The sequence below is a fragment of the Pseudomonadota bacterium genome (genome assembly GCA_039028155.1).
GTDB lineage: Bacteria > Pseudomonadota > Alphaproteobacteria > SP197 > SP197 > JANQGO01.
Window position 1 is genome coordinate 1 of the sequence record JBCCIS010000009.1, and the last position, 57,671, is coordinate 57,671.

The 57,671-nt window shown below is 62.8% G+C and carries 35 protein-coding genes (1 of these 35 running past the window's edge); 23 read left to right on the forward strand and 12 right to left on the reverse strand.

The genetic code is table 11. The features are described from left to right. The 3 genes from AAF563_06705 to AAF563_06715 form a co-directional block, all read right to left on the reverse strand. Positions 1-733 (reverse strand): BCCT family transporter (locus tag AAF563_06705; GenBank protein MEM7120946.1); only part of this gene is annotated, 733 nt, incomplete at its 3' end. Positions 734-766: 33 nt separating this feature from the next. Further along, complete coding sequence (locus AAF563_06710; GenBank protein MEM7120947.1) at positions 767-1,963, reverse strand: extracellular solute-binding protein; 1,197 nt, start codon at positions 1,961-1,963, stop codon at positions 767-769. 464 nt (positions 1,964-2,427) lie between these two features. Beyond that, positions 2,428-4,029 carry a GMC family oxidoreductase gene (locus tag AAF563_06715; GenBank protein ID MEM7120948.1) on the reverse strand — a complete coding sequence of 534 codons (1,602 nt, stop codon included), beginning with the start codon at positions 4,027-4,029 and terminating at the stop codon, positions 2,428-2,430. A gap of 269 nt (positions 4,030-4,298) precedes the next feature. Here AAF563_06715 and AAF563_06720 point away from each other — a divergent pair, with 269 nt between their 5' ends. The 6 genes from AAF563_06720 to AAF563_06745 all read left to right on the forward strand — a co-directional run bounded on the left by AAF563_06720 (position 4,299) and on the right by AAF563_06745 (position 17,943). Beyond that, the gene (locus AAF563_06720) at positions 4,299-4,931 is read left to right on the forward strand and encodes a DUF6655 family protein (GenBank protein MEM7120949.1); all 633 of its coding nucleotides are present in this window, start codon (positions 4,299-4,301) and stop codon (positions 4,929-4,931) included. A 117-nt stretch (positions 4,932-5,048) separates the two neighbouring features. Next, positions 5,049-5,783 (forward strand): 4'-phosphopantetheinyl transferase superfamily protein, encoded by a 735-nt coding sequence (locus AAF563_06725; protein MEM7120950.1) that lies wholly within the window; start codon positions 5,049-5,051, stop codon positions 5,781-5,783. Positions 5,784-6,131: 348 nt separating this feature from the next. Further along, on the forward strand, positions 6,132-6,458 hold the full coding sequence (locus tag AAF563_06730) for an antibiotic biosynthesis monooxygenase (protein ID MEM7120951.1): 327 nt from the start codon (positions 6,132-6,134) through the stop codon (positions 6,456-6,458). Positions 6,459-6,878: 420 nt separating this feature from the next. Next, the gene (locus AAF563_06735; protein MEM7120952.1) at positions 6,879-10,106 is read left to right on the forward strand and encodes an amino acid adenylation domain-containing protein; all 3,228 of its coding nucleotides are present in this window, start codon (positions 6,879-6,881) and stop codon (positions 10,104-10,106) included. Between the two features lie 4 nt (positions 10,107-10,110). Then, positions 10,111-17,043 (forward strand): amino acid adenylation domain-containing protein, encoded by a 6,933-nt coding sequence (locus AAF563_06740; GenBank protein MEM7120953.1) that lies wholly within the window; start codon positions 10,111-10,113, stop codon positions 17,041-17,043. 48 nt (positions 17,044-17,091) lie between these two features. Then, positions 17,092-17,943 (forward strand): hypothetical protein, encoded by an 852-nt coding sequence (locus AAF563_06745; GenBank protein ID MEM7120954.1) that lies wholly within the window; start codon positions 17,092-17,094, stop codon positions 17,941-17,943. 42 nt (positions 17,944-17,985) lie between these two features. On the opposite strand, the gene AAF563_06750 is transcribed toward AAF563_06745, so the two are convergent. Continuing rightward, positions 17,986-18,852 (reverse strand): phytanoyl-CoA dioxygenase family protein, encoded by an 867-nt coding sequence (locus AAF563_06750; GenBank protein MEM7120955.1) that lies wholly within the window; start codon positions 18,850-18,852, stop codon positions 17,986-17,988. A gap of 283 nt (positions 18,853-19,135) precedes the next feature. On the opposite strand from AAF563_06750, the gene AAF563_06755 reads away from it, so the two are divergent. The 4 genes from AAF563_06755 to AAF563_06770 all read left to right on the forward strand — a co-directional run bounded on the left by AAF563_06755 (position 19,136) and on the right by AAF563_06770 (position 34,033). Then, positions 19,136-19,849 (forward strand): alpha/beta fold hydrolase, encoded by a 714-nt coding sequence (locus AAF563_06755; GenBank protein MEM7120956.1) that lies wholly within the window; start codon positions 19,136-19,138, stop codon positions 19,847-19,849. A 356-nt stretch (positions 19,850-20,205) separates the two neighbouring features. Next, positions 20,206-22,986: an ATP-binding cassette domain-containing protein gene (locus AAF563_06760; protein MEM7120957.1), complete on the forward strand. Its 2,781-nt coding sequence runs from the start codon at positions 20,206-20,208 to the stop codon at positions 22,984-22,986. Continuing rightward, the gene (locus tag AAF563_06765; GenBank protein ID MEM7120958.1) at positions 22,947-25,109 is read left to right on the forward strand and encodes an AMP-binding protein; all 2,163 of its coding nucleotides are present in this window, start codon (positions 22,947-22,949) and stop codon (positions 25,107-25,109) included. Before AAF563_06760 ends, AAF563_06765 begins: the two co-directional genes overlap by 40 nt. Then, entirely contained in the window at positions 25,106-34,033 is an 8,928-nt protein-coding gene (locus AAF563_06770) for an amino acid adenylation domain-containing protein (protein ID MEM7120959.1), read from the forward strand. The genes AAF563_06765 and AAF563_06770 overlap by 4 nt, the downstream gene beginning before the upstream one ends. Positions 34,034-34,045: 12 nt before the next feature. Here AAF563_06770 and AAF563_06775 read toward each other — a convergent pair whose 3' ends face one another. Next, positions 34,046-34,996: a LysR family transcriptional regulator gene (locus AAF563_06775; protein ID MEM7120960.1), complete on the reverse strand. Its 951-nt coding sequence runs from the start codon at positions 34,994-34,996 to the stop codon at positions 34,046-34,048. A gap of 131 nt (positions 34,997-35,127) precedes the next feature. Here AAF563_06775 and AAF563_06780 point away from each other — a divergent pair, with 131 nt between their 5' ends. The 6 genes from AAF563_06780 to AAF563_06805 are packed head-to-tail and all read left to right on the forward strand — an operon-like array spanning position 35,128 to position 41,517. Next, on the forward strand, positions 35,128-36,648 hold the full coding sequence (locus AAF563_06780; GenBank protein MEM7120961.1) for an ABC transporter substrate-binding protein: 1,521 nt from the start codon (positions 35,128-35,130) through the stop codon (positions 36,646-36,648). A gap of 57 nt (positions 36,649-36,705) precedes the next feature. Next, positions 36,706-37,701 carry a membrane dipeptidase gene (locus AAF563_06785; GenBank protein MEM7120962.1) on the forward strand — a complete coding sequence of 332 codons (996 nt, stop codon included), beginning with the start codon at positions 36,706-36,708 and terminating at the stop codon, positions 37,699-37,701. Between the two features lie 16 nt (positions 37,702-37,717). Further along, complete coding sequence (locus tag AAF563_06790; GenBank protein MEM7120963.1) at positions 37,718-38,635, forward strand: ABC transporter permease; 918 nt, start codon at positions 37,718-37,720, stop codon at positions 38,633-38,635. Between the two features lie 4 nt (positions 38,636-38,639). After that, on the forward strand, positions 38,640-39,536 hold the full coding sequence (locus AAF563_06795; GenBank protein ID MEM7120964.1) for an ABC transporter permease: 897 nt from the start codon (positions 38,640-38,642) through the stop codon (positions 39,534-39,536). Beyond that, positions 39,533-40,528 carry an ABC transporter ATP-binding protein gene (locus tag AAF563_06800; protein MEM7120965.1) on the forward strand — a complete coding sequence of 332 codons (996 nt, stop codon included), beginning with the start codon at positions 39,533-39,535 and terminating at the stop codon, positions 40,526-40,528. The genes AAF563_06795 and AAF563_06800 overlap by 4 nt, the downstream gene beginning before the upstream one ends. Continuing rightward, on the forward strand, positions 40,525-41,517 hold the full coding sequence (locus AAF563_06805) for an oligopeptide/dipeptide ABC transporter ATP-binding protein (GenBank protein ID MEM7120966.1): 993 nt from the start codon (positions 40,525-40,527) through the stop codon (positions 41,515-41,517). The genes AAF563_06800 and AAF563_06805 overlap by 4 nt, the downstream gene beginning before the upstream one ends. A 51-nt stretch (positions 41,518-41,568) precedes the next feature. Here AAF563_06805 and AAF563_06810 read toward each other — a convergent pair whose 3' ends face one another. The 5 genes from AAF563_06810 to AAF563_06830 all read right to left on the reverse strand — a co-directional run bounded on the left by AAF563_06810 (position 41,569) and on the right by AAF563_06830 (position 47,450). Next, positions 41,569-42,471: a 2OG-Fe(II) oxygenase family protein gene (locus tag AAF563_06810; protein ID MEM7120967.1), complete on the reverse strand. Its 903-nt coding sequence runs from the start codon at positions 42,469-42,471 to the stop codon at positions 41,569-41,571. Positions 42,472-42,583: 112 nt separating this feature from the next. After that, complete coding sequence (locus tag AAF563_06815) at positions 42,584-45,280, reverse strand: sensor histidine kinase (protein MEM7120968.1); 2,697 nt, start codon at positions 45,278-45,280, stop codon at positions 42,584-42,586. Then, positions 45,280-45,546: a hypothetical protein gene (locus AAF563_06820; GenBank protein MEM7120969.1), complete on the reverse strand. Its 267-nt coding sequence runs from the start codon at positions 45,544-45,546 to the stop codon at positions 45,280-45,282. Before AAF563_06820 ends, AAF563_06815 begins: the two co-directional genes overlap by 1 nt. A 19-nt stretch (positions 45,547-45,565) precedes the next feature. Then, complete coding sequence (locus AAF563_06825; protein MEM7120970.1) at positions 45,566-45,943, reverse strand: response regulator; 378 nt, start codon at positions 45,941-45,943, stop codon at positions 45,566-45,568. Between the two features lie 112 nt (positions 45,944-46,055). Further along, on the reverse strand, positions 46,056-47,450 hold the full coding sequence (locus tag AAF563_06830; GenBank protein ID MEM7120971.1) for a short-chain fatty acyl-CoA regulator family protein: 1,395 nt from the start codon (positions 47,448-47,450) through the stop codon (positions 46,056-46,058). A gap of 251 nt (positions 47,451-47,701) precedes the next feature. Here AAF563_06830 and AAF563_06835 point away from each other — a divergent pair, with 251 nt between their 5' ends. The 6 genes from AAF563_06835 to AAF563_06860 all read left to right on the forward strand — a co-directional run bounded on the left by AAF563_06835 (position 47,702) and on the right by AAF563_06860 (position 53,812). Next, positions 47,702-49,054, forward strand: a complete 1,353-nt coding sequence (locus tag AAF563_06835) for a substrate-binding protein (protein ID MEM7120972.1) — start codon at positions 47,702-47,704, stop codon at positions 49,052-49,054. A 269-nt stretch (positions 49,055-49,323) separates the two neighbouring features. Beyond that, on the forward strand, positions 49,324-50,355 hold the full coding sequence (locus tag AAF563_06840) for a branched-chain amino acid ABC transporter permease (GenBank protein ID MEM7120973.1): 1,032 nt from the start codon (positions 49,324-49,326) through the stop codon (positions 50,353-50,355). A gap of 3 nt (positions 50,356-50,358) precedes the next feature. Continuing rightward, positions 50,359-51,567, forward strand: a complete 1,209-nt coding sequence (locus AAF563_06845) for a branched-chain amino acid ABC transporter permease (protein ID MEM7120974.1) — start codon at positions 50,359-50,361, stop codon at positions 51,565-51,567. 9 nt (positions 51,568-51,576) lie between these two features. Next, entirely contained in the window at positions 51,577-52,332 is a 756-nt protein-coding gene (locus AAF563_06850) for an ABC transporter ATP-binding protein (GenBank protein MEM7120975.1), read from the forward strand. After that, positions 52,329-53,117 (forward strand): ABC transporter ATP-binding protein, encoded by a 789-nt coding sequence (locus AAF563_06855; protein ID MEM7120976.1) that lies wholly within the window; start codon positions 52,329-52,331, stop codon positions 53,115-53,117. The genes AAF563_06850 and AAF563_06855 overlap by 4 nt, the downstream gene beginning before the upstream one ends. A gap of 29 nt (positions 53,118-53,146) precedes the next feature. After that, the gene (locus tag AAF563_06860) at positions 53,147-53,812 is read left to right on the forward strand and encodes a hypothetical protein (protein ID MEM7120977.1); all 666 of its coding nucleotides are present in this window, start codon (positions 53,147-53,149) and stop codon (positions 53,810-53,812) included. Between the two features lie 91 nt (positions 53,813-53,903). On the opposite strand, the gene AAF563_06865 is transcribed toward AAF563_06860, so the two are convergent. Continuing rightward, positions 53,904-55,124, reverse strand: a complete 1,221-nt coding sequence (locus tag AAF563_06865; protein ID MEM7120978.1) for a Xaa-Pro peptidase family protein — start codon at positions 55,122-55,124, stop codon at positions 53,904-53,906. A 327-nt stretch (positions 55,125-55,451) separates the two neighbouring features. Between AAF563_06865 and AAF563_06870 the strand changes: the two genes are divergently transcribed. Further along, positions 55,452-56,570: a LuxR C-terminal-related transcriptional regulator gene (locus AAF563_06870; GenBank protein MEM7120979.1), complete on the forward strand. Its 1,119-nt coding sequence runs from the start codon at positions 55,452-55,454 to the stop codon at positions 56,568-56,570. Positions 56,571-56,658: 88 nt separating this feature from the next. On the opposite strand, the gene AAF563_06875 is transcribed toward AAF563_06870, so the two are convergent. Next, on the reverse strand, positions 56,659-57,671 hold the end of the coding sequence (locus AAF563_06875; GenBank protein MEM7120980.1) for an FAD-dependent oxidoreductase. It continues 1,441 nt past the right edge of the window; 1,013 of the gene's 2,454 nt are visible here — the last part of the coding sequence; its start codon lies beyond the right edge, outside the window — the gene reads right to left on this strand; its stop codon occupies positions 56,659-56,661.

The window sequence follows — 57,671 nt, forward strand, 5'->3', positions numbered from 1 at the left end:
CGGCAATCGGCGCGACACCCAGACCGAGCGATGTCGCCAGGCCGAAGATCGTGCCGAACACGCCGATCAGGTCGACGACATGGCCCCACGGACCATAGACCCGGTGCTTCAGAACCGGGTAAAGGGCCGCGCGCAGCGAAAGGGGCAAGCCCTTGCGATACGAGAAATAGGCCAGAGACAAGCCGACGAGGACATAGAGCGCCCAGCCGTGCAGACCCCAGTGGAAGTTGGTGATGCGAATGGCAACGCCGGCCGCCTCCACGGTGCCTGGCTCAATGCCTTCGCGGGTCAGAAACGGGTTGCCCTGAACGTGGTACATCGGCTCAGCGACGCCCCAGTAGATCAGGCCCGAACCCAGCCCCGCGCTGAACAGCATGCAGATCCACGAGAACGTGGAAAAGTCCGGTTCATCGTCATCTTTGCCCAGTTTCACCGAACCGAACCGGCTCATAAGCAAGTAGATAATGAACAGAAGGGTCAGCGTCACGACCAACACATAGAACCAGTCGAGCGTGCCGATAATGAAGTCCTTGGCTTCGGCAAAGATTGCGCCGGAATAGTCGACATCCCAGATCGTGAAGACCACAAACGCGATGATCATCACCATCGATGCGACCGCCATGACGGCGTTCGATCCGGCAAAGAAACCGGACTTCGCGACCAGGCCTTCCGGCGGCAGATGGACATCCTCGTCCATCGGCGCTTGCGGCGGTGCGCCAGTTCCATCACTCATTGATTTTACTCCCCCTAGAAATCCCCGTGTTGATCATCGCACCGTTCCCGAAGCGCCTTCCCTGACGGATCCCGCGATCCACGCGTCAAAGGCTTCTTCCAGGACCTGCTCGTGCTCGGCCCACCACTCGGCGTCCGACATGATCGAGACCTTTTCCTCATAGGCAGGCCCGTTGGGCAACTGCGCCAGCGTCTCCTCCGACAACAGGCCCAGCGAAGACTTACGCGTCGGTCCGTTGGGCAGATAGCTCACCATGTCAGCCAGCGACTGTGAGCTGCTGGCGAAGCGAATGAAATCGATGGCCTCTTCCTTGAAGCGACTACCCTTGGGGATGCCGAACAGATCGAGCTCGATCACACGACCGTCCCACTCGACGGTGAACTTGGCGCCTTCTTCACGCGAGGCGGTGGCACCCGTCGTTGCCCAGACCGATGACATGACGACCTCGCCAGCGTTCAACATACGCACCGGCTCCAAACCGTCCTCCCAAAGCATGAGACCGGGTTTGATTGCGTCCATCTTGGCGAGCGCGCGTTCGATGCCTTCCTGCGTCGCCAGGACGCTATAGACATCCGCTTCGGCAACGCCATCGGCTATCAGCGCCCACTCCATGACCACCGTCGGATCGTTGCGGATCGCACGGGGGCCGGGATAGGTGTCGACGTCAAAGAAATCCTGAACCGAGCTTGGTGGATTATCGGCGAAGGCTTCGTTGTTGAAGGCGTACACCGTCGCCCAGATGATGACGCCGATGCCGCAGCGGTTCAGCGCACCTTCGACGAAGTCATCGCGGAAGTTTGTGCCGTCGACGCCATCGGGAAGATCGACATCGGAGAGGTCCTCCAACAAACCTTCTTCGCATGCGCGCAGTGAATCCGCCTGGGTCAGGTCGACAACATCCCAGATGACATTGGCGGATTCGACCTGATCGCGAATCTCCTCGAGATCGCCGGCATAGTGCTCGACGTTTATCCGCCCACCGATCATCTCCTCATAGGGCCGGACGAAGCCCAGCATCTGGCTGCGCATGTAAGGGCCGGTCCACGTCGTGAACGTGATCTCGTTTCGTGGATTGGACGGCGACACAGCCGCTTGCTGGAGTTCCGTGGAGAACTCGGCATCAGGATTCTCGTCGTCCTGTGCGAGCGCACCGGTGTAGATCAGTACCGAGCCCAGGAAAACGGCTGCGGCAATCCTGCCACACGCGTTTCTTAGTCGGTTTGTTTGCATCTTGTGCTCCCCTGTCACTTCCCATGCGGCGAAGCCTAGCCAACACCCGCCAAACGGATGCAGAAACACCGAGCCTACGCTCTCTCGACAACGCGAATCCGCCGAATCAGCGGAATTGAAAGCGTTCTATGGCGATGTTTCGGTGCCCGCGCCCTTGGTGAGCGTTCGTTTGGCCGCCTTCCCCACACTCTGCACGTACAACAATGCACCCCCTCGAACTTCTTTGAAACACCCGGATTCCGTTCAAGAAAACGACATGCTGTCCGTGCCAAGTTGACCGAGATTCCCGCTGCGTTGCCGCGAAACGCCAGGGAAACTGCGCCTTAGCGGCGGCGGCCACTGTCTGGCAGGGCACCAGACACCGCACGATTTGTGATCGTCATTGGATGCGTTGATGGGCGGCGCCCAGCGCGGATCAGGGTTGGGCGGACGCGCGTGGCGATTCACACAAATCAGGACCTGATCTAGTCGAACAAGGTCGCCAATCGCTGCTTGACGGCATCGGCGATGTAGAGCGCCAAGGCCTGAATAGTGCGTGTCGGGTTAACGCCGGCGGAGGTCACGAAAATGCTGCCGTCGATGATGAAGAGGTTCTTCACGTCGTGACACCGGCCCCATGCGTTCACGACCGATGTCGCGGGGTCCGTGCCCATGCGCGCGGTTCCCATCAGATGCCAACCGGCATAAGCGATCGGTGATTCGCAGATGATGTCCTTGGCGCCGGCTGCGCGTAGCGCCTCGGTGGCGCGCGCAATGGCGTAGTTCAGCATCTTCGTGCTGTTGTCACTGAGCGTGTAAGAGATCTTGGGCGCTGGGATACCGTTCGAGTCCTTGAGCTCCGGATCAAGCGTGACGGTGTTGTGTTCTTCGGGCAGATCCTCGCAGATGGCGAAAATCGGCACCAGGCGTTTCCAGAGTTCCCTATACGCGCGGTGATGATCCCAGCCCCATGGGATCTGTCCGGCGTTCATGCCGGTGAGTGCGGTGCTGATCGGCGTAACGCCGCGGCAGCATTCGAACGTGAACCCGCGGACAAAGCCCCGATCCCTGTCGGTTTCATAGAACTCCTGACTCAGAAGACAATTGTGCGGACCTTTGTAACCGTCGAACGGATCGTCGAAGACGCCCTGGATCAGGGCATAGGGATGAAACATGAAGTTCTTGCCGACCAGACCGCTGCTGTTGGCAAGGCCATTGGGGAACTGCGCCGACGTGGAGTTCAACAGGATACGCGGCGTGCCGACACCGTTGCAGGCCATCACCACGACTTCGGCCTTTTGTTCGTGCTCGACGCCGTCGGCGTCGTAGTAGATGACGCCAGTCGCCATGCCCTCGTCGTTTACCGTCACCTCGCGCACACGAGCGCGGGTTCTGACCTCGACCTTGCCGCGTATGGCTTCTGGCCAGTAGGTGATGTCGGTGCTTGCCTTGGCGCCCTGGGCGCAGCCACTGCCGCAGGCACCTAGGTTCACGCACTTGTCGCGTCCGTTGTAGGGCTGGCTGGCAACGGCGCTATCGGATGGCCACCAATGCCAGTCCATGGCGTTAAACCCCCGCGCCAGCGCCTCGCCTGATTTGCCCAGCGGCAAGGGCGGCATGACCGGATGCTTGTCGGGGTTGGCGGGGTCGCCGGCCAAGCCGGAGACGCCCGTCATACGCTCATCGACCTGATAGAACGGCTCAAGCGTCGCGTAGTCGATCGGCCAGTCGTCGGCCACGCCATCAAGCGAATTGACCCGGAAGTCAGAGGGGTGAAAGCGCGGGAAATGGCCGGAATAGAGGATCGTTCCGCCGCCGACACCGTTGAAGTTGGCGACGGCGATGGGCGACTCCTCAACATTAATCGGATAGTCCGTCTCGCGCTTTCGTACATTGGGATCGATGCTGAAATCGCCGTTGGCGCGGGCTTCCCAGTCACGGCCGGTGCTGGGATAGGTGCTGGAGTTCATCCAGTCGCCCTGCTCCAGGCAGACAATGTGCATGCGCGTTTCGACGAGGCTCCAGGCGAATGCCGCGGCCGACGCGCCGGCGCCAACGATCAACACATCAACCGTCTCGTCTGTCATCGGTTCTCCTGCCTCGCCCCTTGGGTCCGTCTCGCCCATTCGACAGGACCCGCGCACAGTCTAACCAACCGCCATCTAATCGCCATCCTGCAACACTAGCCTCCAGACAAGCTGCATCTCAGGGAACCAGGTTCCATCACGTCGGTTTGTAATGCCGGCGGTTGGTCCGCCGTTCTGCGTGGGGTGATGGCGTGTGTGTCCGAAGCGAGTGGCTCAAGGCTGGCGATCAGGTTTGTGGTCTCAGGAAACCACGCCCAACGCTATCGGTCTTGGCCCGGGCCCTTCTTGCCGTCCTCGTTGTTTCCTGTTCGGAACTGCGCGAGAGCGAGCCGGGCCGCACGGCGACCGAGCAGCTTATGTTCTCCACCGCCATCGAGCGCGTGTTCGATAATCTGGCGATCCAGATCCCGCCGGACACCAAGGTCTTTGTCGATGCCCGCTATGTGCAAGGCACCGACAGCCTCTACCTGGTGGCAACCTTGCGCGACCGGATCCTGCGGCAGGGCGGTTACCTCGTCACGACCCGTAGCGAGGCGGACCTGGTGTTCGAGCCGCGCGTCGGCGCGCTCTCCATCGATCGGCGGACAACGCTGGTCGGCATTCCCAGCTTCCCGATCCCGATCCCGCTGACCGGTGAGTTTCAGTTTCCCGAACTCGCGCTGTTCAAAGAAGACCGGCAGCAGGGCGTCGTGAAACTGGCGCTGACCAGCTATGACGCGAAAACTGGCGAACTCGACAGTTCGCTTGCGCCCGCTTACGGGTTTTCACAGAGCACCGACTGGGTCCTGTTGTTGCTGGTCGACTGGCATGACAACGATCTGATGCCGTCGCCTCAGAACGACGAGTGGGTCGGAGAGAGCTCCTTCGAAGAAACAATCACCGACTTCGATGTCGATCCTTAGGCCACGCGCCGGCGATGCCCGGATTATCGGCATCGATGGGTACTGCCGCTTGATCCCAACGCGCATGGACCGCAAGGTCTTCCCAGGTAGCAGCCGGAATGGAATCCAGGGCGCGGCATGGCACAACCCGATACCCTAACTGCGGGCGACGTCCACGTGTGGCTGGCTGAGCCGGAGGCCTTTCTGGTCTCGCTGGAGAGCGTCGACCAGGCGCTTGCTCTGCTGGATGCCGATGAGCAGCGGCGCTACCACGCCTTCCGGTTCGACCGCGACCGCCGCGTCTTTCTGGCCGCTCATCTGCTGTTGCGGACCAGACTGTCGCTCTACGCGCCGGTTGCGCCGGGGGCATGGACATTTGAGAAGAACGCCTTTGGACGGCCCGAGGTCGCGGGCGGCCTGCTGGAAGCCGACGGGCTGCGCTTCAATCTTTCCCATACAAATGGTCTGGTCGCCTGCGCCATCACGCGGTCGGCGGATGTCGGTATCGATGTCGAGTCCTTATCACGCCCGACGCCCGGTCTCGACATCGCCGAACGTTTCTTCTCACCCGACGAGTTCGCCATGCTCCAGAAAGCGCCGGCAGACGAGCAGCACCAGCTGTTCTTTGCCATTTGGACCCTCAAGGAGGCCTATATTAAGGCCCGCGGCATGGGCCTCTCCCTGCCCCTGGACCAATTCGCCTTCGATATCGATGGTCTCGCGGTTCGCGGCGTCCGCTTCCGCGACGAAATCAAGGACAATCCGAAAAACTGGCGGTTTGGCGTTCAAAGCGCCGGTCATCAGCACCTTCTGGCATTCGCGGTGCGGCGTGAAGACGGCGGCAACATTCAGCCGGTGATCCACCAAGCCTGATCGCGGGTGGACGCCAAGGTGGATTTGAGGACGACGCCTACGTCCCGCCGGCACACCAATTTGCATTGCCGGAATCAACTTTGAGTAGAAGGAACGCATCGTTGGATCGGCGCGTGCGAGACGCCAGAAGTCTTGCGCATGGCGCTGATTACAGTGACCGCTGCCACAGCTGCTCTATGGCATAGAAGACCCTACAAGGCGTGCAGCCATTTTCATCGGTAATGGCTAAGTAGTGATCGTAGTCACACCCGCGTTAACCAAAGCCGGTTGACGCTGCATCCATTGGTGGACTACTACGTTCGGGTTATAAGTTCCCAGTTAACGCAGCAATAGAGGGGATATTTCTCCATGGCCGGTATGTTTATGACGATCTCGCGTTGCCATGTTAAGGCGGGTAGCGAGGCAGAAGCCCGGGCTCTTCTTGAAAAAGAAATGCTTCCCGGTGACGGCAAGAGTCCTGGCGACGTTGTCGACGGTTTGGTTGGATTTGGCCTGATGAAGGCCAAGGCTGACGAATCTATGTATGGCGTCGTCACCGTCTGGCGCAGCGAAGCCGATTTCGACAAGATGTCCAGCAACCCGGCCGCCTCGGATGCCGGCGGATTGGTCGCGAAGCTCCAGAAGCTGTGCGACGGCGACGTCAAGGGCGAAGGCTTCTACATTGAAAGCCTCTGATCTCTGACAAGAGATCTTCAACGTCATTCGGTTGTCCGCCGCATCGCCACGCGGCGGGCTTAGAATGTGGGGGTCGGGGCCGCCCTTAGGTGGCCCCGGTTTACCTGGCAATACCAAAGAGCGGGCGCGCTCTTGCCGTTTTCGCTACTCAGGACAGTATGCCTTCCAGGCTTGAACGGCGCCGTCGCTAACACGCCGTTGTAACCGGACATACGGTCTTTGCGTATGGTGACCGAAGTGTCATGAGTGCGCCTCTCGACATCGGTCCTTGTATGTCCGAGATCGCAATGCGCCACACGTCCAGACATAAGCCTTGCACTGGTGACATCGGCTCGCTTCTCGCCCGTTGGGGCGGTCGGGCGATGGTGCGTCATCGTCTCGCGACACGCGCATTAGCCATTCCAGAATCGGTCGTCTGTCATGCCTGATCAGCAGCCATCTGCGTCGGGCACGGCGGCAAAGGGACCCATCGAGGATGTCTACCCGCTGACCGACATGCAGCACGGCATCCTGGTCAGATGCGTCAGCTATCCCGACCAGCCCGTCTACATGGGCCAGTGGTGGGCCGAAATCCAAGGTGCGCTTGACGAACAGGCCTTTGCCGATGCCTGGAACGTTGTTGTCGAACGCCACACCGCGCTTCGATCGGCGTTTCACTGGGAGTTGAAGGATCAACCCTTCCAGGTCGTGCATCGCCAAGCACCCCTTTCCGTCGAGATGCTTGACTGGTCCGCAAGCGCGGACTGGCGTCACGATCTTCAGGTTTTCCTGAAGGCCGATAGGGAAAAGATCTTTGATCTGAAACGGCCGCCGCTCATGCGGGTCAGGCTTGTGCGGCTCGCCGACGACCGGCATGTGATCATCTGGACACGCCATCACCTGGTAGTCGATGGCTGGTCGTTGGGGGTGATCCTCGACGAGGTCTTCACGGCCTATCGCGCCCTGAAGGATTCGCAGTCGCCGGTGCTTGGCGGCGCTCTGCCCTTTCGGTCTTATGTCGACTGGGACAAGGGCCGCGACAGTGCGTCGGCTTTGGCGCACTGGAGAGACGTTCTCGCCGGTTTCGACCAGTCCGCCTTGGCGGCAGGTGAGCTCGCCACGGCGGCGGATCTCGCCGAGTTGGTCGAAACGGTCGATGAGCAGACAACAACGCGGCTCCTGGAACGCGCGCGTGACGCGCGCCTGACGCCGAACACGCTGGTCCAAGGCGCCTGGGCGCTCGTCCTGTCGCGCTTGGTCGGCCGCGATGACGTGCTGTTCGGCTCGGTGGAGACTCAACGGCCCGCCCATCTGCTCGATGATGGTGCCGCGACGCTGGTCGGACCGCAGATCGCCGTCTTGCCGGTCCGCGCCAAACTCGACAACACGCCGCTTGGCGACTGGCTCGCCGAGCTACAGGCGGCCATGGTCGCCGGGCGCGATGCTGGCGGAGTCGGCCTCGACGCTATTCGCGAGATCATTGACCAGCCCCGCGACGCCCTGCCGTTCGAGAGTCTGGTCGGTTTCCAGAACTACCCGCTGGATGAGTCTAAGCCGCTTAAGGAAGCCGGTCTTTCGGTCATCGACAGCGCCGACATCTCATTGCCGGACATGCCGCTCAACCTGATGGTCGAGACCGGCGATAGCATGACACTGCGCCTGATCGTCGATCGCCGCCGCCACACGGAAGACCAGGCAGGCAACACCTTGGCGATGCTGGCAACGGCCTTGCACGCCGTCGCCGACGGAACCGCTGGCCCCGTCAACGAGATCGACGTTCTGCCGGAAGACATGACGCGGCGTCTCCTGGACGTTTATGCCGGCAACGTCGACCTGGATGTTCCCGAACCCGTCGTGCCGGATTTGATCCTGCGGCACGCCCAGTCAACGCCGTCGGCGGTCGCGCTGCGTTATGGCCAGCAGGCGATCACCTATCAGCAGCTTGCCGGCACGGCATGCGGCATCGCCGAGCAGATTGGTCGGGCCGAAGAGGCGGCCAACAGGCGCATCGGTGTCATGATGGACCGCTCGCCCACCGGCATCGCGGCGCTCGTCGGCGTTATGCTGGCTGGCGCGGCCTACGTGCCCCTGGACCCCGAAGGCTCGAGCGGCCGGCGCGACCGCATCCTGAGCGCCGCCGGCATCGACACGGTGGTGACGTCGTCGGACTACGCCGACCAGTTCCCGCATTGCCGTGTCGTCCTCGTCGATGGCATGGCGAATGACGTAAAAAACGACATCGCACCCACGCTGCCGTCGTCGGACGATGAGGCCTATGTCATCTTCACGTCCGGTTCGACCGGAGAGCCCAAGGGCGTCATCGTCGGGCAAGACAATCTTCGCTATCACGTGGCGGCGCGCGCGGCGGCCTATCCCGACCAGCCGGTTGACACCTTTCTTCTGACCTTTCCCATCCATTTCGACGGGTCGGTGACGGTCATCTTTTCGACCTTGGCGACGGGCGGAACACTGGTCCTGCCCGAGCCGGTCGAGGCGACGGACCCCGAGCGCCTGGCGGCCCTCATCAAGTCTGCCGGCGTCACCCACACCGATATGATCCCGTCCATGTGGAGCCTGGTTCTGGAAGCGGCCGAACCAGTTGATCTGGCATCCATTCGCCTGGCCCTGGTTGCGGCCGAACCCTGTCCAAGAGACCTGGTCGCCGCCCACGACGCCAAACTGCCCGGCGTGCCGCTCTATAACGAGTACGGTCCAACCGAGACGACCGTGTGGGCGACGCTGCACCGTTGCGAACCCTCCGAACACGAGACGACAGTCCCGATCGGGCGGCCGATCCCCGGAACGCGCGTCTATCTGCTGGATTCGCTCGGCAGGCTATCTCCGCCCAGCAGCATCGGAGAACTGACGGTGGCGGGCCCAGCGGTCGCGCGCGGCTATATTGGCGCTGACGAAGCGACGGCCGCCAAGTTCACGCCCAACTCCTTTGCAAGCGACCCCGTCTACGCGTCGGCGTACCGCACCGGCGATCTCGCCGCCTTTGACCCCGACGGCCAACTGGCGTTTCACGGCCGCGCCGATCATCAGGTCAAGGTCAACGGACACCGCATCGAACTAGGCGAGATCGAGGCCTGCCTGGCCAGCCATCCCGACATCAAGGAAGCCGTCGTCGTCGTCCGCCAAGACGGTGATCGCCCGGCCCATCTGGTCGCCCATATCGCCGGCGCCGATCTGCCGGAAGCCGACGATCTCCGCCAGTACACCGGGGGCCATCTGCCTGCCTACATGGTGCCCAACGTCATGGTGCGCCACGATCGGTTGCCGCGCACGGTCGCCGGCAAGGTCGACAGGACGCAGCTTCCCGCCCCCATTGATGAGACCCCGGCGGCACCGCCCGAGGGTGAGCGCGAGCGCGCGCTGGCAACAATCTGGCAGGACGCGCTTGGCCGCCCAGAGATCAGCCGCCATGATGACTTCTTCGCATTGGGCGGCACGTCACTAATCGCCATGCAGGTGGTTTCACGCATCAGACGCGACCTGAAAGTAAACGCCGATTTGCTCGACCTGTTTGAAGAACCTGAAATTGCGTTGCTGGCTGCACGGCTCGAGGCGCGCGAACCGGCGGATGCCGGTTCCGGCGCCAAGCTGACCCAGCGGCGTCGAACACACGTAGACCTGTCGACCGTGGCGGGTCCGGGAGCGAGCGCCTAGCACAATGAACAGCGGCTATTTGGCCAGTGTGTCGTTTGGACAGCGCCAGATCAGGTTCCTTGAGCTGCTGCGTCCAGGCCAATCGACCTTCGCCATGCCGCTCATCGTCGACATCACGGGCCCGGCCGACCCGGCTGCGCTGTGTGATGCCTTGCAGGCGGTGGTCGATCGTCACGACATTCTGCGCGCGTCCTTCCCGCTCATCGACGGTTCGCCGGTGCAGGCTGTACGCGACGCCATGCCGCTTGAGATTGAGTCAACGGATGTCGATGAAGCGGGTTCGGAGGCTTGGCGCGCCGGTCTGTTGAAGGCGGCCGACGAGCTGGCGGCGCTCCCCTTCGACCTGACGGCCGGACCGCTGATCCGAGCGCGGCTGTTGCGGGGGGCTAACAAGCACCATGGCGTCGTTGTTGTCCTGCACCACATCCTTGCCGATGGCGCCTCACTCGACATTCTGGCGCGCGACTTCGTTGCTGCCTACGACGCGGCGACTTCGGGTAGGGCGCCGGACCGCGCTGAACTGCCACTGCAGTTCACGGACTTTGCCGATTGGGAACAGGAGAGCTTCGGTGAGGCCAACACCCCTGAACTCGACGCCGCCGTGGACTATTGGCGGACACAACTTCGCAACGCGCCCTCGGTGCTTGACCTGCCATTTGATCGCAAGCGCCGCACCGATGGGGAAACCGCCAGCGCGCATCACAGCCTGACCGTCAGAGGTCCCATCGCCGAGCGGCTCAACGCTATCGCGCGGCAATCAGGCGCGACACCACTGATGGTCTATCTTGCCGTCTGGATCGCCGTGTTGCGCCGCTGGAGCGGCCTTGACGACCTGGTTGTCACCATCCCGATCTCGAAGCGGACACGGCCAGAACTGGCCGACCTGATCGGTCTCCTCGTCGATACCCTGCCGATCCGCACGACTGTCGACGGCGAGACGACATTCCGCGATCTCCTGGGCCAGGTGCGCCAGGCCATGCTTGAAGCCATGGAACATCGCGAGTTGCCGTTCGAGCGCATTGTTCAGGCGATCGGCATCGAACGGCGCAGCGACATCATTCCGCTGATGCAGGTCCTGTTCGGCGCCCATCAGGATCAGGACGCGCTGCCCGAAACCGCCGATGGCTGCCACTTCGACCTCTTGAGCGACAGCGTTGAACAGGCGGCGAAGACTGACCTTTCGATGGTCTACCGACCCGGTCCCGACTCGCTTGATCTGTGGTGTCGGTATGACGCGATGCTATTTGACGCATCGACGGTTGAGGCCCTGCTGACTTGGTACGGCAAGGTCGCGAAGGCCGTCGCCGATCAGCCGGACACTCTGATCGATGCCATTCCTCTGTTGGATGAGGCAGAGGGCAGAGACCTCGCCGAGCGGTTCAATGCGACGCAGCGCACCTATGCGCGCGACACGTCCGCGATCGATGTGTTCTACGAGATCGCGAAGGCATCGCCTTCTGCTACCGCTATCGAAGAGGACGGCACACCGCTTCGCTACGGTGAGCTTGAACCTCGTGTGCGCAGGCTCGCTTCCGTGCTGGCTGCTGAAGGTGTTGGCAAGGGCGACGCCGTCATTCTCGCCATGACGCTCTCGGCGACGTGTATTGAGATGATGCTCGCGGTCTTGACCCTCGGTGCCGTATTCGCGCCGATCGATCCGAACTACCCGAAGGCGCGCCGCGACGAGCTCGCAGGCAGTATCGATGCGCACTTCGCCATCGCACACGATCATGACCTTGAGCTTGCGGTGGAAACCGTGTTGCTGGCCGGCGACCTGCAGTCACGCGCTGCGACGATGGAGCCGCATCCCGGCACATCGGTCGATGCCGCCGATGCCGCCTATGTCATGTTCACTTCCGGCTCGACCGGCGTGCCGAAGGGTGTCGCTGTGCCGCACAGGGCTGTCGTCAGGCTGGTCGACAACACCGATTTCTGCAAATTCGGGCCCCATACCCGGTGCGTGGCCTATTCCAATCCCGCCTTCGACGCATCAACGCTGGAGGTTTGGGCGCCGCTGTTGAACGGCGGCACCGTCGTGCCCGTCGACCGCACGGTCATGATGGACGCCCGATCGTTGCGCGCGTTCCTGTCGGCCAACGACATCAATCTGGTCTGGATGACCGCCGGCCTGTTTCAGCAGATCGTCTCGGTTGATGCCACGGTGTTTGCCGGCGACCGCACGCTGATCGCCGGTGGCGATGTGGTCAACCCGGCCTCGGCGCGTGCCGTTCTCGCCGCCGGCGAGGGCACCGGGTTCCGGCTGCTGAACGGGTACGGCCCGACCGAAAACACGGTGTTCAGCACGGTCTACGACATCGGTGACCTCGACGAGGCGGCGACGACGATTCCGATCGGCAGACCGATTGCCAACAGCACGGCCTATGTGCTCGATCCGAACGGCCAGCCGGCGCCGGTCGGTGTCGTCGGTGAAATCTTCGTCGGCGGTGACGGTGTTGCGCTCGGTTATATCGGCGATCCCGACCGCACGGCCTCGAGTTTCCCGATCGATCCCTTCTCCGCGCAACCGGGCGCGCGCATGTACCGCACCGGTGATCTCGGCCGCTGGCGCGATGACGGCGTCATCCAGTTCGTCGGCCGTGCCGACAACCAGGTCAAGGTACGCGGCTTCCGTATCGAACTAAACGAGATCTCGGCCGCTCTATCGCGCCACCCGGACGTTGCCGCGGTCACCGTTACCGCGCCACGGCAGGGATCCGGAACGCGGCAACTGGTTGCTTACGTGGTGGCCAAAGAAGGCGCGACGCTGGATCACGGCGCCCTGCGCACCTATCTGCAGTCGCAGTTGCCGCCGCACATGCTGCCGCATGCCTATGTCGCAATGGACGAACTGCCGCTTACCATCAACGGCAAGGTCGACACCAAGGCGCTTCCGCCGGTCGAGGAGCAGCACTATGACCGGGCCGACAGCGTCGTCGCGCCACGCAACAGCGACGAACGCCAGCTTTGTGATATCTGGAAGGAGCTGCTGAGTCAGACCGAGATCGGCATTCACGACAACTTCTTCCGCGTTGGCGGCGACTCGATCCTGGCCATACGCATGGTCGCCCGCGCCTTCGATGCGGGCCTGTCGATCAATCTGAAGGATGTCTTCGAGCATCAGACGATCGAAGGCCTGGCGACGGTCGCGGTCTCGCAACGACAGCAACACGCCTTGGGATCCGGCGACCAGTTTTTTGCGATGGAACTGTTGCCACAGGCAGGCGACGAAACCGTGCCCTTCGCTCTTGCCAGCGTGGTCATGGATCACGCGATCGGCTCTGTCGAACTGGGCTTTGCCATCCAACGCCTGGCGGAGCGTCATGACGCGCTGCGCCTCAGGGTTATCGCCGACGGCGTCACCCGGCGGCTGACGGTCGATGAGTTCCTGCCCGTGGTGCCGGTCCGCACGGTCGACGTGCCTGGACTGGACGACGATCAGATCGAAGCCTGGATCGACACGAAGCGCGATCGGCTCGGCCGCGGTCTGGATCTCACGACCGGTGTCACGATTGCCGCCACATTGGTGGACCGGCCCCCCCACCTAGGGCCGGTCCTCGTCATCGCCCTGCACCGCGCCGTCGCCGATGAACGCTCGCTCGCGCTACTGATCACAGAGCTGGAACTGGAAGTCGGCGCCGGCCTCGATACCAGCCAGGCGCTTGTGTCCGGCCCGACATTCAAGGAGTGGCTCAACTGGCTTCGCGATTACGCGTCCAGCAAAACGGTACGCGACTGCGCCTCGGCCATGGAATCGCAGCCGAACCATGCGGGCCCGCCGGTCTTTGTGGACGACCGCGGCCTGGCTGACGTGCGGGCCGAAGTGTGGCTGGAGCCGGCGTTGACGCGTGCGCTGACCGTTGAGATGCCGCCACGGCTGGGCGTCGCACCCATCGATCCCATCCTGGCCGCCATGCGTGGTGTCGTCGCGCCCGTGCAGGCCGGCGATGATCTGGTGATTGAGACGCTGGACGGTCTTCGGGCACTGCCGGATAGCGCCCCCGCCACCGACGGTGTCATCGGCAACATGGACTCGGTTTTGCCGGTTCGATTGGGACCTCCAACACACAACCAGGCAGAGCGCCTGAGAGCGGCGAAGGCGGCGCGCCAGGCTGTCGAGGCGATCGGTCCGGTCTGTCGGGTCGTGCAGACAACCTTCGATCTTCCCGCCGCGCAGGTCGGCGTTGTCTTGCGCTCACCAACGCACCCGGATGGACCATTGCGACCGCATCAAGTGCCCGGGTTCTCGAACGCCGTACGCTCTGCGCTGATCGCCGACCTGGTCGACGGGCGGATGCGCTTGCAGTGGATCGGCGCCCAAGCAACGGCCGATGCGGCGATGGTCCTGCGGCACATGGCCAACGACCTCGCGACCTTCGCGGCTTGGGCCAAAGAGCAGCGCGCCCCGCTGCGGACACCCCTGGACTTCCCCTTGGCCGGCCTGACCGACGAAACGCTGGGGCGTGTTTCCGGCGGCGATCCCAATGTCGAGGATATCTATCCGTTGTCGCCGATGCAGGAAGCGATGCTGGTGCATTCGCTGTCGGCGACCGGATCTGAGGTCAACTTCGAACAAAGCTGCACGCGTTTCACCGGCCCCCTCGACGTCGCGGCCTTCCAGCGCGCCTGGACCTATGTCTTCGACCGCCACCCTGTCTTGCGTACGACGTTCCGGTGGCGCGGCCTGGAACGTCCGCTGCAAATCGTTCACCAGCATATGCCAGCCCCATTGGTTATCGAAACGTGGTCCGCGTTCGACGAGGCAAGACTGGACGACGCCTTGACCGACGATCGTGCCTCGGGTTTCGACCTGGAAACCGGCCCTCTCGTGCGCATGACCTTGATCAAGACATCATCCGATGAGGCCTATCTGATCGCGAGCTTCCATCACCTGCTGGTCGATGGCTGGTGCCTTTCCCGACTGGACTGGGAAGTGCGCGCCGCCTACGAAGCCTTTCATCGTGGCACGCGGCCGATGCTGGAACCCGTCGCGCCCTATCGCGACTACATCGCCTGGCTGGCCGACGTCGATCGCGCTGCGATGCGACGTTACTTCTCGGCGAGCCTGACCAATCCGCCGGACCAGCTGCCGATACGCCCTGTCGAACCGCGCCGAGGTTTCGCGACCTCGCGTCTTGTGCTTGACCGGCCAACAAGCGGCGCGCTCAACGGCCTGGCACGCCGGCGCGGCGCCACGATTGGCGCGTTGGCGCATCTGGCCTGGGGTCTGTGGTCAGCGGCCAGTCGCGGCACGGACGACACGGTCTTTTGCACAACGGTCTCCGGGCGCCCGCCGAACATTCCGGGTGTCGAGCAGATGGTCGGGCTATTCATCAACAACCTGCCGCTCAGGCTTCAGTTTGATGACCGCACACCCGTCAGCGATCTGGCCGCCGGCGTGCAGACGCAACTCGGCGAATTGCAGAGCCATGCCTATATCTCGCCGCTTGATGTGCTGGACGCGGCCGACGCGACGGATCGGGCGGCCGGTCTGTTCGACACGCTGGTCGTGGTCGAGAACGTGCCGTCGGGCACCAGTGCGTGGGCCGGCTCGGCCGACCTGACCGTCGAGTCCGTTCACGGCACCCTCAAGACCGCCTATGGCCTGACCTTTGTTGTCATTCCAGGCGAAGAGATCGTGCTCTCCCTGGTATTGCCGGATGCCGACGGCGGCGCCGGCGCGGAGGGCGAGGCGATCCTTCAGGAGATCAGCGCAATTTTGACCGCCTTGCCGTCAGCGATCGACGGGATCGTCGCCGACCTCCCCTTGCCGACCGCGCGGGCTCTGGCGCGCCCGTCGGCGCCACGGCCGGGCGGGATGTCTGGCTCGCTGACGCAGAGACCGCGCAGCACATTAGAGGCGATCGTCGCCGATACGGTCGCTTCCATGGTCGATGGTGATATCGCGCTGGATGATGACTTCGCGAGCCTTGGCCTTACCTCGCTCAGCATCGCCAATCTGGCGGCGCGTCTTGCCGCGCAGCTGGGTCGCCCGGTGCCCGTGACACTGATGCTGGAACACCGCAGCGTAGCGGCCTTGGCGGCAGCGCTGGGTGAAGCTCAGGACTGGGACGCGGTCGTGGCGATGTCTGGCGGCGCCGGCGAACCGTTCGTCTGCGTCCATCCCATTGCCGGCGACGTCAGTGCGTTCCTGGATCTGGCGCGCGCGATGCCGGACGACCTTCCATTCTGGGCGCTTCAGGCGCCGGGACTGGAACCAGGACAGGCTCCCATCGACAGTGTCGAGGGGCTGGCGGCGGCCAATCTGACGGCGCTTTCAAAACGCGGTCTTACAGCGCCACGGTGGTTGGGCGGCTATTCGTTCGGCGGGATCGTGGCTTTCGAGATGGCGCGCCAGATGGCAGCGGACGACATGGCGACCGAACGGCTCGTCATCATCGATACACCGGCGCCGCTCGGGCACGTTTCGGTGCTCAGCAGCGACCCGGATACCGCGCATGCCGAATGGTTGCTGCGCATGGCCGATGTCCGCGCGCGTTATCACAAGGCCGCACCCCCCTTCGACCTCAACGACCTCCAGCAACGCGACCAGACCGAACGCATCGCGTTCGCGGCGCAGCGCTTGCACGACAGCGGCATGCTGCCATTAGACGCGGACGCCGCTTGGCTGGGCCGAGCCCACCACACCGGCATGACGCTCTACAACGCGTTCCTTAACTACGCACCCGATCCCGCCGCGGCACGCGACCTGCCGATGGGGCTGATTCGCGCGTCAAGCCAGGAGTCGGGCGACCTTGATGAAGTCGAACAACGCTGGCGTAACGACCCGACGATGGGATGGTCCCAATTCATCGATGGGACAATCGATATCGTGACGGTCGAGGGTGATCACGTCTCGATCCTCGCCGGCGCACAAGCGGCTTCGGTGGCCGAAGCGATCAGGTCGATCCTGCTTCGCGTTCCCGTCGCCGCACAGTGACAGCCAAGCAACCGCCCTTTATCACGCAATCATCACGTAGGACCCAGCATGAGCAAAGCCATCGTAACCTTCGCCGTCGGCAAAGCCACGACCGACATGTTCAACGATTACGTCCATGAATCATGGAAACGGTACGCGTTCCGCCACGGCTATGAGCTTATCGTCCTGGATCAGCCCGTGCGCCCGGACGCCCTGACCGAAGAACGGCCGATCGTCTTTCAACGGCTCGTGTTGTTCGAACATCCAGAGGTCGGGCGTTTCGACGACGTCGTCTATGTCGATGCCGACATCATCATCAATTACCGCGACGCCCCGTGCATCGTGTCGCAACATGGCGGAGGCGGCATCGGCATGACCGCCACAGACTTTGACCGGGGTTACGTCGATCCGGTCGAACACACGGCATTTGCCGGGCGGATGGCGCAAGCTGGACAAGCGGAACCGGGTGAGAACAGTGAAAAGGCCCTAAAACAACTTGTCCTTCAGAACTTGCAAACAATCGATCCAGCCTGGCAAAGAGCGGTCTTCATGAATGCCGGCGTTCTGGTCCTGAACCAACAGCGGCACGCCGACTTTCTTGTCGACGTCTTCGATCGCTACAACGACGATGTGATCTATCCCGGCGCTGAACAGACGATTCTGACCTATGAGCTCCTGCGGTCTGGCAACCACACGCAACTTCAGGACGCCTACAATCGGTACTGGGTTCAGGTTAGGGCCGGCCACTATCCGTTTCTCTTGACCGGCGATGCATCACCCGACCTGCGTCGCCAGTGCGTGACGGCCGCCTTGTGCAACAGCTACTTCCTGCATTTCGCCGGCCCGGCCGACGTCAAAGACGATATGCCGCTGGTCGACCTGCAAGCGCTTGAAACACCACGAGGTGTTTTTAACATTTGAGCTGGTTCGAACGTTCTGCTGGGACGTCCGGGTCGCGGCAGGCTACGGCCGCACCTCCGGGAACATCTCGCCGGTGATCGGTTTACCGACGTCGAGTTCGACGTCAAAGCCAGCTTCGATCAGTTGCTTGATGACGGGCTCGCCGTGGGGCGCCAAGACCGCGGTTTCATCGACCCAGCGGGTGACCATGCGCCTGGTGTCATAGTCAAGCGTGTTGCCGGGGGCGCCGTGCAGCGCGCGGGCGTGGAACACGATGCAGTCTCCCGGTTCCATGTCCCAGGCGAGAATATCATAGGCGTCGCGATCGGCCTCGATATCCGGCACCGGGGAAAAGACGTCACCGTCAGCCCGCAAGCCCATCTTGCCGTGATAGGCGACATAAAACTGTTCGGCCGCAGCGACGTTGTCGTCGGTTTGCTGCTCGAAGAAACTCTTGGGCATCAGAAGCTGATCCCACTTGTGTGAACCGCGCACGAACTCAAGGGTTGCCTCCCGCGGTATCGGGTCGAGCGCGACCCACACCGAACAAAACGGTCCCAACACGACGTTATCGTGATGCCACGGCGTGCGTTCAGACGTACCCGGGCTCTTGAAGAACCAGGTGTCCTGCAAAAGACGGACCCGATCGGTTTTCAGACATTGCGCGGCGATCGAAGCGGCGGGCGAGTGAAGCGCGAAATCCTCGAACTCCTCAACATAGCGTCGCGCCCACATGTCGGACAGAAAGTCTCCGCTATCGCCGCTGGACATGCGCTGAAACAAGGCGCTCGGTTGTTCAATGTTCTTGCGGATCCCCTCAGCCGCCACATCCACCCACTTTTCCGAGAACGCTTTGCGAAGGCAGATTGCGCCGTTGGCGTCGAGCTCGTCGATGATTGCACTGTCGAGCACGGTGGATTCACGATCCATGTCGAACCTCTGGGTTGAATGTTGGCGTCTCAGTCGCGAAACAGCTCGACACAGCCCCTGACTTGAGAACGACCCTACTCTATCATCGACCGAGGGCGCGGCTCTACCGAGGATCGCAAGCATTGAAGTCGATCACGCAGCGCAAGATTTTGGCTGCGATTGTGTCACAAGCCCCGACATCGACGCCGGCCAAGGGACGAACACTGTGACCGAGAACCACTCCCCACGCCGCGACACATGGTTGCGGGTTCTGCGATCGCCGACTTCGTCAGCGGCGACAATCGTGTGTTTCCCCCATGCTGGCGGTGGTGTTCTGTCCGCCGCAAAGCTCGCGCGATCACTGCCTGACCGTCTTGGTCTGCTGACTGTCACACTGCCCGGCAGGGAGCCTGGCGACACCGCCGCCGCGCCACGCCGTGCCACGGAGGCGGGCAGCCAACTGGCCGGCGACCTGGTTGAGTGCATCAAGTCCGGCGACGTCTCGGAGCATCTCGTGTTGCTTGGCAACAGCTATGGTTCGCTCCTCGCCTTTGAGACGACACGGTCGCTTCAATCCACGCCCGAACTGATTTTCGACTCAAAAGCGTTGCGGCTGATCGTCTCTGGATTTCGCTCGCCGTCGTTGCCGCCAAGTGAAGCCCCACTCTTTCGCCTGCCAACGCAGGACCTTTATACCGAGCTTGCCGAACGGTTCGGTGTTGCGGTGGCTGATCTTGAAGCGGCCGGCCTCTACGGACTTGAGGACGCGCTGCGCGCGGATCTTGAGGCATGTGACACCTACCGTATGGGCGATGGACCGAAACTCGAAAACCGAATTGACGTCTTGCGCATGACGCAAGACCCGTCGGTGTCGCTCGCGGAACTTCGCAGCTGGCAAGACGTGACGACCGGTTCGGTTGTCATGACCGAGATTGCGGCCGGTCACTTCCCGTGGGTGTCACAACCCGATGCTGTGGCCGCGGCCGTCATTGCGTTAACGGCCGATTTTGAAGCCTAAGAGTGGGCCCGCGCGACGCCCCATCGCGCGTTAATCGATTGTGGTTTCTAGTGCGCGACCTGACCTCTTCTGGCGGCTTTTGCGGCACCCCGACCGATTGCGTGTCATATCGGCATCACAGCAACACAAGTTTAAGAGGAAATGGTCAGATCTATTTGATTCTGCTTCATTTTCACTGTGAAAAGACCCATTTTTCTGTTGCACAAATAGGCAATGAACCATAGCCTTGCTTGGGTCGGCGCAATGATGTGAAAGCCCTTAGGCAACCTGTGTCTTGAAGGTGGTTTCACGGTTGCTTGCAGACCGGATCAAACGACGGCCTCAAGCAGCTCTTGTAGACGAAGACCGGTGGTGATTTGAGCCGATTTGCAATAGGTCATTCCAGAAGCCGCACCAAACAGAAGCTGGAGCAGATTTACGCGACAGCGTGTCGCTGGCTGGACGTTGCACCCGATGATTGTTTCGTTGACGCGGTGCTGGATGACGGACTGACCAGTCCAGATGGCGACCTCGGCAGCGCCCTCATTTCCAAGCTTCTGACGGAACAATTCTCGATGCCGCCGGCGGCCCGTGGCCTGATCGGCATTGGTCTGCTGCACGCCATCGTGGATCCCGATAAGCAGGCCGGTGAAGGCGATGCCAAGACGTACGCCAAGATAGACCTGACGGCCGACGAGATATCGGACCTCGACGGACTGGCATCACGCCTCTTGCTGACGGACGTCGACCCGGTCGACGTTCGACGCGCCGCTGCGTTTGTCGTCTTTCTTTTGTCGACACATGGGCCCAAGGCGCTCGTCGAATTCGGTCGCGCCATGGGGCCCGACGGTTCGGTCAATAAGGCAAGCGAAGCGGCGACCGGCAAGTCGAGCGCCGTCCTTGAACTCGAATGGAAAGGCACGGCCAGCAACCAGGACCTCAAGATGGGGCCTTGGCATGTTATGGTCTGGACCGCCAGGGCCGCGCGACATTTCCCTAAACTGCTGTTCTTCTTCCTCGTCGCGAATGCCATCCAGATCGCCTACACCGTGGTTGTACCCGTCTGGATACAGCGCTTGTTTGACGACGGCATACAGCAGAGCCACATCGGCGTTATCGAGCTTATGCTCACATTTCTTGTTGTCGGATTTCTTCTGACATCAGCGGCCGGCGTTGTTCTGGATTACTGCGTCGCTGCGCTGGGTCCGAAGATGCTCGAGCGTATGCGTTTTCGCATGTTTAACAAACTTCAGCGGATGTCCGCGCGATCACTGTCGCGGTACGGCAGCGACGAGGTCGTTGCCAACTTCTCGAACGATCTAACAGTGCTTGAGAAAGCGATTATCTGGTCGGTGCCCGGACTGTTTGCCAAGAGCCTGATACTGGTTGGCTCGGTGGGCGTCGCGTTTCACCTGGACTGGCAGTTGGCCGTGCCGATGTTGGTTGCCATGGGATTGGCGTTCTGGCTGCCCCGCTTGATTGGCAAGTGGGCGCTGAGGAAAACCCACGAGCGCGGAATCGAGGACACGAAACTTATCCGCGTGGTCAAGGAGAATGCCCTGTTGCAACGGGTCATTCATGCCTTTGGACTGACATCGACCCTCGTCGATCGATTCAGGGTTCAGCTTGACGGTCTCTACCGCTCGAGCCTGGGCCAATACTTCTCTTCCGGCCTGGTCGGCAGGGCCACCAACTTCGGCATTAGCAGCAGTCAACTGATCGTCATCGGGTTGGGGGCCGTCCTCTCGGTCGAAGGCGAAGTTTCAGCCGGCACGATCGTCGCGTTCATCACACTGCTGCTCAGCATTGGTGGGGCGGCCGGCTTCTTAGGATCCCAGTTGCCGGTCCTGATCCAAGCCGTCGGCAGCCTGCAACGCATCGAAGTCTTCCTGGCCCAACCCGACGAGATCAAGACGCCAGAAACCGTCGAGTCGATGACGCTGCCCTTGAAGGCCGTGACCTTCGATAACGTCTCGTTCAGCTATCAAGGCGACAAGGTCAACCTGGACGAGATCTCGATGCAGATCGATACGCCACAGCGCGTCGCGATCGTCGGCCCCTCAGGCTCGGGCAAGAGCACCTTGCTTAGCCTGATCGAACATCAGTTCGACCCGACCGAAGGGCGTATCTTTTTCAACGGTATCGATCTGAGCATGATTGGCGACGAGCAGCGCAACGCGCTGGTCAATGTCGTGCCGCAGGAACCACTGCTTTTCCAGGCCTCCGTGCGCGAAAACATCCGCATGGGCAAGCTCGACGCCACCGACGAGGAAATCGAGGAGGCGGCCAAGAAGGCGGAAATCCACGACTTCATAGCCAGCCTTCCCGATGGCTACGACACGGACTCGGGCGAAGCCGGGCGCAAGTTCTCTGGCGGTCAGCGTCAGCGTATCGCCATCGCTCGCGCCATTATTAACAACCCTGAGATACTGTTGCTTGATGAAGCAACGTCGGCCCTGGACGAAGCCAGCGCTGCCGCGATCAACGAGACGTTGGAGCGGGTGACCCGAGGGCGCACGGTGTTTGCGGTCACCCATCATCTGAATGATTGCGAGGCGATGGATCAGGTTCTCGTGCTGAAAGACGGCAAAATTGTCGAAAGCGGGACCCACAAAGAACTGGTGGCGCGCGAAGGCGCCTATGCTGACTTGTGGAGCGCACACACCATCGCCAACGCGACCGACGACCTGTCACCCGATGACATCATCAGAATGCTCGGCCGGTTCACGTTGTTTGAAGATGTTCCCGCCGAAACGATGGAGACTGTGTTTAAGACCATGCGGCTTCAGACGGTTCAGACCGGCACCCGTCTGCTGGAGGAGGGTCAATCCGCCGAGCGTTTTGTTCTGATCGTCAAAGGCACGGTCGAGAGAACCGTGCGTTTGCCAAGCGGTGAGATACACGAGCTGGAACTGCTCGACGCCGGCGATGCTCTCGGCGAGTACACGATCCTCGATGATGCGCGAAACCCGGCCACGGCGACGACAAAGACCGACTGCACGTTGCTCTCCATCAACAAGTCGGAGCTTCTGGAGTTGTTGGGCGACGATCAGAGAATGCTGACACATGTCAAGACGATGCTGAGGGCGCGCGAAGACGAAATCAGGGAGCACATCACGTGGCGGAAACTGTTCGAGCTGGCAGTTCCCGGGGCCTAGCCGCCGAGCGGCCAGACATCGCCGGTGCGACAACGCTGGCCGAGGTCCTTGCGCGACGCGCGTCAGGATCCGATTCAACTTGGTCGATCACGTTTCTCGACAGCACCGGGAACGAGGCTGCTCGTTGGGGCGTGGGTGAACTGGAGACACGGACCCGCACCATCGCCGCTCGTCTCGAGACAGTCTCCGCACCCGGTGACGCCGTCCTTCTGGTGTTTCAACCGGGACTGGAGTTCTTCGCCGCCTTCCTAGCATGCCAATGGTCTGGCAGGCTTGCGGTGCCGATCAACCCGCCTCGGCGCAACCGGCTGCTCGGGCGGCTGGAGTCCGTGGTGCGCGACTGTGGTGCGAAGGTCGGACTGAACGGCCCCGGTCTGATCGACTCGGTCAGCCAGTGGCAGTCGACCAGTCCCGTCCTCGCCGACATCGACTGGCATGACGTTGACCACATGGACGGGACGCTTGCCGGCGCGCCCCACGATGCCGCACCGGACGACATCGCGTTTATCCAATACACCTCCGGTTCAACGTCGCAACCCAAGGGCGTCAAGGTCTCCAACCGCAATCTGATGGACGACATGGCCCGCATGGCCGACGTCTGGTCGATCACGCACGACAGTGTCATGGTGACCTGGCTGCCGGCGTTCCATGATCTCGGCCTGATTTTCGGGCTGCTGCAGCCGCTCTATTCCGGTTGCCCAGTGGTGCAGCTCGCCCCCAACTCGTTCCTGCAGCGCCCTGGCCTGTGGCTCGAGGCGATCACCCGCTACCGCGGCACCCATTCCGCGGCGCCAAGCTTCGCCTATGATCTCTGCTGCCGCCGCATACCCGACGATCAAAAGGCCGAACTGGATCTCTCAAGCCTTGTCATGACCATGAACGCGGCGGAGCCCATCAACCCCGAGGTGTTCGAACGTTTCGCCGAGACCTTCGCGCCCGTCGGCTTCCAGCGCGATGCGTTCGCCCCGGCTTACGGCTTGGCCGAGTCGACGTTGGCCGTCACCGCCAACCCGACTGGCGAGCCTCCGATCATGGTTCGCCTCGATACCGCCGCGCTCGAGAACCACACGATCAAGGTGGCCTCTGACGATGATCCCTCAGGCCGGGTGCTGGCCGGCTGCGGCGCGCCGCTTCCGGACGTGCCCATCGCCATCGTCGACCCCGACACGAAACGCCGTCTGTCGCTGGACGAGGTCGGCGAGATCTGGGTCGGCGGACCGACGATCGCACAGGGCTACTGGCAGCGCGACGAAGAGACCGCCGCGACATTCGGCGTGACGATCGACGACGAAACCGACGCGACCGGATACCTGCGCACCGGCGACTTGGGCGCCATGATCGACGGCGAACTCGTCGTCACCGGGCGGATCAAGGACCTGATCATCATCAACGGCACGAACCACTATCCCCAGGACATCGAGCGCACGGCGCAGTCATCTCACGCCGCGCTTCGCATCGACAACGGCGCAGCGTTTTCTCTCGAGGACGATAACGGCGCCGAACACGTCGTCTTGGTGCAGGAGGTCGAGCGCACGCAGCGCAAAGCCGATCCCGCGCCGGTCTTCGAAGCGGTCGCCGAGGCGGTGTGGCGCGAGCTCGAGCTTCCCGTCGCGCGCATTGTCCTTGTCGACCCTGGCGCCGTCCTGCGCACCTCCAGCGGCAAGATCCAGCGGCTCGCCAACAAACAGGCTTACCTGGATGGCAAGCTGCCCGTCATCGCGGAGTGGCGCGCTACGTCCGAAGCGACCGATGGCGGATCGGCGCGCGCCAAAGATACCGCCGCGCAATCCGGTGATCATGCCGCTCTGACGTCATGGATCGTCACCTGGCTCGCCGAACGCCTTGATGTGCCGGTCGATCAGATCCCCACCGACCGTGGCTTTGCCGAATTGGGCCTGGCTTCCATCGACGCGACGGAGTTCGCGTTTGCGCTTAGCGATCATGCCGGACAGGACTTGCCCGAGACGCTCGCTTTTGACCACCCGACCATCGCCCGTGTCGTCGACCACTTGACCGGCGCTCAGTCGGACGCGAAAGACACCACACCGTCGCGACAACCGCCAAGCCAACAGGGCTCGGATTTGGAGGAACTGCTGTCCGCGATCGAACAGAAGAGCCCGTGACCAGCAAACCGGCAGCCAAGGACATACTGCGCGAACGCCTCGCGCGGCTCGAGGCCGACCAGATCGCCGACCTCGTCCTCGATTTGCAGTCGCGCATCGACGGGTTGCGGGCCGAGCTGTCAGCCGGCCACGAACCGATCGCGATCGTCGGTCAGGCTTGCCGCCTGCCCCATGCGGACGGTATCGACGATTTCAGACGGCTGCTGTTCGCAGGCGAAAATGCCGTGGGGCAGCCGCCCAGCGAACGTCCGGAGTCCGACAGCCTGGCGCCGGCGGGTTACATCGCCGACATCGACCGCTTCGATGCCGGCTTCTTCGGCTTCCGCGCCAACGAAGCCGCCGCCATGGATCCGCAGCAGCGTATGCTGATGGAGCTGACCTGGCATGGTTTGGAGGACGCCGGTTATGCCGACCGCAACCGACGGCCGGCCAATACCGGTATCTTCATCGGCATCAGCACCAGCGACTACGAAGAGCGCTTTCGCGGGGACGACCACCGGGGGTTCACACCGGCGGCCATTACCGGCAACGCGCGCAGCATCGCCGCGGGACGTCTCGCCCATTGGCTGAACACGACAGGCCCGGCCGTGGCTCTGGACACCGCCTGTTCGTCTTCCTTGGTCGCGGTGCACATCGCCTGCCTGTCACTACGTACGGGCGCCTGCGACATGGCCATCGCGGCCGGCGTCAACGCCTTGCTCGAGGGCGACCTTAGCGACGGGTTCGAGGCCGCCGGCATGCTGAGCGTCGATCACGCCTGCAAGACCTTCGATGCCGGCGCCAACGGTTATGTCCGCGGCGAGGGCGGCGGTGTTGTCGTTCTGAAACGCCTGTCCGATGCCGTACGCGACGGCGACCAAATCCGGGCGGTCATTCGGGGCGGCGCGATCAACCACGACGGGCGCGCCAGCGCGTTGACCGCGCCCAACGGCTCGGCCCAGGTCGCGGTCGTGCGCGCGGCCCTTGAGAACGCCGGTCTGGCGCCGGCCGACGTGCAGGTCGTGGAATGCCACGGCACCGCCACCGCGCTGGGCGACCCGATCGAGGTCCAGGCCCTGGGCGAGGCCTATGGCCCGACCAGGGAGAACGATCTGCTGATCGGCGCGGTGAAGACGAACATTGGGCACCTTGAAGCCGCGGCGGGAATCGCCGGTCTGATCAAGTTGGCGATCGCGCTGGAGGCCGGGCACCTGCCGGCGACGATCCATCAGACCAGCCCCAACCCGCGTATCGACTGGGATGCCCTTCCCGTTCGTGTCGTCGACGAGCCCATGGACTGGCCGACTTGCGACGTGCGACGGGCCGGCGTCAGCAGTTTCGGGTTCAGCGGCACCAACGCGCACATCGTTCTGGAGGCGGCACCCGACGTTGAAACGCCGCCGCTTGCCGGCCAGCCTCTGACGCTGTTGCCGTTGAGCGCCCCCGATCAAGGCGGCATTTCGCGCCTTGCCGCCAGCCTGGCGAACACGATGGAAGCAAACCCGGACGTGCGTCCGGGCGAGATCGCGGCTTACCTGGCGACCGGGCAAGAGATGTTCGCCGAGCGTGCAGGCGTGGGCGGCGCCGATCGCGATGCACTGATCGGCGGCCTGAGGGAGATCGCCGACGGTGGCGGATCGGTCGCCGGCGCGAGGGGCACCGCCGGAACAGGGTCGCCAACGATAGCCTTTCTGTTCACCGGCCAGGGCAGTCAATGGTCGGGCATGGGTCGCGATCTCTACGACAACGACGCCGAGTTCAAAGCCATCGTCGATGAGTGCGCTGGTGTGCTTGAACCGCACCTGCCCCACCCCCTCGTCGAGCTGATGTTCGACGAGACGCACGAAGACCTTCTGCTCGATACCGCTATCGCCCAGCCGACATTGTTTGTGCTGGAGTATGGGCTCGCCAAGCGGCTAGAAGCCTGGGGCATCACCCCCGACATCATGATCGGTCACAGTCTGGGCGAACTGGTTGCCGCGTGCCTGGCCGGCGTTATCGAACGCGACGATGCGCTAAGGTTGACCGCGGAGCGCGGCCGTCTGATGGGCTCGCTGCCCGCCAGCGGCGCCATGGCCGCCGTGTTCGCCCCGGTAGCAATCGTCGAACCGTTACTGGCCGAGCACCAAGGACAGGTCGATATCGCGGCCATCAACGGACCGGAAGACATCGTGATTTCGGGCGATGCCGACGCGGTCGACGCGATTTGTAATGCGCTCGAGGCCCGGGATGTCGGCTCTCAGCGGCTGCGTGTCAGCCACGCTTTCCACTCGGCCCTGATGGAGCCGGTGCTCGACTCGTTCCGGGAGACCGTCGCCGGCGTGTCGTTGTCAAAGCCACGCCTGCCCGTGGTGTCGAACGTTACCGCGACGACGGATGCACCCTTCACGGACCCCGCCTATTGGGCGCGGCACATCCGCGAGCCCGTCCGGTTCGCCGATGGCGTGACTGCGATGGTCGATCATGGCGCGACGGTCTTGGTCGAAATCGGTGCGACAAGCGCGCTGATTGGCATGGCCCAGCGTTCGCTGGCCGACAGCGACACCGCGATTTCGTTCGTCCCAACCCTTCGCCGCAACAAGCCTGCATCCCAAGGACTTGGTGGGGCACTCGCCCGCCTCTTCGTCGCCGGCGCGCCGGTCGACTGGCCGGCGCTTATCGGTGAAGCACGGCGCGCGACCTTGCCGGGTTATCCGTTCGCGGACGAGCGGCACTGGACGCCGCGCCCGGTCCGCCATGCTGTCGCAACGGAACAACCGGCCGCAGCCGCGTCATCCGGACGGGCGTCAGAAGCACCTTCGGCCGTCAGCCTACCTGCGTCTCCTGAAGAGCTTCAGGAAGACGTACGCGTGCTTCTTGCGCGCTCAATGCAGCTCGAGCCAGCAGCGCTTGACGCCGATATCGGGCTGTTTGAGCTCGGCGTCGATTCCCTTGCGCTGACCGAGGCCATCGCGGCGGTCGAACGGCGTTGGCGTATCACGCTCGCGCGGCAGGCGGTGTTCGCGGAGTACAACAACGCGCGCCGGCTGGTCGCCCACGTGGTCGACGCCATCGCGAATCGAGCCGATGCCGCAGCAGGCGATGTCACGTCTCAGCCCATTGCCGACCGACGTACCGCAACACCGGTGCTGCCTTCGCCGGCGGCCGTGCAGCAGCCAAGTCTGAGCGAGACCGCACGAACTTACCTGGACGGTTTTGCGCGCGACTATGTCGAGCGAAGCGCCGAATCACGCCGCCAACGCCAGGCCTATGAAGACGTTCTGGCCGACAGCCGCGCCGTAGCCGGCTTCCGCTCCGAAACGAAGGCGATGCTCTACCCGATTGTCGGCGCCAAGGGTTCCGGCAGCCACATCGTCGACGTCGACGGCAACGACTACGTCTCCTTGACCATGGGCTTCGGCGTCCAGCTCTTCGGCCATAACCCGGCCTTTGTTGTCGAGGCGATGCAACACCACCTCGCGGAACAAGGTCTGTTCATGGGCCCGCAGGCATCGCTCGCCGGCGAGGTCGCCGAACGGATAGCGCGGCTGACCGGCAACGAACGGGTCCTCTTCTGCAACACCGGCACCGAGGCCGTGATGACCGCGCTCAGAATTGCGCGGCACACGACCGGACGGTCACTGGTGGCCATGTTCGCCGGTTCCTATCACGGCCACTTCGACGGCACGCTCGCCCGCTCCGGACCCGATGGGCGTGGCGCAGCACTCGCCGGCGGCACGCCTGCCGGCATGGTCGAAGATATGCTGGTCCTGGACTACGCCGATCCCGAGGGTTCCCTCCAGGCGCTGAAGCAGGTCGCCGGCAATCTGGCGGCTGTGATCGTCGAGCCGGTCCAGAGCCGCCGGCCAAGCCTGCAGCCGCGTCATTTCTTGCAGCGGCTTCGCGCCTTCACCGACGATGCAGGCACCGCCTTGGTGTTCGACGACGTTCTGCTGGGGTTCCGCGTCGCGCAAGGTGGCTCACAGGCTTGGGCCGATGTGCGCGCCGACCTCGTCACCTACGGCAAAATTGTTGGCGGTGGCCTGCCTATCGGCATCGTCGCCGGCCGCCACACGTTCCTGGACGCGATCGACGGCGGCACCTGGTCCTTCGACGGCGACGACAATCCCAAGGACTCCCGCACTTTCTTTGCCGGCACGTTCAACAAGAACCCTATGACCATGGCGGCCTCCAATGCCGTGCTCACGCATCTCGAAGAGTCCGGGCCTGAGCTTCAGGAAAATCTGAACGCGCGCACGGCAGCCTTCTGTGAACGGCTGAATACTGTGTTCGCCGAGGAGCAGACGAACGTGCGCGTCGACCAGTTCGCCTCTGTCTTCCGCTTCAACGGCGCGAACGATCTCTTCTTCAATCATCTGATCGCCAACGGCGTCTACGTCTGGGAGGGTCGGACATGTTTCCTATCGACCGCGCATACGGATGCGGACCTGGAACGCGTCGAGGACGCCGTGCGCAAAAGCGTCCGCGCCATGCTGCCCGCCGGACTGATGGCGACACGGGCGCCGTCCGAAGAAACCCGGTCGGTTCCGACAACGCCCGGCCAACAGGCGCTGTGGGTATTGGCAGCGTTCAGCCCGGAAACGTCGTCTGCCTATAACCAGTCGCTGGTGATAGACCTGGACGGCGATGTCGACGAAGCGGCGCTGACGCGCGCGCTTCAGACCCTCTACGAACGTCACGATTCCCTGCGCTCCAGCTTCTCCGACGACGGCGCCTTCCTGACGGTCCACGACGCCGAGACGATCGACGTGGAATGGGTCGATCTTGCGGACGCCGGCGACACAACCGGCGATGCCTGGATCAAGACTGCGGCGGCGGAAACGTTCGATCTGGAAGCGGCGCCGCTGCTGCGCGCCGCTCTGCTGCGGCTGTCGTCCGATCGCCACAGGCTGGTTCTGATCCAGCCCCACATCGTGACCGATGGCTGGTCGATGCAGGTGCTGGCTGTTGAGCTGGGTGAACTCTATTCGTCCTATCAAGCAGGGCGCGAACCCGCGCTGCAACCGGCGCCGGCTTACGGCGTCTACGCACAGCACGCGTGCGCCATGGCCGACGCACCAGAGGCCGCCGCGCATTGGCTCGGTCTCTACAGGACCATCCCGCCGACCCTGGATCTGCCCACCGACCGGCCACGGCCGAAACTCCAGACCTTCGATGGTGGCAGTGTGCGCCACGAGATTGCCGCGACGCTCTCCGAACGGCTGGAGCGGCGTGCACGCGATCTCGGTTGCTCGCTCTTTACCTTGTGCCTGGCGGGCTATGGACGGTTGCTCAGCCAGCTGAGTGGTCAAGACGACCTTGCCGTAGCCATCTTCGCGGCGGGGCAGCCGCTCGTCGGCGAACGCGCGTTGACCGGCTACTGCGTCACCACCTTGCCGGTCCGCCTCCAGGGCGCCGGGACACCCTCCAGCCGCGACCTCGTGGCCGGCACCCACCAGGCCATGGCCGACGCTTTGGCCTATCCGGCTTACCCCTTCCCGGCTCTGATCAAGGCGCTTGGCATGAAGCGCGACCCGTCGCGGCCGCCGCTGACTGGCGTTTCCTTCAACCTCGACCGGCTGGACGCTGAACCCGTTTTTGAGGGTCTCAAGACGACGCTGGATGCCAATGCCCATGGCAGCGTGCGCTGGGATCTCAACTGGAACATGATGGCGAGCGCGGATGGCTTGCAGATCGACGCCAACTTCAACACCAGCCTGTTCGACCAGGAGCGTGTCGAAGGTTGGGTCGCCAGTTATGTCGACATCCTGGAGGCGCTCTGCGACGAGACCGGCGAAGCGCCGCTTTCCGCATCCCGCGATGGTGAACCGAGTTTCGAAACCCTCGCCCACCGCGTCGCCGCGTGGGTGACGGCAACGCCGGACGCCGTCGCGGTCCTCGATCACGCCGGCGCAACCGACTACGCGGCACTGGACCGCCTGGCGACCAGCCTTGCCGGGCGGCTGACGGCAGAGGGCATCGCCCGCGGCGACCGGGTCGCGTTCAAACTGGATAGAGGTCTTGGACCGGTCGTCGCGATGCTCGGCGCCGCGCGCATCGGTGCCGCCTTTGTGCCACTCGATCCCGACCACCCGGATGAACACCACGCCTACATCCTGCGCGACAGCGGCGCACGGTTGCTGATTGCCGAGACAGCCGGCGACGGCGGGGCGACCGATCTGCCGGTATTGGCCTGGCGCGGAGATGATCACGGCAAATCGTCCGACATCCCGGGGCCGTGCGGCGTCGCGCCCGAGGATCTCGCCTATGTCCTCTACACCTCCGGGTCCACCGGCAGACCCAAGGGCGTCATGGTGCCGTGGCGCGCGGTCGAGACCTACAGTGCGGCTCTACTCGCGCGGCTCGGCGTCAACACGCCGACCTCGTTTGCAATCGTGACATCGTTCGCCGCCGACCTCGGCTACACATCGGTGTTTGGCGCCTTGCGCTCCGGCGGTACGTTGCACGCCATCGACGCGGAAACCGCCCGTGATCCCAACCGGATGATCACGTGGTTCCAGGACCACCCCGCCGATATGATGAAGATCGTGCCGACCCATATGGCAGCGCTCATGACGGCGCCGGACGCGGCCATGCTAGTTCCGCGCAGCGCCCTCATCTTCGGCGGCGACGTCTTGACCTATGATCTCGTTGACCGCGTGCGGGCGCTGGGCGGTGATTGCCGCATCTTCAACCACTACGGCCCGACCGAAACGACGATCGGCGCCACCATGATCGAGGTCACCGACGACCTTCGCGGTCCCGACGATACGGCGGTCCCAATCGGCCGCCCGCTCGACGGCTACACCATCGAGGTTGTCGATGAGAATGGTGGCCTTGTGGCTGACAACGTCACCGGTGAACTGCGCATCGCGGGCGCTGCGGTGGCGGCGGGCTATGTCACGCCCCACGGCGAGGAGCGCGTCCGCTTCAACCGCGGCGCGGACGGAATCGCGCGTTACGCCACCGGTGACCTCGGGCGCCGACGCGACGACGGCATTATCGAGTTTGCCGGGCGCAAGGACGACGTCGTCAAGATCCGCGGCCACCAGGTCGACCCCGCAGGCATCACCACCCTGCTGCGGACGCATCCACAGGTCCGCGACGCCGCCGTGCTGGTCGACCGGCAGGAGAACCGCGCGCCGCGCTTGGTTGGCGCCGTTGTTGCCGACGAGACGCCGGAGGCGGTGACGGCCTGGCTGTCTGAGCGCGTGCCGGCCGCCATGTGTCCGTCGCGCCTGATCGCTCTCGACGCCATCCCCTTGAACGCCAACGGCAAAATCGACCGCAGCGGCCTGTTGGCGATGATGGACGAACCGACCCAGGAACAGCCGGTAACCAGCGGGCAGAGCGACGACCGGACCTTGACCATGTGCGAGATCTGGCGCGAGGTCTTGGAGATCGATCAGGTCGGTCCGAACGACGACTTCTTTGCCTTGGGCGGCGATTCAATCATCGCCATCCGCATCGCCGGTAAAGCCCGGGCAGCCGGTCTAACCATCAGCCCATCGCAAATCTTCGAGCACGCGACGCCAACCGCGCTGGCGGCGGCCGCCGAAGCGGTCGATGAAGCGGCATCGGACAACCGTGAACCCATCGACGGTACGCTGCCGCTGACGCCGATCCAACGCTGGTTCATGGCAATCGACATGGCGAAGCGGGACCAGTGGGCGTTGACGGCCGTGTTCAATGTCGCATCCGAAACGACGCCGGCCCAGATCGACGAGATACTATCGGTTCTGATCAAGCGCCACGATGCCCTGAGGACGGCGTTACGGCATACAGGCGGCAGCGACGTACAAGAGCTTGTGGACGAACCGGCCGATCCCGTCGTGATTGTCCACGAGATGCCAGGCGACGATGATGTGGCACTGCACACGGCCGAAGACGACCTGGCTGATCAGTTGATCGCCTGCCTGGACCTCGGGCGCGGCCGCGTGATCGCTGGCGGTCTGCTCACATCGCCGGACGGCGCCGGAAGGCGTCTCGTCGTTGCGGCCCATCACTTCGCCTTCGACATGGTGTCGTGGGGCATCGTTGCCGAAGATATCGGTGCCGCCCTCACGGAAGGAACCGAAGCGGTCGCGCCGGTGCCGACGCCGTGGACCTGGTGGTGCGGTGAGCTGGCGGCCTACGCCGAAGCGGCGCGCCCACAACTAGACTATTGGCAATCGGTGGAAGCGACCGGATCGACAGCGATTCCCATTGATCAGCCTGACGGCGCCAACACCGAGGGCGATGCCCAGGAGGTCGAACGGCCCATCGATGGCGCCGTCAGCCGGGCTCTGCTGACATCCGCGGCCGAGACCTATGCCATGCAGGCCCATGAGGTCGTTCTGGCTGCGCTGGGGCGTGTCTTCGTTCGCTGGTCCAGCGCACCGACCATAGTCGAACTGGAAGGTCATGGGCGCGAACCGCTTGATGCCACGATCGATCTATCGCGCACCGTCGGCTGGTTCACAACCCGCTACCCGCTTGCCCTGCCCCACGATCAGGCGAGTGACCCGCGCCAATGGCTGGTGGCGGTCAAGGAGGCGCTACGCGGGCTGCCGCAGCGCGGCATGGGTTACGGCCTGCTGCGTTATCTCGATGGCGCTGATCTGACGTGCCGGCCCACGGTATCCTACAACTTCGTCGGCGAGATCAGCCGCTATGGCGGCGAACTCGGCCTGGTCCGTCTGGGCGCCGGTCACGAACGCGATTCCCAAGCGGAACGCCCCCATGACCTCGTCTTTACGGCCTGGCTCGACAACGGTGCGATCTGTCTGCGCTGTCAGCACGCCGGCAAACACACGACGGCCACCGTGACCGCGCTGCTCGATGACATCGCCAGCGAGATCGCGCTCCTTGCCGAGCACTGCGCGAACGCGGCAGGGCGCGTCTACACGCCCGGCGACTTCACGGATTTGGATTTCAGTCAGGACGAGCTGGACCAGCTCACCGCCGAGGTCCTCGGTTCGGATTGACCTGATCTCGCCCTAGCGGGAATCCATCACACCGGCCGAAGCCGGCGTCTCCAGTTCGATGCCGTTGCGGTCAACGACGTCGGCGGCAACACGAAGGAAGTTGTCGATGGCGGGGACGCTTGCGCGACGATCGCGGCGCCACGTTGCGAAGCTGTCGATGGGCGGCGGCGTCGCCTCGCGCAGTGGTTTGACGGCGATGCCCTTCATGAAGTGAATCCATTCGCTGTCGACATAGAGTGTGACGCCCATTTCGGCCGCCACCAGGCCCATGATGCCGTCGCTATGTTCGGCCTCCTGAATGATCCGCGGCTGGAAGCCATGCCCGCGGCACAGATCCCTGACGATCCGGTGGTAAATGCGCCACGTCCGCCATCGACCCATGATGAAGGGTTCGCCGGCAAGATCGGCGACAGACACGGCAGACTGCGCGGCCAGACGATGCGACGCCGGCAAGACGCAAACCAGCCTCTCCTTGCGTACTACGATATTCTCGAGGTCGGCGTGGTCGGGCGGCCCGGTGTGAAACGCCACTTCCAACTCACCATCCAACACCATGTTCAGCATCTCTGGTGTCGGTGAGTCGACGAGCTTTACCTCCACCTCGGGATAGGCCGACCGGAATTGCCGTACCGTCTCTGGCAACAGTCCGGTGATGGCAAAGTCGTTAAAGCCGACGCGGACCTCACCGGCGATGCCGCTCTGGACACGCTGCGCCAACTCGACGGTATCACCCAAGCCTTCCAAGACCGTTTGGGCACGGGTCAGCATGACGCGGCCGGCCTCGGTCAGCCGGGTCACGCGCGTCGTGCGCTCAAACAGCGTGACGCCGATCTCCTCCTCCAGGTTCTTGATCGTGCGGCTTAAGGCAGGTTGGGCAACGCCGAGCCGTTCGGACGCACGCCTGAAGCTCAATTCCTCGGCGACCGCACAAAACGCTTTCAAATGGCGTAGTTCAACCTGCATTGATGCTCTAATCGCAATAATTAATGCCAAACTGATATTTGAGAGTACACATTACCGGCTCTACCGTGCCAGGCCTAATCGCCGTTCAACGGTGACAACAACAATGTCTGGAAATGGGGAGCAAGAAATCGATGTGGACCACAAGACTGGTTCTGGCGGCGGCTGTCATCGCGCTCGGCACGCATGTCGCCCAAGCCGATAAGGATGACGACACCCTGCGCATTGCCTGGGGCGTCGACGGCGTCATGGTCAATGCCGACAACTACTATGGGGCGACGCGTTCCGGGATCTGGTTCACGGCCATGGTCTGGGACACCCTGATCTATCGTGACCCCAGTACGGGCGCATACCTGCCCAGCCTCGCCACCGGCTGGACCTGGATTGACGACACAACCCTGGAACTGACCCTGCGGGATGATGTCACCTTCCACAACGGCGAGCCGTTCGACGCCGACGATGTCGTCTATACCTTCAACACGGTTTCGGCGCCGGACAGTGGCGTGAAGTTCCAGCGTATCGTGAGCTGGATCGACAACGTGGAGAAGATCGATCCCTATACAGTACGCATCCACACGACCGGACCGTTCCCGCAGGCGCTTGAATTCCTGTCCGGACCGATGCCGGTTTACCCCAACGAGTACTATGCCGAGGTCGGCCCGGAAGGCATGTCCAACGAACCGGTTGGTACAGGGCCCTACCGTGTCGTCGGCATGAAGCCCGGCGAGGAGTACACGCTGGTTCGCAACGACGACTACACCTGGGGCAGCCCGAAAGGCACGGCGCAGATCACCAACGTCGTCATTCGCGAGATTCCCGACGTTCAGACCCAGGTCGCGGAACTGATCTCCGGCGGCATCGATGTCACCGCCGATCTGACGCCCGACCTCGTCGCCAATCTCCAGGGTACACCCGGTGTCACCGCGGAGATGGCCGAGACCCTGCGTATCTTCTATCTCGGCATGGATGCATCGGGGCGTACGGAAACCGACCCGGTCAAGGACCCGAAGGTGCGCCAAGCAATCAGCCACGCCATCAACCGGCAGGCCATCGTCGACAACCTGATGGGCGGCGCGCCGCGCATCATCAACACACCGTGCCACCCACTTCAGTTCGGTTGCGATGAAACCGTCGCCACGGTCTACGACTACGATCCAGAAAAGGCCAAAGCCCTGCTCGCCGAAGCCGGTTATGCCGACGGCTTCACCATCGACCTCTATGCCGAGGCACCGGCGCACGAAGCCGAGGCGATCATGGGCGATCTGGCAGCGGTTGGCATCGAGAGCAACCTGCACCGGCTGCCCTGGGAGGCCTATCGCGACGCCCAGCTGGCCAACAAGGCACCGGCCTGGCTGACGAACTGGGGGTCTTATTCGCTTGCCGATTCCGCCGCCAGCGTCAGCATCTTCTTTAACGGTGGCGAGGACGATTTTGCCCAGGATGCCGATGTCATCGAATGGCTTAAGTCGGCCGACACCAGCACCGATCCCGACGAACGCAAGGACCTCTACGGCAAGGCAATCGCCCGCATCACCGAGCAGGCCTATATCCTGCCGACGTTCAGCGGCATCCGCAGCTACGGCTGGGACAGCAATCTCGACTTCACGCCTTATGCGGACGAGATCCCACGCTTCTACGAGTACGGCTGGAAGTAGCGCAGTAACAGCGAGGCGGCGGGCCGGTTCTGGTCCGCCGCTTCCAGGAGTTCCTTCATGACATCTGACAGCCCGCTCAGTCCCGGTGCGCTGCACCGCGACGCCCTGGTGTGCGACACGACCTTGCCGTGGACACAATACGGACGCTCGGACCTTCGCGCGCAGACGCTCCCGCGCATGGCCGATAACGGCGTTGACTTCATATCGCTCACGCTCGGGTCCGACGCTGAATCCATGATCGAGGTAATCCAGAGCCTCGCCCGCGAACGACGAAACTTCTCACGCCAACCCGACCGCTACGTCATCGTCGACGGCGCTGACGACATAGTGGCGGCAAAGGGAGACAAGCGGCTCGCCATCTCGTTCAACCTTCAAGGCACCAATGCGCTAGAGGGCGACCTCAACATGGTCGAGATCTTCTACGAGTTGGGTGTACGTCACATGCTGCTCGCCTATAACCAGCGCAACCGCGTGGGTGACGGCTGCCACGAGCCCGGCAACTGCGGCTTGAGCGTCTTCGGCCGCGAATTGGTGCAAGAGATGAACCGCGTCGGCATGATCGTCGATTGCAGCCATACCGGCCACCAGACGTCGCTGGATGCCATCGACGTGTCAGACGCGCCGGTGATCTTCTCGCACTCCAACCCACGCGCCCTATGGGATCACGACCGCAACATCACCGATGACCTGGCGCTCGCCTGCGCCGCCACCGGCGGCATTGTCGGCGTGGTCGGCGTCGGCATCTTCATGGGCGACAACGACGCGGCGACGTCAGTCGTGGTGCGTCAGATCGACTACTACGCCGAACTGATCGGGACCGGCCACATCGCCCTGGGCCTCGACTTTGTCTATGATGTCGAGGAGATGCAACGCTACATGGCGAACGTGAAATCCCCGGCCCGCGGCAACTACGAACAGATGACCGCCTTCTTCCAGCCGGAGCAACTGCCGGAACTGACCGAACAACTGCTCGCACGCGGCTACACCGAGAGCGACGTGCGCGGCATTCTGGGCGAGAATTTCCTGCGGGTCGCGCGTCAAGTCTGGCGCTGACCGACCGGCACCGGGCATGCCACTCTATGTTGCCAAGCGCCTGGCCAGTGCCTTTCTGACTCTCCTCTTCGTCTCGGCCCTCACCTTCTCCCTTGCCCACCTTGCCGGCGATCCCGCGGTTGCGGTGGCGGGCAAGGAGGCCTCGGCCGAGGACATCGCCCGTATCCGCACCTATTATGGTTTCGACCGTCCCGTGATCGAGCAGTACTTCGCGTGGTGCGCCAAGGCGGTCGTGGGCGATTTCGGCATGTCCTATCACTACCAGCAGCCGGTCTCGGCCATGCTGGCGACGCGCCTTCCCATTACGCTGTGGCTGGGCGTCGCATCGCTTGTCTTCGCTCTCGTGCTATCGCTGCCTCTGGGCGTCATCGCGGCCATCCGCCGCGGCTCTTTGGTCGACAGGTTGTGCCTGTTTCTGGCGGTTGTCGGCCAGGCCATGCCGACGTTTTGGCTGGCCTTGTTGATGATTGTGCTGTTTTCCCTGACTCTCCAATGGCTGCCGGTATCCGGCAACAGCAGCTGGCAGAACTTCGTCATGCCGACCATCGCGCTCGGCTACTTCGCGACGCCGGCCATTATGCGCCTGACCCGCGCAGGCATGATCGATGCGCTGGACTCCGACTACATCCGCACGGCGTGGGCCAAGGGCCTCAGGCCCTTCACCGTCCTCTTCAAACACGCCTTGCGCAACGTGATGATCCCGATCGTCTCGGTCTCAGCCGTGCAACTCGGCACCATGCTGGCGGGCTCGATCGTGGTCGAGCAGATCTTTGCGCTGCAAGGCATCGGCTGGCTGGGCTACGACGCGACCGTGCGTTCGGATCTGCCAGTGTTGCAAGCGATCACGCTGGTCATCGCCGCGTTCTATGTCCTGCTCACACTGGCCGCCGACCTCGTCAACGCGGCGCTTGATCCGCGCATCCGGCTGACGTGACGTCATGAGCGAGCAAACCAGCATGCTTGACGGGACCGGCGGCACAGTCGCCGCCCGACGCTTTGCCCGCCGCGCCGCACGCAATGGCAGTGCCCTTATCGGTGGTGCAGTGCTGCTGGCGGTTCTGGTGATCGGTCTCGCCGCACCGCTGCTCGCCCCGCACGATCCCTATGCGCAGGACCTTTCGAAGCGGCTGCTGCCGCCGGTGTTCTTTACTGGCTATGACCCATTCCATCTGCTCGGCACCGACGGTTTCGGCCGCGACTACCTGTCCCGGCTGATCTATGGCGCGCGCATCGCTCTTCTGATCGGCGTCTCGGTCATGCTGATTTCCGGCGTCATTGGCACCGCGTTGGGTTTGGTCGCAGGCTACTTCGGCGGCCGGGTTGATCAGGTCATCATGTTTGTCATCAATACACGCTTGGCCCTGCCCGTCTTTCTTGTCGCCATGGCCGTCGTCGTTGTCCTCGGCGCGTCGCTTTGGGGCACGATCATCACGCTCGGGCTATTTTTGTGGGACCGGTTCGCCGTCGTGGTCCGAAGCGCCGCCCAGCAGATTGCCGGCCAGGACTATGTCATCGCCGCCAAAAGCGTCGGCTGCTCCCACGCGCGCATCATGCTGGGCGAGATCCTGCCCAACCTGATCAATGCCGTGGTGGTCGTCGGCACAATCGAGATGGCGAACGCAATCCTTCTGGAGGCGGCGCTGTCGTTCCTGGGTTTCGGGGTTCAGGAACCGACACCGTCCTGGGGCCTCATGCTGGCCCAGGCGCGGCAGTATCTCTTCTTCGATCCCTGGCTGCTCTACATTCCCGGTGCCGCCCTCTTCATCGTCGTGCTGTGCATTAACCTGTTCGGCGACGGCTTGCGCGACCTGATGGGCATGGGGGACGAGACGTGAGCCGTCTTCTGGAGGTTCAGGACCTGCGCGTCGAGATCGCGATGTCGTCGGGGACATTGCACGCGGTGCGTGGTGTCGACTTCTCCATCGACAAGGGGGAGGTGCTTTGTATCGTCGGCGAATCCGGATGCGGCAAGTCCCTCACGTCCCTGGCTCTCATGGGATTGTTGCCGAACCGTGCCGAGCGGCACGCAAAGCGGCTCTGCTTTGACGGCCAAGATCTGACCGACGCCAACCGCGCCATCCTCGGCAGGTTGCGTGGCAACCGCATCGCGATGATCTTTCAAGACCCCATGACATCGCTGAACCCGGTCTACACGATCGGCAACCAGTTGATGGAGATCTACCGCCGCCACCGTCGCGGCTCGCGCGCGGTCGCCCGGGCGCGCGCGATCGACCTGATGACGACGGTCGGCATTCCAGCGCCAGAGAGGCGCCTGGAGCAGTTTCCCCACCAGCTATCGGGCGGTTTGCGCCAACGGGTGATGATTGCCATGGCGTTGATGTGCGAACCGGACCTTCTAATCGCCGACGAACCGACCACGGCACTGGATGTCACGATCCAGAACCAGGTACTCGCCCTGCTCAAAAGGCTGCAGCGCGAGTTGGGCTTGGCAGTCGTTCTGATTACCCATGACCTCGGTGTCGTCGCCCACATGGCCGATCGAGTCGCCGTCATGTATGCCGGCGAGATCGTTGAGCAGGCGACGACAGAAGAGCTGTTCTCGCGGCCCTGTCATCCCTACACACGCGGCCTGATGCACTGCCTGCCCGGTCAAGACGGCAAAGGCCGATTGGGCACGATACCCGGTATGGTTCCCGCCATGACCGGCGTGTTTGAGGGCTGCGCCTTTGCCGATCGCTGTCCCCACGCGCGCGCCCAATGCCGCGGCACCCCGATTGCCTTCGCGTCACTGTCGCCGACACACGCTTACCGGTGTGTGCTTCCGCCACACGCTTCAGATGGTCACGTTGCGGCGGCGCCGTCATGAGCGCCGTGATCGAAGCCCAGGGTCTTGCCCGACACTACCGGGTCAGCCGGGGCATTCGCGGCGCCGACATCGCCATACACGCCGTCTCGGATGTCTCCTTTTCCGTGGAACGCGGCCAGGTGTTGGGCCTGGTCGGCGAGTCCGGTTGCGGCAAGTCGACCCTGGCTCGGCTGTTGCTGGGCCTCGAGGCGCCCAGCGCCGGCACAGTCCTGATCGACGGCCGGGCAGTCACCGGGATGGGCCGCCTGGAACGGGCGCGAAAAACCCAGATCGTGTTTCAGGATCCCAACGCATCGCTTAACCCGCGCAAGAGCATTCTGTCGATCCTGACCATGCCGCTCCATGTCCACGGTATCGGTGATCGACGTGAACGGGAGCGCCGCGCGGCAGAGATGCTGGATCACGTCGGCCTGCCGAAACGCGTTTTGCATAACCGGCCAGGCAGCCTTTCAGGCGGTCAGCGCCAGCGCGTCGCCATCGCCCGTGCGTTGATCGTGCAGCCTGAGATCTTGATCTGTGACGAACCGACATCGGCCCTGGATGTCTCGGTACAGGCCCAGATCCTGAATCTGCTTCAGGATCTGCGCGACGAGCTCGGCCTGACCTATATCCTGATCTCCCACAATCTCGCCGTCATCGAACACATGGCGTCACGCGTTGCGGTGATGTATCTCGGACGGATCGTGGAGGAGAACTCGGCGCGCGAAATCTTCGCTCGACCGCGCCATCCCTACACGAAAGCTCTGTTGGACTCGGTACTGACCCTCGATCCGACGCAAGATCTCAAAGACGTCGAACTCGGGACGGACTTTCCAGATCCCGCTGCCTTGCCCACCGGTTGCCCGTTCCATCCACGCTGTCCCGAGATCGTCAATCCATGCCAAGACCAGGCGCCGCCACAGGTACGCTGCGGCACAGGCTTTGTTGCGTGCCATCTCTATGCGCCAACAAGCGGCGACAAAAAACTGGATGTTACGCAGAGCGCCTGAGACGACCGGTGGAATGTCACTGTTGGAAACCGAACTCGGGTGCTCTAGCCCCTACGCGGTCTGCCATCGCGGCACGCCGCTCTCGCCGCCGACATAGTCGATATCGCTCGACACCGACGGATAGGCCGGCGGGTTGGCGTCGTCGACGAACTTGTCCAGCGGACCGACGGTCATCGGCGCGACGTTCTGAAAGAAGGCAAGGCTGGTGCGCGATGCCTCCGTATCCATCACACGATGGCGGACCGCCGGGATCCTGCCGTTGGTAAAAAGTTCCATCCAGTCACCAGGGATTACCAACAGGCTCGCTCCGGGATCAGCCGGTACCGTGAACCAGCTTCCGTCGCGGCGCTTGATCTGCAGGGACTCCCTGCTTTGCGCCAGCATCGTGAAAACCACGGCATCGGAGTGCTCATCAAGTCCGGCATCGTGCGCGCCACCCTCGCTGGCCGGCTGGCCCGGGTAGTGCTTCAGCGCGACATAGCCGGGCTCGTAGCGCAAGAAGCCGGGCTCTCGGTCCAACACCGATTCGAGAGCACCCAGCAAGGAACGAGCAACACGATCGCAAAGGCCGGCCGCGGCCGCGACGTCAGCCGCGAAACCGGGCAAAACCTGCTCGTCAGGCCACAGCGTTCGTTCAGTTTCGACGCTGAAGCCGTACTCCTGTTTGGGTTCGCGGCTCTCCATCTCAGCATCACGCATGTGGCTTGTGTAAACCGCGTGCTCGCGCATGAGAGACCAGCCGCCGGCCGCTTCGCCGTCGCGAACCGAGTGGTGAAAGCTCTGACGCGTTTCAATCGGCAGGGCCGTGAATCCTTCCCAACGGGCCAGGGCATCGCGAATGCACCGCAACCGGCTTCCGCTCAGCATGAGATAACCGCTGTCCATCAGCGTTGCCTCGATACCATACGCGACCGATGCGCGGTCGTCGCCCGAAACAAGATCGTCAATATCCATCGTCTTTACCGCGCGTGAACATGGTGTCTTCGACCGTCACTTTGCCACATGAGGTGCAGCAGGTCCGCTTAATCCTCAGGGCTGTGGCGATGCGGCTCGTCGCCGCGACAGTCTAGTCGCCGGCGATCTGCCTGACCGACACCTGCTCGTCGGAGGGAACCAATCTGACCCGGAAGAAGCTTGTGCCGTCGTCGGCGAACTCCACGGTCACGTCGCCACCCATCGCCCGCATGATCGCCCGGCAGATCGGCAGGCCCAAGCCGGCGCCCCGGTCACGGGTGGCGCGGCTACCACGGGCGAACTTCTCGAACACCACGGCCGCGTCCTCACGCGAGACGCCTCCCCCGTTATCAATCACGTCTATCCAGACAGTCTTGTCCGCGACGCCCGTTCGAACGTGGATCCTGGGATTTTTCGCGTCGTTGTACTTCACGGCGTTCGACAGGATGTTCATCAGCACCTGGCGCAGACGATCCCCGTTAGCGCTGACAAGTGGTGTGTTGTCGTCCAGATCACTATCGACGACGACACCGGCCTTTCGGGTCATGCCCATGACGGCATCGAGCGCCGTCACGACCGCATCCGATACATCGACCGGCGCAAGCGGCAGATCCTCAGCGCCCGTTTCAAGGCGGCTCATGTCCAGCAGCTCATCGAGAAGACTCGTCAATCGCCGGCTCTCTTCGTGGATGATCGAAACGAACCGGGTCCGGTCCTCCGGTGAGATGTCGTCGGCGTCCATCAGGATTTCCGAAAACGAGCGTATCGATGTCATTGGTGTGCGCAGCTCATGGCTTACCTGGCTGACAAAGTCGTCCTTTTGCGCATCAAGCGAACGCAGCTTTTCATTAACGCTGCGAAGCTCCTCGGCCGTGCGCTCCAGTTCCTCTGACTTTTCGGCAAGCTGACGCGACGTTACGATCAACTGTTGCGTCTCGTCGGCAATGTCGATCAGTTCGGTCATGCCGACCGTCTGTCGGCCGGTTATGCGCTGTATCATGGCATGTGCCGATGCGGCACCGATGGAGCCGGAGAGCTCTCGTTCCAGGCGGGCGATGACGGCGTCGGTGGGACGCGGCAGATCGCCGGTCATCCCTTGCGATCGAGAGAGGTCATTGAACAGGCGCCGGGCAGGATCGGCGCCCAGAATCCTCTGCGCCAGAATGTACAGGTCCTCGGCGCCCGCCGACGTGGTGGCGACGCTCGACGGCGTGTCATCACCCGTCCGGTACACATCGACGAACTGACCGGCCTGCAGGCGCTCGACCGCACCAGCGTGGGTCAAGGTCGAGACAACCAAGAAGACCAGCGCGTTCAGTCCGACACTCCAGACGACCGCATGGACCAGGGGGTCAAGTCCGCGCAGCCCGAAGAGCGCATGCGGGCGAAGCGCCTCTATGCCCCACGGCCCGTCGACGAGTACCGACGTGTTGAGCAGGAACTGCCCCTCGAAGCTCGGCAGAAACAGCGTATAGGCCCACATGGCAAAGCCGACCAGAAGTCCCGAGATGGCGCCGACACGGGTCGCGCCACGCCAGAACAGACCGCCGATCAGGCTGGGCAAGAACTGCGCAACGCCGACAAAGGCGATCAGACCGATTGCGGCCAGGGCACCCGATCCGCCGCTGAGCCAGAAGTAGAGGTAACCCAGCGCCAACACGAGGACGATGCTGAAGCGCCTGGAGGTCAAGAGCAGATCGCGAACGTCGCCGCTGACGGCGCGATCGGACGCGATCACCCGAAGGAAAATCGGCATGACGATGTGGTTGGACACCATCGTCGACACGGCGATCATGGCGACGATCACCATGGATGTCGCCGCCGAAAATCCGCCAAGGAACGCAAGAAGCGTCAGCTCATAGTGCTGATTGGCCAATGGAATGGTCAGCACGTAAAGGTCGGGGTTGGCCCCATCGGGCATCGTCTTCATCCCGACCAACGCGATCGGCATGATGAAGATACAGATGCCAAGCAGGTAGAGCGGAAAGAGCCAGGACGCCGTCTTCAGGTGGCTTTCGTCGATGTTCTCGACCACGGTAACCTGGAATTGGCGCGGCAGGCAGATGATGGCCGTGGCCGATAAGAATATCAGCACGACCCAGCGCGGGCCGAAGATGTCATCGCCGCCCAGGGCCTCCACATCGACATTGGCGAAGACATCTGACAGGCCGTCGGCAACACCATAGGTGACGAACAACCCGACCGAGATCAACGCGACCAGCTTGATGACCGCCTCGAACGCGATCGCCGCCACGACGCCGTGATGGCGTTCGTTCGCGTCAAGGTTCCGGGTGCCGAACAGGATCGTGAAGAGCGCCATACCGGCGGCGATCCAGAACGCGGTGGTCAAGCCGTCAGCGTTGGTGTCAATGACCTGATAGCTGCGGGTCAGGGACTGAAGCTGCAACGCGATATAGGGCGTCGTGGCGGTTACCACGATGGCGGTGACAAGCACGGCGAGGCCTGAGCTCTTGCCGTAGCGCGACGAGATAAGATCCGCGATCGACGTGACCCGATTGGCCCGGCCGATCCGCACCAGCTTGCGCAACAGCCACCACCATCCGATGAAAACCAATGTCGGCCCTAGATAGATGGTGACGAATTCCAGGCCGTTCCGGGCGGCTGAACCGACCGCGCCGTAGAAGGTCCATGCGGTGCAATAGACCGAAATGGAAAGTGTGTAGATGACCGGCGACTGCAGCCAAGCGATCGGTTTGCGGCGCGTCCGCCGGTCAACCACAAAGGCGATGGCGAACAACAGCGCCACGTAACCCAGACACACCGCCAGCAGGACATCGACGGAGAGCATTAGGTATCGACGTCGGTCGTTTCTGCGGTGGCGGGGGTTTTGTCACCGCGGCTCAGTGGACCTGCAAGCATCAGCGCTACGACAATCAACGCAATCCAAACACCGAAAAGGTAAAGCAGCGGAACCGGAACACCGGCGAGTTTGGCGTCGATATGCGAGACACCGACGACCGGCGGCAGCAAGAGCACGATCCCGACCAGAAGATGCACAACCGAGCGGTCGCGAACCTTGCTGCGGCTGGGAAGGCTGTTTTTTGCTTCGCTCACCGGCCCGTTTCCCGTCGACTCAACCGGTGCCGCTGGCAGTAAGCTCCTTGACGGCCGAGACGATCTCTGAGTTAGAGAACGGCTTCGTCATGAAGAGATTGGCGCCGCATTCCAATGCCGTCTCGCGGTCCGAACGCTGCCCCTTGGCGGTCAGCATCAATACCGGCAGCGTTTCGGCGCGGCGGTCCGCACGAAGGTGGCGCAGGACTTCGTAACCACTGAGTTCAGGTAGCATGACGTCGAGAATGAGAAGGTCTGGCGCATCGTCGAGTGCGGCATCAAGCGCTTGCCGACCATCGGTTTTCACCGTCACCTCAAAGCCCGCCCGCTCCAAGAGAAACCTCAAGGACTCAACGATATTCGGCTCGTCCTCTGCCAGTAACACGCGTTTCGCCATGGATTCTCGAATGCTCCCCTTATCGACGCCCGTCTAACGCGAGCATTGCATTCAATTAGATGGGAAATTTGGCGCTATCGCAATTCCCAACTTCAAGGTCACCCAGGCAAGGTCACTCGGCCAGGGGGTCCTCGACCCGGTGGAGGCAGGATATCCGCGGGCACAGCCGGCATGTCGGGCCGACCTCCTCGACGATCGCCGACGGCTCGGGCTGGTAGACCGTATAGCCTGCCTCTTCCTCTTTCATCGCCACCATGTCCGTCACGTAGTGCCGTGGCTTGCCGAAACCGCTCGGACCTTTGTGACGGGCCCGGGCGACAAAGACGAAACGTTCACCTGAAGGAAACAGCACGCGCTGTCGGATGACGGCCTCGGGAGATTGCTGCGCGCCGTAGAGAACCCAGAGCGGGCAGGCGGCAGCATATCGGGGGACAGCGAGTCCGCGCAGCCCCAGGTTCTCGATAATCGTGCCGGCGGCGTTGGCGCGCAGATATCCGAAACGCGGCACCTTCTCAGCACCTGGCAGCGCCGTCAGGCGGCGACACACGGCCTCGAACCCGGATGAAAACTGCGCGGCCAGCACCTCGATGTCGTAACGCGCTGCGGCGGCCCGTTCGGCGAAGAGCTCCATTGGCATCGCGATCGCCCCGGCGCCATAGCTCAGCAACGCGCGCCGCGCGCGGCCGCGCGCGGCCGCCGTCTTGATTTCCGGCTGATCGTCGATCAAAGCGTCGGCGAGATCACCCAAATGCTCTGCCGACAACGCCTGGGCTTCCTCCTGGCGGGCGTCCGGGTGGGGTTCGCCCAACGAGAGTGTCAGGCGACGCGTCGCCTCTTCAATCTCGCGAAAGCAATTGTCTCTCGCCCTGAAGAGGGATTCCACCTCGTCCGCCGGAGTCAGAACCTCGCCCGCCTGGTCGGACCGCTCGAGATAGGCCGCCAACGCCTCGCCGACCTCCGACAGCATGCCGACTTCGTCATGCACGATCTGACTGAACCGAAGGCGCTGATCCTGGGAGAGATCGGGATACTCCGACAGAATCTCCGTCGTCGAACGCGCAGCGGCGATTCGCGTCAGCATGCGGTGCAGGATCTCACCCAAGTAAGGGTCGTTGGACAGGCGATCGGAAAGGATCTGAACACGGGCTTGCGCCTCGCGCTCGGCACGGGCCAAGGCCCCCAGCCCCCGGGCCCAGCCGGGGAATCGGCCGATCAATTCGTTTGTTCGCTCGCTCTCGACACCTTGCCCGCGCAGCAAGGGATGGTGGGCAAGTCCGACCAACGTCTCGCTTAGACGTCGCTCCGAGGCGTCCTCCAGCTCATCCAGCGGCAGTTCCAAGGCCTGCGCAGTACGGCGCAACAGCGTGCCGGCGATCCGCCGCTTGTTCCATTCGATCAGGTTCAGATAGCTGGGCGAGATTCCGATCCGCCGCGCCAAGTCGGCCTGGGTCACACCAAGCTCGCGCCGTCTTTGGCGTATCCGCGCACCAAGGATGGATTGTGGCACCGAGAAATCCTCTTTGGTTTCCGAAGCTTGTCGACCGATTGTCAATAATTTGCAAATCAACAAATTTCTCTGCAAATTAGTTTACAAAAAAACCTAGCAATAACAAATAGTTGTTGATGATTTGACAGAAGCTGTCAGCGTGGTCGGGCGAGGAGGAACCAACTCCCAGGGCCGGAACCGACATCGTTGATGTCAGCAGCAACCGTCTGCTCTCGGACCGGCTTTTCGGAAACGCTCAATGGAGGCTTCATATGGGCAAACCCTTCACCAGCCGCCGCGGCCTTTTGAAAGGCAGTGCAGCAGCAGGCGTGGCCTTGGCCGCACCGACCATCTTTACCCGACGCGCAAGCGCCGCGGATTTCACCAATGAACCGACCGGCAGCACGGTCACCTTCGGTTTCAACGTCCCGCAATCGGGCGTGTATGCCGACGAGGGCGCGGACCAGTTGCGCGCCTATGAGCTCGCTGTCGAGCACCTGAACGGCACCGGCGCCGACAACGGTATGCTGGAGACGTTCAGTTCCAAAGCCCTGACCAGTCAGGGTGTCCTGGGCAAAAAGGTCGAGTTCGTCACCGGCGACACCCAGACCAAGAGTGATGCCGCCCGCGCATCCGCCCGGTCGATGATCGAAAAAGACGGCGCGCTCATGATCACCGGCGGCTCATCGTCTGGTGTGGCCGTCGCCGTCCAGGCGCTGTGTCAGGAAGCCGGCGTTGTCTTCATGGCCGGCCTGACCCACGCCAACGACACCACGGGCAAGGATCGGCGCCGCAACGGTTTCCGCCACTTCTTCAATTCCTACATGTCCGGCGCCGCTCTGGCTCCTGTGCTGGCGAACGCCTACGGCAACGACCGCCGCGCCTATTACCTGACGGCGGACTACAACTGGGGTTACACGACCGAACAGGCGATTTCGGAAGCGACCGAGGGCGTTGGTTGGGAGACCGTCAACAAGGTGCTGACGCCGCTCGGCGCCGGCGACTTCTCGTCCTATATCGCGCCGGTTCTGCAGTCGGGCGCCGACACGCTGGTGCTGGTGCACTACGGCGGTGACATGGTGAACTCGCTGACCAACGCGGTGCAGTTCGGCTTGCGCGATGCCCAGGTCGACGGCCGTGACTTCCAGATCGTCGTGCCGCTCTACTCCCGCCTGATGGCGCGTGGTGCCGGTGAGAACGTGAAGGGCATCTTCGGCTCGACGAACTGGCATTGGTCGCTGACCGACGAAGGCTCGCAGGCTTTCTCGCGGTCGTTCGGCACAAAGTACGGGTTCCCGCCCAGCCAGGCCGCGCACACCGCCTATTGCCAGACGATCCTCTACGCCGACGCGGTCGAACGCGCGGGCACCTTCAATCCCTGCGGCGTGGTCGAGGCGCTCGAAGACTTCGAGTTCGACGGCCTGGGCAACGGCCGCACGCTCTATCGCGGTGACGACCACCAGTGCTTCAAGGACGTGTTGGTCGTGCGCGGTAAGGAGAACCCGGATAGCGAGTTCGACCTTTTGGAGATCGTCGAGGTTACGCCGGTCGACCAGGTCACGTATCCGCATGACCACCCGCAGTTCGCCGGTGGCGATCTCGGCGCCTGCAACCCAGGCTCCTAGAGCGGATCATGGTTAGGTGGAAGCGTTTGACAGCTCCACCTAACCATTTGAATCCGCTCGCTATTTGTGAGTAGAGCAGATTCACTTGCCTTGACGGAATCGCGAAGCGATCCCATCAAAACAGGTTCTGCTCTAAACGGCGAGTACGCCGGTTGGGAGTCGGTCTTACGGGCTCCACGGGACGGGCGCTAACGTCCTGATCCGGTAGTAGACGACATCATTGCCGCCGCCCCGCGCCCGGGCGGCGGATCCTTCTGGGGGGAAGGACGATGGACGCGATCATCCTGCAGGTTCTCAACGGGCTGGATAAGGGCAGCGCATACACGCTGATCGCGCTCGGCCTGACACTGATCTTCGGAACACTCGGCGTCGTGAATTTTGCCCACGGCGCGCTGTTCATGCTGGGCGCGTTCTGCGCCGTCACGCTGAACAGGCTGCTCACGCTCTCGATGGAAGTCGTCGACGAGACGCGCACGGACTTCCTTGGCAACCCACTCGTTGTCAATGTGCCTTATGTCGAGGAATGGTTCGGGACCCAGTTCGGCGGGGCGATCATCGACTGGTCGGTCCCACTCGCGCTCCTGCTTGCCATTCCGGTCATGGCATTGGTGGGCCTCGCCATGGAACGCGGCCTTATCAAGCATTTCTACAAGCGACCGCACGCCGAACAGATTCTGGTGACCTTCGGTCTCGCCATCGTGCTTCAGCAGATCGTGAAGTACTTTTATGGCGCGAACCCGATCGCGACGCCGGCACCGGATGCTTTCCAAGGATCGTTCGACTTCGGCGTCCTGATCGGCTTTGAACCCTTCACCATCATCTATCCCTACTGGCGGCTTGTTTACTTCTGTTTCGCCGCCGTCGTCATCACAGGGGTCTTTGCCTTCCTGCGCTACACGACCTTCGGCATGGTGGTGCGTGCCGGCATGGTCGACCGCGAGACGGTCGGGCTTCTCGGCATCAATATCGGGCGGCGCTTCACCTTCATGTTCGCGCTGGCCGCCATCGTCGCCGGCGTGGCCGGCGTCATGTACACGCCCATCGTCGCGCCCAACTACAACATGGGCATGAACTTCCTGGTGCTCAGCTTCGTCGTTGTCGTCGTCGGCGGCATGGGAAGCTTGCCTGGCGCTGTGGCGGCGGGCTTTCTGCTCGGCATTCTGGAGAGCTTCGCCTCCATGTCCGCCGTGATCGACCTCATCCCGGGGATCAACCAGGTGATCATCTATCTGGTGGCGATCATCGTCCTGCTTGTCCGCCCACGCGGATTGTTGGGCAAAAAAGGCGTGATGGAGGACTGACGCATGCTTGGACTAAGTCGACGAGACATTACGCTCTTCCTGATTGTCCTGGCGCTGGTCGTCCTGGCGCCCTTTATCCTCAACCCGTTTCCGGAGACGTCAGGGCTGGCGCGCTTCAACGCCGGCTATCCGGATCTGATGCAGCGCTTCGTCATCTTTGGCATCTTCGCCATGGGCTTCAACATCCTGTTTGGTTTGACTGGCTATCTATCGTTCGGTCACGCGGCCTTCTTGGGTGTCGGGTCCTATGCCGGTGTGTGGATGATGAAACTCCTGACGGTGAACGTGGTGCCGGCGATCCTGGCGTCCGTCATCGTGGCCGGGCTCTTCTCGCTGGTCATCGGCTATATCTGTCTCAGACGCTCGGGCATCTATTTCTCCATCCTGACACTGGCGTTCGCGCAAATGTCCTTCGCGCTGGCCTATTCGGTGCTGACGCCGATCACCGCCGGCGAAACCGGCCTTCAGCTGTCGCTTGCCGATCCGCGCATTCTCGAGGGCGCCGCCGAGGGCGGCACCATCCCGGCCGCGAACTTCTTCGGCATTGAGATGCGCTCCGGCGTCGAGTGGGGCGTGGGCGACTGGCTCTTCACCTTCAACTTCGGGTACTACCTCTGCGCCCTATTCATGCTGTTGGCCTTCTATGTCTCGATCCGGATCTTCCGGTCCCCCTTCGGCACGATGCTGAAGGCAGTCAAGGCGAACCAGCGGCGCATGAACTACACCGGCCTCAACCCCAGGCCCTACACACTGGCCGCCTTTGTCATCTCCGGCATGTATGCCGGCCTTGCGGGCGGGCTCATGGCGGCCGTCGATCCACTGGCCGGCGCTGACCGCATGTATTGGCTTGCATCCGGCGAGGTCGTTTTGATGACCATTCTCGGTGGCGCGGGCACGCTGGTCGGACCACTGCTTGGCGCCGGCGTCATCAAGTACTTCGAGAACATCTTCTCGCGCCTCAACGAAGCCGGCCTGAATGACCTCTTCAGTTTCCTGCCGGACTGGTTGCAGCAAGCGATTGTCTCCGTGGCACAGATGTTCGTCGGTGACGGCTGGTTGCTGACGCTGGGTGCGATCTTCATGGCCGTGGTGATCTTCCTTCCAGGCGGCATCGTCGAAGGCGGTCAGCACTTCTCACGCTGGCTTAGGCGTAAGAAACGAACCAAAGAGGACGTGACAGAGCCGGCCCCCGCAGGGCCCCCGGCGCAGTGAGGGCATGTCATGGGAATTCTTGAGGTCAAACACATCAACAAGAACTTCGGCGGACTGAAGGCGCTGAACGACGTCAATCTCGACGTCGAGGAAGGCACGGTACACGCCATCATCGGCCCGAACGGCGCGGGCAAGTCGACTCTGCTGAACACCTTTGTCGGGCGTCTTGAACCGGATACGGGCGAGGTGAATTTCGACGGTCGGTCCTTGCTGAACCGCCACCCGTACGAGATCAACCAGATGGGTGTGTGCCGCGTTTTCCAGACGCCCGAGATCTTCGATCACCTTTCGCTTCTGGAAAACGTGATGATTCCCACATTCGCCAAACGCGACGGTGCTTTCGTGCTGAATGCCTGGCGGCGGATGGATCACAACGAAGATGTCATCGCCAGCGCCGAACACGTTCTGGACGATGTCGGCCTCGCCGATCAGCGCCACAGCACCGCCGATTCACTGTCGCGCGGCGACAAGCGCCGACTGGAACTGGCCATGTGTCTGGTTCAGGAGCCGCGCCTTCTGCTGCTCGACGAACCGACGGCCGGTATGTCCCGCGCCGACACCAACAACACGATCGACCTGTTGAAGCGCATTGGCGAGCGCGGCATCACCAAGATCGTCATCGAGCACGACATGCATGTTGTCTTCTCGCTCGCGAAGAGGATCTCCGTTATGTCGCAGGGCACCGTGATCGTCGAGGGCTCGCCTGACGAGATCAAGGGCGATCCGAAGGTCCAGGAAGCCTACCTTGGAGGAGCACACCTATGAGCGACGATACGTTGCTGAATGTCGACGTGAGCGGCGGCAAGGTACCGGGTGTCGCGCCGGTAAGAGGCAAGGGCGGCGCGCCTGCCTTCTTCTCGGCCTGGGACCTGCATGCCTATTATGGCGAAAGCTATATCGTCCAAGGCGTCAGCTTCGATATTCGCGAAGGCGAGATCGTCGCGCTGCTCGGCCGCAACGGCGCCGGCAAAACGTCGACCATGCGCACGATCGCCCGCGCCGACAGCCCGGCGCTGATGCATGGTGAAATTTGGCTCGACCACAAGCCGGTCCACGAGATGAAGAGTCACGAGGCCGCGCAAATCGGCATCGGTCTGGTGCCGGAGGACAGGCGCATCATTCAGGGCCTCACCGTTGAAGAGAACCTGAAGTTAGCCCGCATCGCGCCGCCTCACGGATGGTCGATCGAACGTATCTACGATCTCTTCCCCAGGCTGGGCGAGCGTCGGACGCAGGAAGGCACGACGCTCTCGGGCGGCGAACAGCAGATGTTGGCGATCGGGCGCACCCTGGCGCGCGACATCAAGCTGCTTCTGCTGGACGAACCCTATGAAGGGCTGGCCCCGGTCATCGTTCAGGAAATCGAACGCACGCTCGAAGAGATCAAGGATCTGGGCATCACCACGATCATCGTCGAACAGAACGCCATTGCGGCGCTCCACCTGGCTGATCGGGCCATCATTCTGGACATGGGTCACATCGTTTTCGACGGAATCTCGCAGGAGGTCCTCGATAACGCGGATCTGCGCCAACAGTATCTGGCGATCTGATCGGATCGCGATCGCTGGGGACTGGCATCATGAGTGAAGATCAGGGCACAACCCACCCCACCTTGGCGCTCAACACCAAGGTAGAGGAGGACTTCATAGCGCCGCTCACGGCGTTACGCGGGTCGTTGGAGATCCTGCGTGACTTTCCTGATCTTGCCCCCGATGAGCGTCTGCGTTTTCTGGACACGGCCCTGCGCGGCTGTTCGCGGCTGGAGCAGGCGGTCAAGGAACTCGGCGAGTCGGTCTATGCCGCCGGTCACAAGGCCCATGCGACCGCCGAAGAGAATGTCACGCCCGAGGCGTACAAGTCCTATGCCGAGCGCATCAAGATCCCGACCGACAGCGACATGATCGAGATCGACTTCAGCGATTTCGCGTTCAGCAGCAATCAGATCGTCAATCAGTTCTACGATGTCCTCGACGAGCTGATCGAGTCGACCGGGCGGAAGTGGTACTTCATCGTCAATTACCGTAACTGTCGGGTCTGGCCGGAGGCCTGGGTCGCATTCGCCCATCGCGGCAAAAAGGTCAACGTCACCCGCTCGCTCGGTACGGTGCGCTACACCGAACCGGATCCATCGGACGAGGGGTCCGGCGCCTCGGCACAGCCCGACGGGTTCGATCCCGACATGTTCCCGTCGCGAGAGCTGGCGCTGGCGCGGCTGGAGGAGATGAAGCAGGCGGCATCGGGTTGAGTCGACGCAGCAAGCGGCCCTCGCGAGATAAGAGCCGGCCAGCCTCGCCCTAAAGAAAAGGGTGAGCTGGCGTGGCCCTCACCGGCGGAAATCAGCCCCAGCGCTTGCTTTCGCAGCCGTCGGTCAGGATTTCCGCACCGGTTTCCCTTACCAGAATATTCTCCTCAAAGTTCGACGCACCGACGCGCGGCTTGCTGATCACCGCCTCCACAGCAAGCGTCATGTTCGGCTCGACGACGGTCGTCTCGTCTTCGGTTATCCAGGGTCCGTCGATGCCGAGGCCGAGGGCGTGGCCGAAGCAGGGAAAGAGCTGGCTGAACATGTTGGTTTCGTCGCCGGTCGTCTTGTGGTTGGCGAAACCGTTGTCGTCCAGCCAGCGCGAGCCACGTTTGTAGAGATCGCCGAATGTTGTCTGGCCAGGCTGAATTCCATCGATGATGTGATGAATAAGCGCGACGTTGCCGTCCAGAAGCTCGCGCTGGCCGTCGTTCGGTTTGCCACCAACGACCGTCGAACGGGCGAAGTCCGTGTAGTAGCCGTCGACGGGACCCCACTGATCGATATGAACGAGGTCGCCCGTCTCTAGCGGACGCGTCACGTTCCAATGCGGCATGCCGGAACTGCCCATGTAGCGGATCGAATTGGGCCCGCTCGCGATCGCGATATCCTGTTGCGTGCCGCCATTCGCAGCCAGCACCCTGAGGCCCGCACCCACGGCATCGCCTTCGGTGTTGCCCTCGACGACCGCACCCATCGTTGCGTCCATCCATTTGACCCCGACACCCGCCGACCAGCGCATCTGCGCGATTTCGGCCGGGCTCTTGATCAGCCGCAGCCGATCGAGAATGTTGTCCGCGTCGATGAACTCGATCTTCTGTCCGGCGCGGCTTTCCATGCGCTTTTGCGCGCTGACCAGGAACGACATCATGCCCACCATGCCCAACCGCTTGTCCAGAAGCCCTGTGTCGCGCAGAACGTCGGCCACACCGGCGGCAAGGTCGATGGACAGGCGCACATCCGTGACCTTTATCCTGTCCTCGGGATCATCAAGATAATCGGTGATCAGGATGGCCTCACCGTCCACCGGCAGGATCAGGGCGCCGTGACCACGGCTCGACCAGGTGGCACGGTCGGGCACGCAAGGGAACAGCGAGAGAAAGTTGGTGAGATAGTAGAGATCGCCATAGGCCTCCACGGAGTGGCCGCTGCGCGACCAGACAACAAGGGCGTCTAGCCCCATCTCCTTAGCCAGATCCTGCGCGCGACGGCGGCGATCGGCGAACTCACTATCAGAGATTTTTGGGGCGGGCATGTCTATGTCTCCTGCTGCTGGCGTGTTGGAAGAAAAAGGTGATCAATAGGCAATGTGGCGAAGCCGGCGAGAGAGAGCGTCTTTTTCGTCGGCCAAGAGTGTCTAACAGATCGTCCCGTGACGGACATGGTCGATTGTGTCGCTTCGGCGTGCTTCCGGCGCGTGGTCACCGTCGTGGTGAGGCATAGGCTCTCCTCGGTTGGACCAAATCCCAAGAAGAACGATCGGGACGGCGAAACTCAATGGTGACAACTGTCATTCCGTTGTTCGTCGATCTCCCTGCGGCACCGACTTTGCACTGGGATTTCAGACGGTTATGCTGTTTTCGTGGATCGCGCAAAACACATTACGGAAGGTCGGCAACAACCCTCCTCGGACGGCTATCGGGAGCTTGTCACAGGCCTTGCATCGGTTCTCGAACGGGTCGGCGGGGACGGTTTCTATGACAGCCTTGCAGAAGGCGTAGCTCAGTTCTTCGGCTGCAACCGGTGGCTGGTGATCCGCTATGCCCGCTACGCGAAGCCGAAATTCCTTGTCAATCGCTCGATGACGGAGCAGGCCGTCGCGAGTTATCTGAAGACCTTTTACCGGATTGACCCGCTGCTTCGCATGGTCCGGCGCGGAACGTCGGAAGCGGTCATTACCTTCGATGAGTTACGCCAGAACGCTCAGGACACATTGTTCCATGATGAGATGTTCAACACCGCGCGCATACGCGATGAACTGGTGTTCCTGTTGCCGGCCATTGGCGGTGTGAGCATCGCGCTTTGTCTCGACCGGGGCGAGCGCGGTTTTTCCTCAGCGGATACAGCACAAGCGCGTGATATCCACGCGACCCTGGACCAGCTCCACCGGCTTCATGTGAACCAAAGCCTGCGTGCGAGTACGGGCTATACCCTTGAGCAGTCGGATGCGGCCATGATGATCCTTGATGCGGGGGGACATATCCTGTTCCGCACGGCTGACTGGATCACGAACATCACGCCTGAAAGCGAGGCGGACTTCGTGTCGGCGGCCGGCAGGTCGGCACAAGGTTCGCGCCGGATCGCGCCGGAGTTCATCCTGCATTGGGAGACGCTTGCGCCGTCGAACGCGATCGCGCCCGGTGGCACATGCGTGGTGTTCGAGCACGTGTCGCCCGGCTACATGTACCTGCCGGCCGAGGACTGGCGGGCCCAGTTCGCCATTAGCCATGATCTGACCCAGCGCGAAGTCGACATCGTGTCACGGCTGTTGACCGGCGAGCCCACGGCCCGCATCGCCGACGCACTCAGCATCAGCGCCGGCACGGTTCGCAACCACAAGCACCGGCTCTATTCCAAGCTCGACATTACGTCCGAGCGGGAGCTCTTCTGCATGATCTTCGATGATCTCGTTCGCCGACAGATGGATGTGAGGCAGAACGTCCAGGCCACATCTCCCGGCGCGGCACCGCGACCAGTCTGACCAGGCCGTCGACCACTTGGTCAGAACCGGTTCCAGCCCACTCCCTTCTCAAAAGCCGGTTTTGCGATAAGAGCGCCGGCGGCAGGTCTCAGCAGCGTATCCGGGCGTTCTTGGGATCGTACATCGGCGTCAGCGAGGCGCGCGCGTCATAGACGCGGTCGGCCTGCTCGATGCGATAACTGCCGGCATCGACGTAGTCCGCCGTGACGCCATCCTCGCAGCTGAGAAAGCCCATCGCCGCGCATCCGCCCAGCGTGTGGGCGTAACCCGACGACAGCGTATAGCCGGCCCGCTCGCCATCGCGCAGGATCGGTTCGTTGTGGGTCAGCATGGGCTCGGGGTCGTCGAGCAGGAACTGCACCAGACGCCGCCGCGGCACCCCGGCGTCGCGCTGCTCGAGCAGCGCCTCGCGGCCGATGAAACCGCCGGGCTTATCCCAGGCGCAGGTGAAGGCGAGACCGGCATCGATCAGTGAATCCAGCGGCCCGATGTCGTGGGCCCATTCGCGATACGCCTTTTCGATGCGCAAGCTGTTGAGCGTGTGATAGCCGCAGTGCTTCAGCCCGTGCGCGACGCCCGCCTCGACCAAACGGTCATAGACCGGCAACGCCATCTCCGTCGGCACGTAGAGCTCCCAGCCGAGTTCGCCGGTATAGGAGATGCGGATCGCCATGGCGTTCTGGTAGCCGATTTCGACCTGCTGCATGGTGGCGAAGGGAAACGCCTCGTTCGAGTAGTCGGCGCTAGAGATCTCGGACAGCAGGGCGCGCGCGTTGGGACCCTGCACGTTCAGCATGGCATAAGCGCCGGTGACGTCGGTGATCACGCAGAATGCGTCGTCGCCGATGTTCTCGTGGATCCAGGCCTTCACATGGGTCGCCGTGAACGCCGCCGTCACCACCATGAACGTGTCGTCGGCAAGCCGCGTGATGGTGAGGTCAGCCTCGACACCGCCGCGCGCGTTCAGGAACTGGGTGTAGGCCACATTGCCCACGGGCATCGCCATGTCGGCGGTGGCGACCCGGTTCAGCACGGTTTCCGCATCGCGGCCCTGGACCAGGATCTTGGCAAACGACGACTGTTCGAAGACACCGACCGCCT

Coding starts and splice junctions, on each gene's coding strand:
- AAF563_06710 (MEM7120947.1), bottom strand. CDS start 1,963: ATGCAAACAAACCGACTAAGAAACGCGTGTGGCAGGATTGCCGCAGCC.
- AAF563_06715 (MEM7120948.1), bottom strand. CDS start 4,029: ATGACAGACGAGACGGTTGATGTGTTGATCGTTGGCGCCGGCGCGTCG.
- AAF563_06725 (MEM7120950.1), top strand. CDS start 5,049: ATGGCACAACCCGATACCCTAACTGCGGGCGACGTCCACGTGTGGCTG.
- AAF563_06730 (MEM7120951.1), top strand. CDS start 6,132: ATGGCCGGTATGTTTATGACGATCTCGCGTTGCCATGTTAAGGCGGGT.
- AAF563_06735 (MEM7120952.1), top strand. CDS start 6,879: ATGCCTGATCAGCAGCCATCTGCGTCGGGCACGGCGGCAAAGGGACCC.
- AAF563_06740 (MEM7120953.1), top strand. CDS start 10,111: ATGAACAGCGGCTATTTGGCCAGTGTGTCGTTTGGACAGCGCCAGATC.
- AAF563_06745 (MEM7120954.1), top strand. CDS start 17,092: ATGAGCAAAGCCATCGTAACCTTCGCCGTCGGCAAAGCCACGACCGAC.
- AAF563_06750 (MEM7120955.1), bottom strand. CDS start 18,852: ATGGATCGTGAATCCACCGTGCTCGACAGTGCAATCATCGACGAGCTC.
- AAF563_06775 (MEM7120960.1), bottom strand. CDS start 34,996: ATGCAGGTTGAACTACGCCATTTGAAAGCGTTTTGTGCGGTCGCCGAG.
- AAF563_06780 (MEM7120961.1), top strand. CDS start 35,128: ATGTGGACCACAAGACTGGTTCTGGCGGCGGCTGTCATCGCGCTCGGC.
- AAF563_06785 (MEM7120962.1), top strand. CDS start 36,706: ATGACATCTGACAGCCCGCTCAGTCCCGGTGCGCTGCACCGCGACGCC.
- AAF563_06790 (MEM7120963.1), top strand. CDS start 37,718: ATGCCACTCTATGTTGCCAAGCGCCTGGCCAGTGCCTTTCTGACTCTC.
- AAF563_06795 (MEM7120964.1), top strand. CDS start 38,640: ATGAGCGAGCAAACCAGCATGCTTGACGGGACCGGCGGCACAGTCGCC.
- AAF563_06805 (MEM7120966.1), top strand. CDS start 40,525: ATGAGCGCCGTGATCGAAGCCCAGGGTCTTGCCCGACACTACCGGGTC.
- AAF563_06810 (MEM7120967.1), bottom strand. CDS start 42,471: ATGGATATTGACGATCTTGTTTCGGGCGACGACCGCGCATCGGTCGCG.
- AAF563_06815 (MEM7120968.1), bottom strand. CDS start 45,280: ATGCTCTCCGTCGATGTCCTGCTGGCGGTGTGTCTGGGTTACGTGGCG.
- AAF563_06825 (MEM7120970.1), bottom strand. CDS start 45,943: ATGGCGAAACGCGTGTTACTGGCAGAGGACGAGCCGAATATCGTTGAG.
- AAF563_06835 (MEM7120972.1), top strand. CDS start 47,702: ATGGGCAAACCCTTCACCAGCCGCCGCGGCCTTTTGAAAGGCAGTGCA.
- AAF563_06840 (MEM7120973.1), top strand. CDS start 49,324: ATGGACGCGATCATCCTGCAGGTTCTCAACGGGCTGGATAAGGGCAGC.
- AAF563_06845 (MEM7120974.1), top strand. CDS start 50,359: ATGCTTGGACTAAGTCGACGAGACATTACGCTCTTCCTGATTGTCCTG.
- AAF563_06850 (MEM7120975.1), top strand. CDS start 51,577: ATGGGAATTCTTGAGGTCAAACACATCAACAAGAACTTCGGCGGACTG.
- AAF563_06855 (MEM7120976.1), top strand. CDS start 52,329: ATGAGCGACGATACGTTGCTGAATGTCGACGTGAGCGGCGGCAAGGTA.
- AAF563_06860 (MEM7120977.1), top strand. CDS start 53,147: ATGAGTGAAGATCAGGGCACAACCCACCCCACCTTGGCGCTCAACACC.
- AAF563_06865 (MEM7120978.1), bottom strand. CDS start 55,124: ATGCCCGCCCCAAAAATCTCTGATAGTGAGTTCGCCGATCGCCGCCGT.